This is a genomic window from Pseudomonas sp. GM18, from assembly GCF_000282195.1.
Taxonomy (GTDB): domain Bacteria; phylum Pseudomonadota; class Gammaproteobacteria; order Pseudomonadales; family Pseudomonadaceae; genus Aquipseudomonas.
In genome coordinates, this window is sequence record NZ_AKJT01000093.1 from 1 (window position 1) to 56,613 (window position 56,613).

A 56,613-nucleotide genomic window follows, 5' to 3' on the forward strand; every position below is an offset into this window, starting at 1 on the left:
AAACCGTCGACGGCAAAACCACAGAGTTTTTCTGGCAGGGCGACCACCTCGTCGCCGAACACAGCCAGGACCACCATCGCAGCTACGTCTACGAACCCGGCACCTTCCGCCCGCTGGCCATGCTCGACGGCAAAGGCCCGAGAAAAGCCTGTCCGTTCTACTACCAACTCGACCACCTCGGCACCCCGCAAGAACTCACAGACTACAGCGGCGACATCATCTGGGCCGCCCGATACACCGCATATGGCCGCCTCACCCGCCTCAACCGCGACACCCACCAGGTCCTCGATCAGCCACTACGCTTTCAAGGGCAGTATTTCGACGCGGAAACCGGCCTGCATTACAACCGGCATCGCTACTACAATCCGGATGTCGGGCGGTACCTGACGCCAGACCCGAGCAAGCTGGCGGGCGGGCTAAACGGCTATCAGTACACACGCAATCCGGCGGGTTGGGTTGATCCGTTGGGGTTGAGTGAGTGCCCTGGGGGGGATGGGTGTAAGAAGCCGTCGTTTGGGGATGAGGATCCGGCGGGTAAGGCTAGGGTTTATGAGGGGGGGCCCGGAACTCCAAGCCCAAAACGAGAGAACCATTACTTGTACCGTGGTGATGACCGAGAACCATGGGAAATTTTTGAGGCAGGATTTGAACCCCTGGGAGACAGTACAGATCTGTACATGCATGCATTGGATAATCGAAGCCCTCCTAGTTACTTTGTCAGCACTTCGACAAACGAAAATGAGGCAAAAAAATTTGCCACAGGCTACTGGCTTGACGATGGTTATGTATATGTACTGAAAAACATTAGCGGAATCGATGTAAATAAAGAACTTGGCATGATATCACCACATCGGCGTGAAGTTGAGATAGCGATCCCGGGAGGAGTAAAAAATCACGACATCGTCGGCGCCACCCCCGTCCGCGACGATGGTAGCTATAAGGGCTACTCAATACCCAACCCTTACAGGAAGCAGCCATGAAGCCAATAGAAATACTAATAAACAATCATGGTATCACAGAGACAGCCATAATCGAATGCAATAGAAAAAAACCGACACTCACATTTACGATGCGAAGTGGCTTAACCGAAACTTATACAGCCTATGACCTTTATGTATGCTTCGGCATGTTAAGAGCCGAGCACCCTGAAATAAAATTCCTATGCAAAGGAGCCAAACTAAATGTTCATCCTTCACGAATGTCTTCACAAATGTCTAGTGGCTTAGTCGCATACGAACTTAAACTTGGAAAACCCAGTGAAGAAGAAGACCTAGTACGAATCTTCGACTACGAAGACGAAAACATCACTAACAACATTGAAGAACAAAAAACCTTTTATCAAAACTGGATCGAATCATTGACAATTACAACACCAAACAAAACCTAAAGACAACAGCCGCAATTGATCACACCTAATAAAGTTTGGCACGCGGAGCAAATATGATGAAACACTACATAAAACTACAATCCGGGAACACTATCGAAACCGCAATTCTTGAAGAGCGCTTTAGTTCACTAACGTTCACAATGGAAAATGGATTCAGAAAAACCTACACCGACCATGATCTGTATTTATGCCTGGCACAAATCCGACGAGATTTTCCAGAAATAAAATTTCTTTGCAAAGGAGCAAAACTTAATGTTTTTCCTTCACGAATGTGCTCTCAGATGAGCAATGGAGCTGTAGCTTATGAGATGACACTGGGAGAAGCAGCATCACGAGATCATATTGTTCACATTTTTGATTTTGAGGACAAGAACATTACCAATGACATTTCTGAACAAATAGAATTTTATCATCAATGGATAAGCTATTTTCGACCAAAACAAACTAACCCGGTAAAACCCCAGCCCCAGCTTAAAGAAGACCAATCTATTTAACCTCCGAAAAAACCCTGACAGAGATCAAGGCAGGTAATCCAAGACAAAGTCAGCAGAACAGATACTCACAGCGTTACGCCCATCGTTGTGAATATTCACCCATCAGGTAACACAACCTTTAAATCCGAACTAGGAATGGAACGTGGTTAGCATAGAGATTGTGATAATCAAAAATGACGAGCGTCAATCCGCTGAGCTTCTCTGTGACTCAGAAAACCTGACCATTACTTTCGTCATGAAAAATGGATATCGAAAATCATACACAGGTGATAATTTCTACATTTGTTTTGGCCACATTAGGCAGAACCATAACAATGTAACCTTTTTGTGCAAAGGAGCAAAAATAAACGTACACCCTTCCAGCATGTCCTCACAGATGTCGCTTGGAGTAAAAGCATATGAACTCACACTAGGTAAGTATGCAACAAGGAATGACCTGGTAAATATTTTTGACTATGAAGAAAATAACCTTACCAACGATCCAGAGATTCAGAGAGACTTCTTTATGCGCTGGTTTGAATCCGATATTGAAGAGGAGTAGCGGTCGAAAAAAGAGGTCAGGGAACTTTTAACTCCTGTGCAAACACCAAACCCAGCTCGATGCTGGGCTCAGTGCAACGGTAAAGAATCTGGCTTCAGCCACCCGAATTACCGGTTTTATCTGCCCCGCCCCCACTCACCCCAGAACCACCTGATCCTCCAGACCCACCTCCAGAACCACTCCCCATCGAACTTCCACCACTCACCGACCCGCTCCCCTCCCCCTGGTTGATGCTGCTCCCATTCACATCACCACCATTCCCACCACCCATCTCGTCCGGCGGCAACGCCTTCCCATCCGAGGTACCCGCATTCATTTCCGAGTAAGGCGGCATCCCACCCTTATCGACCGGTGCGTCGCGACCAGTAGATTGAGCAAACGCCGCCAATGAGCTGATCGACAATAAGCCGACCATCGTCAGCGCCGTCCATTTTGATCTGATCATGGTGCATCTCCTTTAAAGAATGCTTTACCTGATCTCTGGCGGTGATCGCTTTTTAAAGGTGCCGCACAATCGACAAGCGGCGATGCACCACCGCACAGGCTTCAGCTCGGTTCGCCCGAGGCGTCATCACCGGCGATGTCCGGGTCTTCCGGGTCGGCTTCCACATTACCGCGCCTCACATCATCGGCGGGTACCTGTTCCACGGCGGTGTCGTCATCGTCGGGCGGGCGCTGGTCGCGGCGCAGGGAATTGGTGGGCGAAGGCAGTGGATATTCGGGGGTATCGTCGATATCGGTGTCTTTCGGATCGGCGTTCATAACGCACCTCTCAATGGAGCTGAAAAGCAGATCCTTGCCTTTCGAGGACAACACCATAGACGCGGGGATCGAGGTCGGCCCGACCGCAAAATCACTCGTCGTCTTCCTCGTCATACTCATCATTCTCTAAGTTGCCCACATCGCCCGCGTCATCGGCATCGTTGAGCGGCACCGTGGCGTCGTCCATCAGAGACCCCGGATCTTCATTGCCGGGATCGTTGATCGGGCCTTCTTCTTCCTTGTCTTCGGTTTCCGGAGTCATGGCATGCCTCACAACGTTCAGGGAGTCTATAAAGTTCGAGACGTCCTACGGCCAATCGTTCCAGAGTCCTATCGATAGAAACGAAAAACCCGGCACTCGGCCGGGTTTTTACTGTTACTCGATATCGAGTTAGTGATTCTTGTACTTATTTTTATGCTTGTGTTTGTAGTAGCCGCCACCGGAATGCGAACTGCCGCGGTCATCGCCCAGGCTACTGCCCACCGCGCCACCGGCTGCGCCGCCCACGCCTGCGCCAATGGCCGAACCAGTGGAGCCGCCCAGGCTGTTGCCGATCACCGAACCGCCCGCCGCGCCGAGACCTCCGCCGACGGCCGCTTCTGTGCGACTGCCCTTGCGCGCACCGACTGCACTGCCTGCCGCACCGCCAACGCCAGCGCCCACCGCAGCCCCGGTGCTGCCGCCTAACTGTCCGCCGACTACGCTGCCCAACACACCGCCAAGACCACCGCCGACTGCAGCGTCGCCGTTGCCGGCCGCCATTGCGCCCTGAGCGACCAAAAGCCCTAAAAATACCGTGGACAATGTCAAACGCATGATATGCACCTCTAATTTCCGCATGGGGGAAAAGAACATGCCGCGGATAGGCCTCAGCCTGGCATCTGCTATTGAACCCAGCCAATCGCGACCGTGGAACAGCAAATCAAATACCGACTGTATGGGATTTGAGCCACATGATGCAGAAACGTTCCAAAACGAAAAAGCCCGGCATTGAGCCGGGCTTTTTCAGCTGACCTTCAGGATCAGTGACCTTTTTTGGACAGGTTGCTGCCTACGCCGCCGCCCAATGCGCCACCCAGGCCTGCGCCGATGGTGGAACCGGTCTTGCCGCCCAGGCTGTTACCGATTATCGAGCCGCCCGCCGCGCCAACACCGCCGCCGATGGCCGCTTTGGTCCGGCTGCCTTTGCGCGCTGCAACAGCGCTGCCGGCTGCGCCCGCTACGCCAGCACCGATCGCTGCACCAGTGCTGCCGCCCATTTTCTGGCCAACCACATTACCCAGCGCGCCACCCAAACCACCACCGAGCGCGGCCGTGCCGTCACCGGCAGCCATCGCACCTTGAGCAACCAAAAGGCCCAGAACCAGAGCAGGCAGTGTCAAACGCATAACAAGAACCTCAAAAAAGGGGAAACGGAAAGGCCGGAGATTGAATGCTTTAGCGCAGGTAAAGTCCAGACACAAAACCGGAACAACCTCGCCATTGGCGACGGTTGGACAGCGTTTATGCAAAAGGTTTTATGACAGGCAAAAAAAAGCCCGCTGGGGAGACGGGCCAGGGTACTGCTTTCTAACGGATGAGTTGAGCCTACGTAGGCCGGTGTGAAAAGTTTGTGAAAAAAATACCAGCGCTCGCAAAGTTGTAGGACATTTCTCGGCATTGCCGCCGAGCCACGTTTCCTGCCCTTCAGAAACAAGAAACCCCGCTTAATGCGGGGTTTGTGCTGTTATCGGTTTACTTCCTGGAAGGCGCCCCCAGCTTGGGCATAAATTTCGATTTCGGCCCTCGGGTCCTAGGTACTGCAGATTTGATTTTGTTTATTTTGATACGGTCTTCGCCGAAGCTCGGCACATAGTCCGTCTGACCACACTGCACGCAATCATTGATTGGAAACTCTGCACCGTCGTCTTCGATATACGGCTCAGCCATATCTTCGCTCCTCTCAAAACGGGTCGATACCGGCAAGCCCTTTTTGCCTGAAAAATATCGACCACCCTGGTTTTTGAGACTAGCCGGTCATTCCCAGACTTGTGATTCAGATCGTTACATGCCCGACGAATGGCCGTTACCGCGCGACCTACCTCAGCTTGACCGCTGTCCCGGTCACAAACACCACCACCATCCCACCCTTGCCGGCCGGCATGCTGATCTCATAATCGAGCCCTACCACCGCATCCGCCTGAAGCGCCCGCGCCCGTTCCTTGATCTCGTCAGTCGCCTGAATCCGCGCCTCCTTCAATGCCCGCTCCAACGTCTGAGAACGCCCACCGAAAAAATCCCGCATCCCGGCGAACATGTCGCGGATCACGTTAACGCCCTGCACCGACTCGGCGCTGACGATGTCCAGGTAGGCGGTGATTTGTCGACCTTCGATGGTGTGAGTTGTGGTGGTGATCATGAGATGTCCTTTTTCATAGACGCGCGCATTATTCCTCGGTAGCCGCGATATCAGCCTTTCACAGCATCGAAAGAATCAAGGGTCAGAGCAGCTTGATCAACACCGCAGTGACAGTCGCCACCGTACCGATCAAGCCAGTTGCAACAGCTACCGGATACCAAAAAGTTTCACGGGTCATCTTGCCAGCTTCGGCGTTCAGCTTGCGCTGTTCAGCCATCAGCTTGACGATTTCCACGTGAACCTTTTCCAGCTCGGCCTGTTTCATGGTGAATTCCTGCATAACGTGCGTCCGTTCCGGATAAGGGGCGCGTCGTGTGCGCTGCCCTTTGGGTCATTTTGTACCTTACAGACGCAAAACGAATACCCCCTCCCGATGCAGCTCATGCGAGGTGCCAAAACCTGTGGAGGCCCCCAACCATCTGGCTTTCCAGCATTGCTTCCCACGCGCCTATCAATCGTCCTACATCAATTTCGGACCTTGCCCCTACAAAATCGTAGCCCCCTGCAGTCATCAACTATCCTGGAATTGGTTGATTTGATTACGACATGGCTCAACGCCCGCACTCACTATGGTCCACCCTGCAGAAAGGGGTGTATCGCTTTGGTTCGTCATGAACGTGGCTGCGATCGTCATGCCCAGCGCATGGGCTAGGCCATCTGATGGCGGGGGATGACGCTCGCTAAATCCAATGGACTGTAGCCGAACTGAACATTATCGAAATCGTGGTCGAGCTAATTACCAAACTTTCTGATGTGGTAAATGCGCTCGATAGAGTTGCACCTCATAAACCAGAAGGTCATTCGATGCATCGATATCAGACGCCAGAAACCACACCCCCCCTTCTTCTCTCGAAATCAGGGGTTTTGTGTACATCGAATTTGGCGGTGAAAGAGAGATTTGACTGCCTTCGCCCAACATCTCGGAGCCGCGACTCTGTCTGGGATCTGTGCTGTCCTCCTTGGTGTGGGGAGCGCAATTTATATGATAGAGGCTAGATAGGACTGAGCTTGAGGAAAGGGGCTTGCCAAAGCCCTCTCATCCAGCCCTTTCAATATTTGCCCGATCCAGATTGTTGTCGCTGGCTGCGCTCGACGCCTTGCTTGAGGGGCGCGTGAATATTTGTTCGAGAAGCCCCCCATCGTGGACCTGTGATCGCGTGATGATCTAACGCTCGTAGGTTATGTACTGCTCTGCACCTACGATGTTCTTCAAGCCCGATTTCGGTAACTCAAGCGTGTAGAACCCGACACCAAATTTATCGACATGACCTCGTTTGAGTAGGTAAATCATGTCGTCAGACTCGGCAACCTGACATCCCTCGTAACGATCAAGGTTCTGATAAACCAATGCACGGGCTGTGCATTCGGTAGCGGTTTTGAGCGCAGCGGATCGGCCTGTATCTGATGGTATCGTTACGAGGAGATACCACGTGCACCACATCAATAGCGCTACCATGCACAGGCACGCTACAAACTTAAACGCCATGCTATGTTCGATTGCTTGATTCCGAATGCGTGCCACCCATAACGGCAGAGCGATGGGTTGCTCCGTTTTTTTTCTTGGTTTCTCAAAAAGCACCAATAGGAGAGTCACCGTCCCCACCAACGCAACCGCGAATCCCAGGGCAGCGATATATGAGCCTAACCCAGCCGCTCCATAGGCCACGAATTGCTGTGCACTGATATTTATGCGCTCAATTGGCACATCTAACACTAGATAGTACTTTTCCAGATATGCGAACCCACTAAGGGTGAAGGCTCCGACCATGCTGGCTATGAATAGGGCCACATCGATACGTAGGTATTTTCTGTAACGGCTAAAGCTACCGTCCTGTATTGGGCTGTCAGTCAAACGGATAATCTCATTGAGAGGATAGGATTGCCGGATTGCCCGTGGTGTCTTTATTCTCGTAGTTGAAGTGTTGCTACCTTAGTAACTGCTACGGAAAGTTTGTACTCGAACAACTCCACGTCGTTCATGCTTGAGCAAGCTAGTCGCAGATCCTCGGACATACTGCGGCACACAATGATACCGCGTACCTTTTGGCCTAGCTCCGCGAGATCGCGTCGAACCCAGTTCATATAGCGCAGCAGTTGGCCGATCACGCGGTCGTAGCCCCGAGAGACCTTCAGCTCAATCACGACGAAGGCACCGTTACGGTCAACGGCGAGAATGTCGATACGTCTGCCTCCACCTGCTTCGTATTCGATGCCTCGCAGGTCTTCGTCTTCGTACAGTTTCAAGCCCGGCTCAATGCATCCCAGGTTTTCCGCCAAGTAGCGCTGCAGGTCTTTCTCCAGTAGAAATTCGGTAGAGCCGGGTAGATTGATTTCCTCCGAGCCGTCGCGATCAATATCAATATCTTCTATTTCTTGCTTGGCGATATCGCCCTTTACCATTTCACGAATTGGCGCCGGATCCTTGCCCGCTTCGTAGCGCCGAAACTCGCCAGGGGCAACCTTGAACAGAATGTCGTCAGTTATATTGGTCGAGGGATGATGTAAGCGACTAGGGTCGTTCGTGGCAGCCTGAACTAAATGCGCACGGATGCTGCCAGGCTTCAGTTTGGGATAGTTCGTCGCGAACCACTGTATTGCGCGAGCAGCAGTGAATACTTGGCCCGGTTGGAGGTTCCAGCTCACCAGCATGTCCTTGAGCAGCGCGCGAGTGGGCTTATCGTAAATCGTCTTGGCCATGAGGGCTTCCTTGCGGCGTTTCAGTTTGATGGTTTGCGCCACATACTGCCTTTACCGGCGCACTGACATCAACTCAGCTTGCATCGCCACGCCCTGTTAAGCAGAAAAGGAGCTCAACTTTTCGTTGCTCAACACCGCAAAAAAAGCCACCCGTGCTTCCATGTTATTCTCATATCGCCCTTTTCAGACGCCAAAAACCACAAACCCCCGACTTTCTCTAGGAAAATCAGGGGTTTGTGTTTGCAGAATGTGGCGGTGAAGGAGAGATTCGAACTCTCGATACAGTTTCCTGTATACACACTTTCCAGGCGTGCTCCTTAAGCCACTCGGACACTTCACCGTATCTCGTCAAACGCATTCAGTCTGTCGAGGCGCGCTAATGTAGTCGAAAGCATTTCTGATGGCAAACATTTTTTTCAGAATTTTCATGCGGTTAACGCGATTGGCCCTTTCTGGACGTTCAAGGGCATGGCAAACCTGCCAATCTCCGGCTTCGCCTCCCCTTCTATATAGAGGCCAATGCACGGTGGGCGGGGCGGGCTGTGCCTGGCGGGCGGGAAAAGGGTGACTGGCGGGTCAGTCACGGCGCTTTACCTGGCGTACAGCGGTGGGTAACGTCTGCCCTACTTTATTAGAAGGATTGGCGTCATGAGTGAGTTGATTTCCTACCATCTCGAAGACGGTATCGCGACCCTGACCTTGAGCAATGGCAAGGTCAATGCCATCTCTCCGGACGTGATTGTGGCGTTTAACGCTGCGCTGGATCGGGCGGTAGCGGATCGGGCGGTGGTGATCATTACCGGGCAGCCCGGGATTTTGTCGGGTGGTTATGACTTGAAGGTGATGACGGCCGGCCCTAATGAGGCCATGGCGCTGGTGGCTGCGGGTTCGACCCTGGCTCGTCGCCTGTTGTCGCATCCGTTCCCGGTGGTCGTGGCGTGTCCTGGGCATGCGGTGGCCAAGGGTGCGTTTCTTCTGTTGTCGGCTGACTACCGCATCGGTGTCGATGGCCCGTTCAGCATTGGCTTGAATGAAGTGCAGATCGGCATGACCATGCACCACGCCGGTATCGAGTTGGCCCGTGATCGTCTGCGCAAATCGGCGTTTCATCGCGCGGTGATCAATGCCGAGATGTTCAACCCACAAAGCGCCGTGGATGCCGGCTTCCTTGATGTGGTGGTGTCGGCCGAAGAGCTGCAAGGCGCGGCGCTGGCGGCGGCTCGTCAGTTGAAGAAGCTCAACATGATCGCCCACAAGAACACCAAGCTCAAAGTGCGCAAGGCGCTGCTGGAGACGCTGGACAACGCGATCATCCTGGATCAGGAGCATATGGGTTAAGCCCGAATGCGTTGCACCAAAAAGCCCGACCGTCGTGTCGGGCTTTTTCTTGGGTGTCTGGTTTAAAACCTTACAACCGCTCTAGGCCGCATCTGACCCACAAGTCGGAAACATGCACTCAAACATCGGCTATCTCCCACTTCTATAGCGGCAATTGCCGAAAACAGTGCACATCCGTACACTGCGCCACCTTTTGTCCCGGTGGGCCTTTAAATGCTGTTTGTGTTCCGTATGTTATTGATGGGCCTGCACTTTATTCTGGCCGGTGTGCTCGGAGTGATTCTCGGGCTGTGCCGCCCGTTCAACCCGGACAACAGCCGTTTGTGCGCGCGCCTGTATGCGTGGCCGGCGATGTGCATTTTGCGTTTGCGGGTGAAGGCCGATGTCGGGCCGTTGATGGATAAACCCGACAGCTGCGTGATCGTCGCCAACCACCAGTCCAACTACGATCTGTTTGTGTTCGGCAACGTGGTACCCCGACGCACCGTGTGCATCGGCAAGAAGAGCCTGAAGTGGGTGCCGCTGTTCGGGCAGTTGTTCTGGTTGGCGGGCAATGTGTTGATCGATCGCGGCAATGCGCACAAGGCACGTCAGTCGATGCTGACCACCACTCACACCCTGCAAAATGAAGATACCTCGATCTGGGTCTTCCCCGAGGGCACCCGCAACCTCGGTGAAGAGCTGCTGCCGTTCAAGAAAGGTGCATTCCAGATGGCGATTGCCGCCGGCGTACCAATCGTGCCGGTGTGTGTCAGCAGTTACGTCAAACACATGCGATTGAACCGCTGGCGCAGTGGGAAGATTCTGATCCGTTCGTTGCCGGCAATTCCTACGGCTGGACTGAGCCTGGATGACATGCCGATGCTGATCGCCCAATGCCGCGAACAGATGCGTGAGTGCATCGACTCAATGGATCGGCAGCTGCAAGCCGCCTGAATGAAACCCGCCCTGTGCGGGTTTTCTTTTGCCTGCGAACTCTACAGATTTTGCTGACTCTCAAGCAGTAGACAAGGTTAAGCTGAATCCTGCCTGGCACCGCCAGTCTTTACTATTAGAAAGCGGCCAATAAGAAGTGAATCACCATCATGGGTAGAGTCGTTGCTGCTGCGGTTTACAGCGCTGGTAAGAAAGTCACCAACATCACCCTTGACGAAGGCGCGGCCTGGGCTGCCAAGCCTGGCCACTTTGTGTGGATCGGCCTTGAAGAGCCGAGCGCTCAGGAGTTGTTCAATCTGCAACGCCAGTTCAACCTGCACGAACTGGCCATCGAAGACGCCCTGGAAAAACACAGTCGACCGAAGCTGGAAACGTTCGGCGATGCACTGTTTATCGTTACGTATTCGCCGATCCGCCATGAAGGCAAATTGCAGTTCATCGAGACGCATATCTTCGCCGGCAAGGGCTACATCATTACTGCACGTAATGGTCATTCGGCGTCCTACGCCCACGTCCGACAGCGTTGTGAGGCGCGCCCGCTGTTGCTGGAGCATGGGGAAGATTTCGTACTCTATGCCATCCTTGATTTCGTGATTGAAAACTACCAGCCGATGGGCGAAGCGATTCATGCCGAGATCGATGAGCTGGAGACCAATGTCCTCTGCGGTTCCCTGAACGAGCGCGATATCCAGAAACTCCACGGCCTGCGTCGCGATGTATTGCGCTTGCGCCGGTTTGCGGCGCCGATGGTGGAGATCGGTGAGGAACTGCAAAATTTGAGCTTTCCGTTCATCGACAAGAACATGCGCCCGTACTTCCGCGATGTGCAAATTCATGTCACGCGGCAGATGGAAGACCTCACGACCCTGGCGGACATTGCCAGCCAGACCATCGAGGTCGGGGTGTTGCTGGAGGCTTCGCGCCAGAGCGTGGTGCAGCGCAAGTTTGCGGCGTGGGCGGCGATTCTGGCGTTCCCGACGGCGGTGGCCGGGATCTACGGGATGAACTTCGAGGACATGCCAGAGTTGACTTGGCATTATGGGTATTTCGGGGTGTTGGGATTTATCACCGTTGGGTGCGTCGGTTTGTGGGCGAGCTTCAAGCGGTCGGGGTGGTTGTGAGTATGGTGTGACGCGGAGCGTCACGGGATGCATTCCCACGCAGAGCGTGGGAACGATCATTACGATCAATCCGACTAAGGCTTGTGCGCCACAAACCGCATCATCCACTCCGCAACGGTCGTGCCATGGTGTGGATGTTCTAGGCTTGCCACGCCCTTCTGATAAACCTGCTCGCCCAAATGCTCCTGACGGATATCCAGCAACGCCTTTGAGTAATCGTGAATGAACTCCGGATGTCCCTGGAAGCACAGCACCTGATCGTTGATGTGGTACGCGGCGAACGGACAGAAATCGCTAGAAGCAATCACCGTAGCGTTTTCCGGTAGCGCGGTGACCTGATCCTGGTGACTGATCAGCAACGTCAGTTCTTCCCTCACCGGGCTCATCCACGGCGCCTTGGCCGCGAGTTTGTATTTGTGGGTGCCGACGCCCCAGCCCTGGGTCGCCCGCTCGCTCTTGCCGCCCAACAGCAGCGCCAACAGTTGATGACCGAAGCACACGCCCAACAGTTTGTCGCCACGTTCGTAGCGCTTGAGCAGGTACGTCTTGAGGGTTTGAATCCACGGGTCGGTGCCGAAGGAGTCTGCCTTGCTCCCGGTGACCAGATACGCATCGAAGGTCAGGTCATCGCTGGGATAATTGCCCTGCATCACGTTGTACACGGTGAATTCGGCCGCGATGGGTTGCTGCGAAAACAGACGCTGGAACATCTGCCCGTAACCCTGATATTGATCGACCAGTTCCGGACGCAGGATGTCGGTTTCCAGAATGCAGATGCGTAACGACATAAAAAATACCTGACACATGGTGGGAATAATGCACACCCCAGAGCCTGCCTTGAAACACGGTGGCAAGGCAAGCCCCGGAAGGCGTCATCGGTCCCTTAGAACGTCCCCTTAGAACAGCGCGTCCTTGGCGGCTTTCTCCAGCAGCAGCGCAGGTGGCGTGAAGCGTTCGCCATATTGCTCGGCCAGGTACTGGGCACGGGCGACGAAGTCTTTCACGCCGTACTGATTGATGAATTGCAGCGCACCGCCGGTCCAGGCTGCGAAGCCGATGCCGAAGATCGAGCCGACGTTGGCATCCGCCGTCGAGGTCAGCACGCCCTCCTCCACACAACGCACGGTTTCGATGGCCTGGATGAACAGCAGCCGATCGCGCACGTCTTTCGGCGAAATCTGCCCGTCGGCCTTCTCGAAGCGGGTTTTCAGCTCCGGCCACAAATGTTTCTGCCCGGCGGCCGGGTAATCGTAGAAACCACCTCCAGCGGCCTTGCCCGGACGCTTGAATTCCTGGAGCAGCAAGTCAATCACGGCGAACGCCGGGTGCTCAATCAGCGGTTTCCCTTCCGCTTGCAGGTCTTTGGCAGTTTGCTGGCGGATATGGCTCATGAGGCTGAGGGAAACTTCGTCGGAGATCGCCAGAGGCCCGACGGGCATGCCGGCCTTGCGCGCTTCGGTCTCGATGATCGGCGCGCTCACACCCTCGCCGAGCATGGCGATGCCTTCGTTGGTGAAGGTGCCGAACACCCGCGAGGTAAAGAAGCCGCGACTGTCGTTGACCACAATCGGGGTTTTCTTGATTTGCAGGACGAAATCGAAACCACGAGCCAGGGTTTCGTCGCTGGTATGGACGCCTTTGATGATTTCCACCAACGGCATTTTTTCCACAGGGCTGAAGAAATGCAGGCCGATGAATTTGCTCTGGTCCGGCACGGCGGTGGCCAGGCCGCTGATCGGCAAGGTCGAGGTGTTGGAGGCGATCACCGCGTCGGGGCCGACAACGGTTTGCGCTGCCGATGAGACCCTGGCTTTAAGCTCGCGATCTTCAAACACCGCTTCAATGATCAAATCGCAACCGGCCAGGTCCGCATCGTTTTCGGTGGTATGGATCCGCGTTAGAATCGTCTCGCGCTGCTCCCGACTCAATTGGCCGCGCGCAACTTTTTTGTCCAGCAACGCCGCCGAGTGGGCCTTGCCCTTCTCTGCCGCGGCGAGGTTGATGTCTTTGAGCACCACGTCGATGCCGGCCGAGGCGCTGACAAACGCGATGCCCGCGCCCATCATTCCGGCGCCGAGCACACCGACTTTCTTCGTCACGTAAGGCGCTATGCCCTGAGGTCGCGAACCGCCAGCATTGATCTCATTGAGCTGGAACCAAAAGGTGCCGATGAGGTTTTTCGACACCTGGCCCGTGGTCAGTTCGGTGAAGTAGCGGGTTTCGATCAGGTGCGCCGTATCGAAATCCACCTGGGCGCCTTCCACTGCGGCGCAGAGTATTTTCTCCGGCGCGGGCAGGCAGCCCTGGGTTTTACTACGCAGGATCGACGGCGTGATGGCCAGCATCTGCATGACTTTCGGATCCGACGGCGTGCCGCCAGGGATCTGATAACCCTTCACGTCCCAGCGTTGCACAGCAACCGGGTGCGCGACAATCCACGCCCGCGCCTTGGCCATCAGCTCATCGTGATCGACGGCCAACTCATCGATCAACCGTGCTTGCAGCGCCTGTTGCGGGCGGATTTTCTTGCCTTCCAGCAGATACGGCAGGGCTTTTTCGATGCCCAGCATGCGCACCATTCGCACCACCCCGCCACCGCCCGGCAACAGGCCGAGGGTGACTTCCGGCAGGCCAAGCAGCACCGATGGGTTGTCCAGTGCCACACGGTGATGGCATGCCAGGCAGATTTCCCAGCCGCCGCCGAGCGCCGCGCCGTTAATGGCGGCAACCACCGGTTTACCGAGGGTTTCCAGGGTACGCAGTTGGCCCTTGAGGGTCAGCACCATGTCATAAAAGGCCTTGGCTTCGGGCTTGCCAACCTTGATCAGTTCATTAAGGTCGCCGCCGGCGAAGAAGGTTTTCTTGGCCGAGGTGATGATCACGCCGGCAATCGTGTCCTTGTCGGCGACCAGGCGCTCGACGCAGGTGGCCATGGCGTCGCGGTAGACCGCGTTCATGGTATTGGCACTCTGGCCCGGCATGTCGATGGTCAGGACGACGATCCGGTCTTGGCCCTTTTCGTAACGAATGGCTTGGGTCATGGCAATTTTCCTTGAGTCGGATTTTCTTAAAGGCAGGCTCAGAGGCGTTCGATGATGGTGGCAATGCCCATGCCGCCGCCGACACACAATGTCGCCAGGCCATAGCGCAGGCGCCGGGCTTCCAGCTCATCGAGCAGCGTGCCGAGAATCGCGCAACCGGTAGCGCCGAGCGGGTGGCCCATGGCGATGGAGCCGCCGTTGACGTTGACCTTGTCCGGGTCGATGGCCATGTCCTTGATGAACTTGAGCACGACCGAGGCGAACGCTTCGTTGACTTCGAACAGATCGATGTCTTCGACCCGCAGCCCGGCCTTGGCCAGCGCCTTGCGGGTCGCCGGCGCGGGGCCGGTGAGCATGATGGTCGGGTCGGTGCTGGTGACCGCCGTGGCGACGATTCGCGCCCGTGGTTGCAAGCCCAGCGCGCGGCCCTTGGCTTCGGAGCCGATCAGCATCAGCGCCGCGCCATCGACGATCCCGGAACTGTTGCCCGGCGTGTGAACATGGTTGATCCGCTCCACCTGGCTGTACACCCGCAATGCCGTGGCGTCGAAGCCCATTTGCCCGATCATTTCGAAGCTCGGCTTAAGCTTGCCCAGGCCTTCCAGGGTCGATTCGGCGCGAATGAACTCATCGTGATCGAGCAGGATGATGCCGTTCTGGTCCTGCACCGGCACCAGCGATTTGTTGAACGAACCGTTCGCCCGCGCCCGCGCCGCTTTCTGCTGCGAGTGCAACGCGAAGGCATCGACGTCTTGACGGCTGAAGCCCTCAATCGTGGCGATCAGGTCGGCGCCCACGCCCTGGGGCGTGAAATGGTTGTGCAAGTTGGTTGCCGGGTCCAGCGCCCAGGCCCCGCCATCGCTGCCCATGGGAACGCGGGACATCGACTCGACGCCACCGACCACCACCAGATCCTCGAAGCCGGAACGCACTTTCATCGCGCCCAGGTTCACCGCTTCCAGCCCCGAAGCGCAGAAGCGATTGAGCTGCATGCCGGCCACGCTGACGTCCCAATCGGCCACCTGTGTGGCGGTCTTGGCAATATCGGAGCCCTGATCGCCGATGGGCGTGACGCAGCCGAGCACCACGTCATCGACCTGACTGGTGTCCAGGGAGGTGCGCTGCTGTAACGCCGTCAGCAGGCCAGCCACCAGGTTCACCGGTTTGACGCTGTGCAAGGCGCCGTTGGCCTTGCCTTTGCCACGGGGCGTGCGCAATGCGTCGAATATCAAAGCTTGGGTCATGACATCCTCGAACCTGATGGTGATCTTTATGCCCTCACCTTATGCCGAGCAGCCGCGGATTCAATGACCACAGCGCTCATTGGCGTTGACGGTCACGCTCAGACGAACGGTAGTCAGCTATCGGATTAATCGATTCGTGTCACCAAGCTGTCTAGCCAACGGGCGCCCAAGAAGCTGGCCATAGGCCTCATGCCTTTTTAACAGCGATGGATGCTTAACACATACGAAATGGATCTAAGCCAAGCGTGACGTGGGCCCTAATGTAAACCTGTACGAAGTTGTCGTCGGGTTTTGCCGAGGCTCTCGTCCTACAGGAAGTGCAGCGCTCTGCCGTCATGGAGATATGCAGGCAGGCAACCAGGAAATAACAAAAAAGGCGGTCAAGCCATGTTCAAACATTCGAAAGTACGTCAAGCCGGGCTCATTCTATTTGCTACTACGCTGTTGTTGATTTTGCCGAACCTGACCAAGGTGCTTGGCTGATCGAGCAGCGGGGGTTTTCATTTCGCCTGATAAAAATGTGACTGGCTCGCTATCCGGGCCGGCGTGGCTGTGCCAACCTTTGCGGCACTTCCACGACATGGACGACGATCACTTGAAAGCGCTCATTCTGTTTGGGGCCTTGCTGCTCAGCACGCCTCTGTCTGCCGCGCAGCTGAATCTTGAGCTGGGCGCGAGTCCTCGCACCTGGCAGACAGAGGAATTGCTCAAGCATCCTCAGGCTCAGACCATCACGATCACTAACGACGTTTCCTACAAACGGGACATGAGCTATCGCGCCGTGCCGTTGGCAGCGTTGTTGACGGGCATCAAGCCTGACGACCACTTGCAAGCCGTGGCCCTGGACGGTTTTGCCGCCGAACTGGCCGCTGCGCCGCTGCTCAATACCCAGGGCGCGCGGGCCTGGCTGGCGATTGAAGACCCGGCCAAGCCGTGGCCACCGCTGTCGGAGGGCAAGCCCAGTGCCGGGCCGTTCTATCTGGTCTGGACCGATCCGCAGGCGGGCAATATCAGCCCCGAGCAATGGCCGTTCGAAGTGGCGAGCATCAAGCGCATGGCCCCGGTGGCTGAGCGCTTCCCTGCCCTGTTGCCCGATCCTGCGCTGAAGGCGGACGATCCGGTGAACAAGGGCTTTGCGCTGTTTCAGAAGAATTGCCTGGCCTGTCATCGACTCAATGGCGCGGGGGACGCGCAGTTCGGGCCGGACCTGAATATTCCGTTCAACCCGACCGAGTATTTCGGCGCGGACTTCCTCAAGCGTTACATTCGTGACCCGCAGAGCTTGCGCCAGTGGCCGCAGGCGAAGATGCCTGGGTTCTCGTCGACGGTGTTGCCGGAGGGGGATCTGGAGTTGTTGGTGGGGTATTTGAAGCACATGGCCGGGCGCAAGATTAAGCCCTAGGCAATGATCGTTCCCACGCTCTGCGTGGGAATGCCTCCACGGACGCTCCGCGTTCGGCTTTGGATGTGACGCAGAGCGTCACGGGCTGCATTCCCACGCGGAGCGTGGGAACGATCAGGTGAGAGATTACTGCTGCTGGACGGTAATCACTGGTGTCGGTGAGACCAACACCTTGGCATGCATCTGCTCGTACCCGCCGCCACGGCGCATGCCGCGCACCGGGCAGGCGTCGAGGTAGTCCAGGCCCACGGCCAGTTTCAGGTGACGCTCAGGGCGGGCCAGTTCGTTGGTCACGTCGAAGCTGTACCAAGCGTCATCCAACCAGGCTTCCGCCCAGGCGTGACTGGCCAGGTGCTCGCTGTTCTCGCTGTACAAATACCCCGACACATAACGCGAAGGAACGCCCAGGCTGCGGGCGCAGGCGAGAAACGCATGGGTATGGTCCTGGCAGACCCCGGAACGCCCGGCGAAAGCTTGCGCGGCGCTGGTCTCCACTTCAGTGGAACCCGGCGTGTAGGTCATGTGCTGGTTCAGGCCATGCATCAAATCGATCAGCGCCGTGCGATCCCGCCGTTGCTTGCACGCCTTCTCGGCAAACGCGCGCAGGGCTTCGTCAGGTTCGGTCAGCCGGGTGAACCGCAAAAACGGCAGCGCCGACTGGCTCTCGTGCTCGGCTTCGCGCAGCTCGTCGATGTCGACCTGGCCACGGGCGCCGATGATGATCGCCTCATGCGGCTCGTCCAGGGTCAGCACATGCAGGATGTTGCCGAACGGATCGAGTTGCGCGCGCACCGGGCGCGGCAGGTCGAGTTGCCAGCTCAGCACGTGTTGGCGCTCGCTGTCGTGGGGTGTCAGTCGCAGGTACTGGATGCTCGCCCGCACCTGATCTTCGTAGTGATAGGCGGTCTCGTGGCTAATGGAAAGTCTCATGCAGCCTCCAGATAGGAACTGTGTATGGCATTGCCCAACTGGCGCACCAGCGGGATGAACTCGGTCAGCCAGGTGTGCAGGCCTTCGTCGAGGATTTCGTTGATACCGGTGTAGCGCAGGCGCGCGTCCATTTCCGCCGCCAGGCGTTGTGCGGGACGGCCGTTGGCCCCGGGCAGTTGAGCGAGAATCTGGTCGACCTCTTCGGTGCAGGCTCGCAGGGATCGCGGCACATCGGCGCGCAGCAACAACAGCTCGGCGACATGCCGGGCGCCGGGGGCGTCGCGGTAGATTTCGGTGTAGGCCTCGAACGACGACAAGGCCCGCAACAAGGCGCTCCATTGGTAATAGGCGTGGGCCGTGCCGTCACTGACCGCTTCGGCCTGATCGCCGGCCATTTCGTAACGGGCATCGAGCAGGCGCAAGGTGTTGTCGGCCCTTTCGATAAAAGTGCCCAGACGAATGAAGCGGAACGCGTCGTTACGCATGATCGTGCCGTAGGAAGCACCGCGGAACAGGTGGGAACGCTCCTTGATCCACTCACAGAAGCGACTCATGCCGTAGCGACCCAAGCCCTGTTCGGCGATCCCGCGTATTTCCAGCCAGGTGGCGTTGATGTTTTCCCACATGTCGGCGGTGATTCGCCCACGCACCGCATGGGCGCTGGCTCGCGCGGCGCCGAGGCAGCTGTAGATGCTCGCCGGGTTGGCCGCGTCCAGGGCAAAAAAATGCAGCAGCCGTTCAGCATGCAGATCGCCGTGGCGCTCCAGGTAATCGTCCAGGGTGCCGGTGATCAGCAACGGCATGGCGAGTTCGTGCAAGCCGTCGCCACGACCGTCCTGGGGCATCAGCGACAGCGAATAACTGATGTCGAGCATCCGCGCGAGGTTTTCCGCCCGCTCCAGGTAACGCGACATCCAATACAGATCCGAGGCAGTTCTACTCAACATGGCAAGCTTCCTTCAATCCTCGACCACCCAGGTGTCCTTGGTTCCACCGCCCTGGGAGGAGTTCACCACCAGGGAGCCTTCGCGCAAGGCGACACGGGTCAAACCGCCGGGCACAACCCGGGTTTCGCGGCCGGACAATACAAACGGACGCAGGTCGATGTGGCGTGGTGCGATGCCGTTTTCGACAAAGGTCGGACAGGTCGACAAAGACAACGTCGGTTGCGCGATGTACGCGTGGGGCTTGGCTTTAATCCGCTCGCGGAAAGATTCGATTTCCGCCGCCGTCGCCGCCGGCCCCACCAGCATTCCGTAACCACCGGAGCCTTGGGTTTCCTTGACCACAAGCTCTGGAAGATTGGCCAGCACGTGGGACAGTTCAGAAGGATTACGACACTGCCACGTCGGCACGTTCTTCAGGATCGGCTCTTCATCGAGGTAGAAACGAATCATGTCCGTAACGAACGGATACACCGACTTGTCGTCCGCGACCCCAGTGCCGATGGCATTCGCCAGCACCACGTTGCCGGAGCGGTAGGACGACAGCAGCCCTGGAACACCGAGCATCGAATCCGGGTTGAACGCCAGCGGATCGAGGAAGGCATCGTCGAGGCGACGGTAAATCACGTCGACCGCTTTCGGCCCGTCCGTGGTGCGCATGAACACCTTGTCGTCGCGCACAAACAGGTCCGCGCCTTCCACCAGTTCAACGCCCATTTCCCGAGCGAGGAACGCATGCTCGAAAAACGCGCTGTTGAAACGCCCCGGCGTCAACACCACCACGCTCGGGTTGTCGATCGGGCTTGAGCTTTTCAGGGTGTCGAGCAGCAGGTTCGGATAGTGGTCGATCGGTGCGATGCGCTGGGCCGCGAACAACTCGGGGAACAGGCGCATCATCATCTTGCGGTCTTCGAGCATGTAGCTCACGCCGCTGGGGGTACGCAGGTTGTCTTCGAGCACGTAGTACGTGCCGTCGCCATCGCGCACCAGGTCGACGCCGGAAATGTGCGAATAGATATCGCGGTGCAGATCCAGCCCTTGCATCGCCAACTGATACTGCTCGTTGGCCAGCACTTGCTCGGCCGGGATGATGCCGGCCTTGATGATGCGCTGCTCGTGATAGAGGTCGGCAAGGAACATGTTCAATGCCTTGACCCGCTGAATGCAGCCGCGTTCGACGACCCGCCATTCACTGGCGGGGATGCTGCGGGGAATGGTGTCGAAGGGAATCAGGCGCTCTGTCCCCTGCTCATCACCATAGAGCGTGAAGGTAATCCCGGCGCGATGAAATAACAGATCGGCCTCGCGTCGCCGTTGTGCCAAAAGCTCGTCAGGCGTTTCGGCCAGCCAACGGGCAAACTCCCGATAATGCGGACGGACCTGGCCGCCGGCATCGTACATCTCATCAAAATAGGTGCGGATCATGCCGTACTCCTTGTCACCCGGACACCCAGACCATCGCAAGGCCCGTGCCATCGGCAGAAACGCTTTGATATCAATCAGTTGGATAATGTCGCTGCGCGCACCGCACCAATCCTGTGCGGTAAATGCCCCACCCTGATCGCCCCCGCTTCATGGCGAAGCAATGCTGTCGCCTATCAGCAGCATAGCCAGAGTTGATTTCACTGCTCGGGAGGGAGATGCGGATAATCCGTGCATTCGTTGCAAAACTTATCGTTCTTCCCTTTAGCCGCCTGTTCAGGTGGCTTTTTTTTTTCTGTCTGAAATGTTGTGAAATAAAAACAAAAACGGCCAACCCAAAGGTCAGCCGTTGCTAAGTGTCACTGTTCATAAGCTTATGCGAGTAGCCCTCGTACCTCCTGCTTGACACCCCATCCTTCGATGATGCCGCCCAGAGGCTCGACCACCGCCTCGAAGTTCTGCTCAAAGTCGCCGATCCCGTCGTAGGTGGCGTACATCACTTTGCTCAGTTCCAGCGACCAAGCGCCGTCGTCACGCACGCTGATCTGGGCATTCAAGGATTCACCACAAAAATGACCTGCTGCCCTGCGTGCCCGCTCCTCGTCCGGGAAAATGGCGTAGAACTCGATGGGATGGAATCGTGAAAAGTCGAAACCGCCTTCTTTCATGCGGCGCAGCACGCTGCTGCTGATGTCTTCTTGATAGGCTGTGCTCATGAAACGTCCCCCTCAGACTGATGGATAGACTTTCCGTATTCCCTGCACTTTCAATCGATTGATGAAAGCGATACAGCAACAGTGGTTGCCGCCGGGAAACAAGCATGTAGCTGACAAGACCAGACCTTAGCGAGTCATTCGCTGATCTCGGTTGCAGAGTAGCCCCAAGACAGAGCCGCTGCCAAGGCTTGGACGAGACAAGAGATGTATCAGATCGGAGTAATGCTGAGGATTTCAATGCTGTACTGGGATTTCAGACTTTTGACGGTCGGATCAGCAGTACGCCCCTCCAGATCATTGAGGTCCAGTTCGGCAGCGACCGGCAGGCGCCGGCCGCGAATGAGTTTGGCGGCTTGTTCCTTGCTTGGGCACTCCTCGCACTCGAAGAGTTCGTCGACTGATTCACCGTGATCATCCACGAAAGTGATTTTCCACTTTTGCATCGGTGCCTCCTCGGTAAAACCCATGGATGGGCTTACATCTATCTCGACTCACTTGTCGGCCGTTCGTTCCAAGGGATCCCATCTACGAGGTATGAAAAAGGCCGTAGCCCGCGTGTTTTCACACACCGGCGACGGCCTTTTCTTACCGACGAAACGTCAGTCGTTGCTTGGCTTGTTCACCGCTTGCAGCACGTATTGCGGCAAGGCGAAGGCTCCGATGTGGATTTCCGGGTTGTAGTAACGGGTGACGATGCCGCTGCCGGCGAAGCGCTGTTGCAGGGTTTCGCGGGACAATTTGCGATAGGCGGTATCGGTTGCGCCCCAGGCGAAGGTCATCGCACCGCCGATGTAGGTCGGCACCGCCGCTTGATAGAAGTGCCAGTCCGGGAACAGGCTGCGCAAGCGGCCGGCGGTGGTTTTGACCTCTTCGATTTGCATGAACGGGGTGCCGTTCTGGGTCACCAGAATGCCGCCTTCATTCAGGCAGCGGTGGCAAGCCTGGTAGAAGTTTTCAGAGAACAGCACTTCGCCCGGACCGATCGGGTCGGTGGAGTCGGAAATGATCACGTCGAACTTTTCGGTGGTGGTGGCGACGAAGCGCATGCCGTCGTCGATGACCAGGTTCAGGCGTGGATCATCGAACGCACCCTTGGAGTGGTTCGGCAGGAATTCCTTGCACATGTCGACCACGGTGCCGTCGATCTCGACCATGGTGATGTGCTCGACGCTGCGGTGCTTGGCCACTTCACGCAGCATGCCGCCGTCGCCGCCGCCGATGATCAGCACGCGCTTGGCAGTGCCATGGGCGAGGATCGGCACGTGGGTGAGCATTTCGTGGTAGATGAACTCGTCGGCTTCGGTGGTCTGGATTACGCCATCCAGCGCCATCACCCGGCCCATGCGCGGGTTTTCGAAAATCACCAGGTGCTGGTGTTCGGTGCGCACTTCGTGCAGCAGTTTTTCCATGCGAAAACGCTGGCCATAGCCTTCGTAGAGGGTTTCCAGGTACTCGCTGGTTGGGGTATTGCTCATGGGAAGTGCTCCGATGAATGCGGGTGGCAACGGACGGTTACCCGCCCATGATGGCCAATCGATCGCCTCGATTGACCGGGAAAGGCGCGCATTCTACGTCGCGGAACATGACAGGTCGAACCTTCTGATGCACACACCCGCCGCACCGCTCGCTCCTAGATTGAAGATCGTCAGATCCGCACATCGCCCCTTGGCCCGGCGATGGCCCAGATGATCAGGCCCAGCACCGGCAGCAGCAGAATCAACAGCACCCAGAGGACTTTCATCCCGGTTTCGGCGCCACTTTTAAGCACGTTGATGATGGCCCAGATATCCAGGGCAAAAATAATCAGGCCGATCAGGGTGTTGAACGTGGAACCCATGGTGTCGCTCCAAAAAAATGGTAGGCACTCTTAGGATAGTCGGGCCTGGCGAGGGTTCCGTTTTATTACCGTTGTAGACGGTTTCAGACGTGGATGGCCACTTTCAGGGCTTCCAGGGAGGGCGCGGCGGCGATGCCGACTTCGGCGCACAGTTCCAGCACCCGTGGCACGTCGTTGCCATAGACCAGCACCACTTGCAGTTCGTCGTCGAGCAACTGGCTGAAATTCATCAAGGTGTAGCCACCGTTTTCCTTGTTCAGGCTGCTCATCTGCACTTGAATGCGATTGAGCGCCGTCAGGGCTTCGGTTTTGGCCAGTTGCTTGGGCTTGATGTTGAACTCAACGCCGGGGCCGAACGAGGCGACGATCTGCGCGAACAGGTCCATGTAGGTGTCGGCCTGGAACAGCACGGTTTCCGGCAAACTGCCGACGACAACCCACTCACCCAACGGGATCGGGAAGGTGTCGTCGTAGTTGATGTCTGGATTGGCCGCCAGAAAAGCCTCGGGATCGGCGTAGGCCTGAGCCGCTTCGTCAGCGATTTTCAGGATTTCGTCCTCGCCCATGCACCCGGAGCTGATTTTGCTGATGAGTTCGACGAGTGCGGCTTTCATGAGGTGGATCCTGTAGCGAGGGAGTTTTGAGGGCGCGAAGGATAACGCAGGTTAAGCGCGAAAACGAAAAGATCGTCCGAAGGCTCGGGCCGCGTTCGGACGATCTTTTAATGCATTCAGCCAACCAGCTTCTGCAGCTGCGCGGTGGTATCCGCCGCGCCCATGGTCTTCGCCGCGTCCAGCGCGGACACACCGTTGGCGTCCTTGGCTTTCGGATCGGCGCCTTTGCTGATCAGGTAGTCGATGATTTCGACGCGGTTGAACATCGCCGCCATCATCAACGCAGTGCGTCCGTCGAAGGACGAACCTTCCACTTCAGCGCCACCCTCGACCAACGCCTTGACCACTGCCAGATCACCCTTGAATGCCGCGCCGGCAATCGGGCTCTGGCCGTTGTCGTTGCGAATCTCGGGATCGGCCTTGTGTTCGAGCAGGACTTTTACGGTGTCGACATGGCCGTGGTACGCGGCGAGCATCAGTAAAGTGTCGCCCTTGTGGTTGCGCAGGTTCGGCGGCAGGCCCTTGGTCAGCAGCGCAGCCATCATGGCCGCATCGCCCTCGCGCGCTTTGTTGAACACCTGTTCGGCAAATTCAGCAGCCTCTTCGGGGGTCATCTGGCGGCTTTTGTCTGACATTGGGGACTCCACATTCGGTCAATCGGAAAGCCGATAGTTTCCCGAGCAGCCCGGAACCTGTCACTTGTTTTTTCTCATGCAGAGCCATAGTCATATTCAATATCGGTACTTGCCGCCGCGAATATCCGCCAGCACCTGCTCGGTGACTTGCACGTAAGTCTCGGTGCCCGGCAGCCAGACATAGATCGGATCGCCGCCAGTTCTGTTCGGGTCGAAGGCTTCATCCTTGAGCCGGGTCTTCTGGTACTTGAAGGTGCCGGTGGTCTCCATTTTCACTTTCACCCGCAGGAACAGTGGCACCGCGTAGGCCGGCATTTGCTGCCTGGCGAACGCCAGCAACTCACTGAAATCCAGGGTCGCCAGGGATTCGGCCGGTGTAACGGCCGCCATCCCTGCCCGCCCGTTGGTGTTGGGGATTTCCACGCCATAGGCCACGGCTTCGGCAATGTGCGGGTGTTGCAACAGGATGTTCTCGACCTCGGTGGTGGAGACGTTTTCGCCCTTCCAGCGGTAGGTGTCGCCCAAGCGATCGACAAACTGCGCGTGACCGAAACCGATGTTGCGCAGCAGGTCACCGGTATTGAAGTAACGGTCACCCTTCACGAACACATCATGGAGCACCACTTTTGCGGTCTTCTGCGGATCGGTGTAGCCGTCCAGCGGCGCCTTGTCGTCGATTCTCGCCAACAACAGCCCCTGCTCGCCCTTGGCCACTTTGCGCATGAAGCCCTTGGCATCCCGCGTGGGGGCGCCGCTGTCGTGGTCGTACGCCACCAGCTCCCAGGACATCAGGGAAAAGCCAATGGTGTTGTCAAAGTTGAGGATGTTGGTGAAGCCGATATTGCCGTCGCTGGCGGCGTACAGCTCGCAGATATGGTCGACGGCAAACCGCGTCTTGAACTCGCTCCACGCGCCGGGACGCAGACCATTACCGATCATCTTCGTCACGCTGTGCCGACTGTCGTCGACGCTGCGCGGTTGATCCACCAGGTAGCGGCACAATTCGCCGACGTACCCAAGGGTAGTCGCCCGGTATTTGCGCACATCGCTCCAGAACTGGCTGGCGCTGAACTTGCGGCGGATGGCAAACCCCGACGCCCCGCTGATCGCCGAGCCCCAGCACACGCAGAGGCCCGTGGCGTGGTACAGCGGCAACGTGCAATAGACGACGTCCTGCGGCTGCATGTCCAGGGCGATCAGCCCGAAGCTGGCGGAGCTGCGCATCCAGCGGCCGTGCTTGAACACCCCGGCCTTGGGCAACCCGGTGGTGCCCGAGGTGTAGATATAGAAACAAGGGTCGTCGAAAAAAACCTGCCGGCTGCCGGCGGGATTGTCACTGGGCGCGTCGCAGCTGGCCGCCATCAGGTTAATGAAGCCATCGGGTGTTTTGCCCGGATCGCGGTAAGTGTCTTGATCGGCGACAAACCAGCTGCGCGCCGCATCGATGGCTATCCGCTCGCGGACCGCATTGAAAGCCGGAACCAGCTCTTCTCCAACCACAATCGCTACGGGCGCCACCAGGTTCAGGCTATGAGCCAGGGTGTCGCGGGTCTGGGAGGTATTAAGCAAGGCGCTGATCGCACCGACCTTGGCTACCGCCAATATCGTCACCAGCAGTTCCACGCGGTTCTCGATAAACACCGCGACCACATCGCCCTTGCCGATGCCTTGGGCAATCAGGTGATGGGCGATGCGATTGGCCCACTGATTGGCCTGTGCATAAGTCAGCGTCACCTCGCCCTGCAGCAATGCCGGGCCATCGGGGTTGCGCAACGTCGCCTGCTCGAAGCTCCAGCCGAGACCACACGGTTGGGTCGGGTCCTTGACGTTGGCGACTTTCATGCCCTTCACCACGCGGGGGATGGCTTTGGCAATGGAAGGCAGCTTGCGGAGCATCATGCCCCAGGTAATCGTGTCGTGCAGCGTGCGGCTCATGGTTGCTCCCGTTCGATCTTCTTATTGTCGGGTGGCGTTGATTGAGGCCGAAAATACGTCAGGGCTTCTTGAGCTGTACACGCGGTTTTTGCAATGTTTTGTATCCACGGCCGAAGCCTTCGCAAAGCGGAACTCCGGCGTTGCGATGGGTTCCGTCCAGTTGTCGCCGATCTCGCAAAATGCAGGATGCACGATGGCCATTCATGCAAATTGCACGAACCCCAAAAATCCTTAAAAACATAACTTATTGATTTATATGTATTTTTAAAAACTCAGGTGCTGGCACAATCACTGCAACTACCCCTCCATGTTGCCCTTCAAGCACAAAATGGAGCTGATAGACATGAGCCTGATCCAGGAAAAATTTTCGTCGCTGTTCTCCAACTTCGAAGTGACCACCCAGCTCCGGCCGGATGGCGGCATTCTGCTGACCCTGCGCAGCCACGACGGTAAAGTCTTCAAACGTTCGATTTCCTACCAGCAATTGCATGCCGGCGATCAGCTGTCATGGGTCATCAGCGCGATTCGCCGTGACGTAGCCGAACAGGCCAGCGAACTACCGCAGATTTCCATGCTGCAAAGCCAGCAACGGTTCGCGCTGCCGACCTATCACTCGGCATAACCCGTAACAGCGCTATAAACGATCAGGCCGTGAGAGCTTTCGCTTCACGGCCTGAGTTGTTTCTACGGCTGATGCTTAAAAGGCAGAAGGATTGATCCCGGCAAAACTGTCCACCGTCACATGCCCTGCCAATTCCCCGCCCTCACGAGCCAGGCCACAGGTTGCCATGCCGGCCGTGCGCGCCGCGTCCAGTTCCTGAACGATGTCGGACAGAAACAGGATCTGCGAAGCCTCGACGCCAATCGCCTGGGTGATGCGCTGGTAGGACTGCGCTTCGCGCTTGGGTCCTGAAGTGGTGTCGAAATAGCCGCTGAACAGTGGCGACAGATCCCCCGCCTCCGAACAACCGAAAATCAGTTTTTGCGCCTGAATCGACCCTGAGGAATAAACAAACAGTTGATAGCCTTCCTGATGCCAGTGCTTCAGCGCTGCAACGGCGTCCGGGTAAACGTGGCCCTTCAACTGCCCGGCCTGATAGCCCTGCTCCCAGACCATGCCTTGCAATGCCTTGAGCGGCGTGGCCTTGCGGTCTTCGGCGATCCAGCCCAAGAGGATTTCGATAACCCGCTCGACGTCGGCTTGCGGTTCACCGCCGTCACGACGAACAGCCGCGAGCTGTTCGGCAACGTCAGCACGTTCGGCATTTTCGCGAACGAAGTCCGGCAGGTGTTTGGCCGCGTACGGAAACAACACGTCGAACACAAAACTCACCGCGCTGGTGGTGCCTTCGATGTCGGTGAGAATCGCTTTGATCGGCATCGGTTCAGTCCTCAAGGCGCGGAAAGTGGCTGGCGATGTCATCGCCGGTGAAGTTGGCCACCCAGCCTTCGGGGTTGTTGAACAGGCGGATTGCGACGAAATGCGGGTTTTCACCCATGTCGAACCAGTGCTTTGTGCCGGCTGGCACCGAGATCAGGTCGTTCTTCTCGCAGAGCACGGCGTACACGTAATCGTCGATGTGCAGGGTGAACAAGCCACGGCCGGCGACGAAAAATCGCACTTCGTCTTCGCCATGACGGTGTTCATCGAGGAACTTGGCACGCAACTCGGCTTTTTGCGGGTGATCGCTGTTCAGGCTGACCACGTCGACGGTGATGTAACCGCGCTCGGTCATCAGCTTGTCGATTTGCTCCTGATACGCGGCGATCACTTCTTCCTGGCTGGCGCCGGGCTGGATTTTCGCTGCGGCTTGCCAACGGTCGAAGCGCACGCCCTGCTCGGCCAGGGTCGAGGCGATGTCTTCGAAGTGGGTCAGCACCTTGTTCGGCAGGTCGGGGCTGCTGACGTGGTAAACGGACAGGCTGCTCATGGGGCAATTCCTCGGTATCGGCGGCGCCTTCCGGCTTTTTACAGGCCGGTCAGGCAGCGCATTTCATCAGGCGATGGGGCGACTTCAGGCGAAGTAAGCCTTAACGGTTCAACACGCTGCGAGTCTTCAACTCGCACTCGAACAAAAATTCAAAAGCCTCGATCTGCCGCAGTGCATCGCTCATGCGCGCGCCCCATGTGTAAAGGCCATGGCCGCGGATCAGGTAGCCGACACAATCAGGGTGGGCGTCGAGCCAAGGCTGCACCTTGGCGGCCAGCCGCGCAATGTCCTGGTCATTGTCGAAAATCGGCACGCGAACGCAGGACTCATGGGTCGACACGCCGCTGAAGGCTTTTTGCAGTTCATAGTCTTCGAACTCGATGAAGTCTTCCGGCGTCAGGCGCGACAGTACCGTGGCGTTCACCGAATGGGTGTGCAGTACCGCGCCGATCTCCGGACGCCAGCTATAGAGCTGAGTGTGCAGCAGGGTTTCGGCGGACGGCTTTTTACCCGGTTCCAGGCTATTGCCCGACAGGTCGGTGGCCAGTACATCATCAAGGCCCAGCTGACCTTTGTGCTTGCCGGACACCGTCAGCAAGGCTTCGGTCGGCGACAGGCGGGTCGAATAATTGCTGCTGGTGGCCGGCGACCAGCCGCGGCCATACAGAAAGCGCCCGGCGTCGATGATTTCCTGGGCGAGGTGTTCACGGCTAAGGCTCATGGCCTGTCCTCTTGCATACGTGTGGCAATGATAACGGCAGCGGCGAAGGCTGCGAGACTGGCAATACTAAAGGTCAATGTGGCACCGAGGGCATTCCAGCTGTAGCCGGAATACAACGCGCCCAGCGCGCCGCCGGTGCCGGCCAGTGCGGCATATAGCGCCTGGCCCTGCCCTTGCTGGCGCGCACCGAAGCTACGTTGCACGAACTGGATGGCAGCGGCGTGAAAGCTGCCGAAGGTGGCGGCGTGCAGCACCTGGGCGAACAACAGCACCCAGAGGAATTCGGCAAACGAACCGAGCAATAACCAACGCAAAGCCGCCAGCAGGAAGCTCGCCAGCAGCACCCGACGCACCGAGAAGCGCGCGTGAATCTTGCTCATGAACAGAAACATCAAGACTTCGGCGACCACGCCGACCGCCCAGAGCATGCCGATCAGCCCGCGACTGTAACCGAGGCGCTCAAGGTGCAAGGTCAGAAAGGTGTAATACGGCCCGTGACTCATCTGCATCAGCGCCACGCACGCGTAAAACGCCAACACCCCGGGACTGCGCAATTGCTGGAGGAATCCCTCCCCCGTCAACCGTTCACCCTGAACCGGTTGCGCGTTGGGCACCCACAAGCTGCTGACCACGATACCGGCCATGATCAGCACCAGCGCCACCGGGTAAATGTCGAGACTCAGCCATTCGAACAATCGGCCCAGCGCGACCACGGTGATGATGAAACCGATGGAACCCCACAGGCGAATCTGACTGTAGCGCGACGTCTGCCCCTGCAAATGCGCCAGGGTGATGACTTCGAACTGCGGCAACACCGCGTGCCAGAAGAACGCGTGCAAGGCCATGACCATCGCCAGCCACGCGTAGCTTTTGCTGACGAAAATCAGTGAGAAGGTCAGCAAGGTGCAGGCGGCGCCGAAACGCACGATGGCCAGGCGGCGCCCGGTGTAGTCACCGAGCCAGCCCCAGATATTCGGCGCCACGCAACGCATCAGCATCGGGATCGCCACCAGTTCGCCAATGCGTGCGGCGCTGAAGCCCAGATGATCGAAGTACAGCGCCAGAAACGGCGCTGTCGAACCGAGCAAGGCGAAATAGAACAGGTAGAAACTGGAGAGCCGCCAGTACGGGAGCGCCGCCACCGCCATCAGACTGCAGCGGCTATCAGATCAGCCATTAAAGCTGCCCCAACACCGGAGTGCTCACGCGCACATCGGCATTCTGCCCGCGGTGACGCAGCAAGTGGTCCATCAGCACGATGGCCATCATCGCTTCGGCAATCGGCGTGGCGCGGATGCCGACGCACGGATCGTGACGGCCCTTGGTGACGACCTCCACAGGGTTGCCATGGATGTCGATGGAACGGCCCGGCGTGGTGATGCTCGATGTAGGCTTGAGCGCCAGGTGCGCGACGATCGGCTGACCCGACGAAATGCCACCGAGAATGCCGCCTGCATTGTTGCTGAGGAAACCTTCCGGGGTCATTTCATCGCGGTGTTCAGTGCCGCGCTGAGCGATGCTGGCAAAACCGGCACCGATTTCCACGCCCTTGACCGCGTTGATGCTCATCAGCGCGTGGGCCAGTTCAGCGTCGAGGCGGTCGAAGATCGGCTCGCCAAGACCGGGCATCACGCCTTCGGCGACCACGGTGATCTTCGCGCCGACCGAATCCTGGTCGCGACGCAACTGGTCCATATAGGCTTCCAGCTCCGGCACTTTGTCCGGGTCAGGGCTGAAGAAGGCGTTCTCTTCCACGGAATCCCAGGTCTTGAACGGGATTTCGATCGGGCCGAGCTGGCTCATGTAGCCACGAATGACGATGCCCTGGGTGGCCAGGTATTTCTTGGCAATCGCGCCGGCGGCCACGCGCATGGCGGTTTCACGGGCCGAACTGCGACCGCCGCCGCGGTAATCGCGCTCACCGTATTTGTGGTGGTAGGTGTAGTCGGCGTGGGCCGGACGGAACAGATCCTTGATCGCCGAGTAGTCCTTGGACTTCTGGTCGGTGTTGCGGATCAACAGGCCGATGGCGCAACCGGTGGTGCGGCCTTCGAATACGCCGGAAAGGATTTCGACTTCGTCGGCTTCCTGACGCTGGGTGGTGTGGCGGCTGGTGCCGGGCTTGCGGCGATCCAGGTCGCGCTGCAGGTCCTCAAGGGAGATCTCCAGGCCCGGCGGGCAGCCATCGACAATGGCGACCAACGCCGGACCATGGCTTTCGCCCGCGGTGGTGACAGTGAACAGCTTGCCGTAGGTATTGCCGGACATGCAGGACGCTCCGTGAAATCGAACCTAAAATACGTAATGCGCGCCAGTATACGCAGGCTACCCGACTAGTTCATCCTCGAACCTTATGGGTGCCTGCGAGTCCAACCGGCACCTTGTTGATGATGGCGTGATGATGCTGCGAGTTCTAGCCTTGAGCCTTACCTTGTTTACCGGCTTTGTACAGGCCTCCGTCCTGCAACGCCCGATCAGTCTGGACACGGGGAGCGGCGAGCTTTTCGGCTCGCTGTTGCTGCCCAAGTCCGACACGCCGGTACCGGTTGTCCTGATCATTTCCGGCTCCGGTCCTACGGATCGTGACGGCAACAACCCCGACGGCGGACGCAACGACAGCCTTAAACGGCTGGCGTGGGTGCTGGCCAAACACAACATCGCCAGTGTGCGTTACGACAAGCGCGGCGTGGCGGCGAGCCTTGCGGCCACGCCAGATGAACGCAATCTGTCGGTGGATGCCTATGTGGCCGATGCCGTGGCCTGGGGGCAGAAGCTCAAGGCCGACCCGCGTCTAGGCAAACTGATTTTGCTGGGTCACAGCGAAGGTGCGTTGATTGCCAGCCTGGCGGCACCCAGCGTTGATGCTGCGGCGGTGATTTCCCTGTCCGGCAGCGCCCGGCCGATCGATCAAGTACTGCGCCAGCAGTTGAGCAATCGCCTGCCGCCAGCCTTGATGCTGCGCAGCAATGAACTGCTCGACAGCCTCAAGGCCGGCCACGTCGACGACAACGTGCCGCCGCAGTTGCAGGTGATTTTCCGCCCCAGCGTGCAGCCGTACCTGATTTCGCTGTTCCGCCAGGACCCGGCGGCGGCCTTCGCCAAACTGAAGATGCCGGCACTGATCATTCAGGGCAGCAACGACATCCAGGTCGGCGTGGGTGACGCCAGGGCACTCAAAGCCGCCAAACCGGACGCCGAACTGGCACTGATCGAAGGCATGAACCACGTCATGCGCATCGTGCCTAATGACGTGAAGCGGCAATTGGCCTCCTATAAAGATCCGCAATTGCCCCTGGCGGCGGAACTCGGCGCGCGAATCCTCGGATTTATTGACGGACTTCGCCCCAGTTAAGCTCCAGTCCTGAAAAAAACGGCCGATAAGCCTTTGTCGCCAGCGCTATGACTGGCGGCAACAGAGCTTGGACAGGATCTCGCCGTTATGACTGATACCCAGACTTCACCCGACACCACCGCTGAAAAAGACGCACCGCCAGCGGTCGAGCTGCCGTGGGCGGATGTCCACGTCGAGCACCACAAAATGCTCCGCCTGGCGCCGCTGCAAACCGACCGTAACACCGGCGGCCGACCGTTGCGCTTTGTCGAATTCGGTTACGCCGAACGCAACAGCAAGGAGCACAGCCTGCTGCGCATGGCCATCAAGCTGCCAGGCCAACGAGTACGCAAAGAACAGAATCATTTGGACGTGTGGGTCGATCACGCCGCCAAACGCGTGCATTTCGCTCCGGAAAGCGGCTTGCAGGTCGAGCCGATGAACCGTGGCATCGGGCGATATATGGCATCTCAGGGTGTCACGTGGGCAAAGAAGAGATGGCCCGTCTACACCGTCGACGGCACCGACCTGAACAACAAGGATGCGCTGAACGAAGACACCCGTCTGCGCCGCGATCACTTTCTGCGGGTGCACGGTTTTGACGTGGTCTACGCCGATGCCCAGCATTTGAAGGGCAGCGTTAAAGCGGTGCAGGTCGGTGATTTGCTGGGTGACTGGAACAGCGAAAAGCTGCAACAGGTGGAAATCCTCGAAGCCGCGCAGATGCTCCAGCAAGCCGAGCAGAACCTGGCGGAACAGGAAGTCAAACTGAAGAAACACGAAGAAAAGGTCAGCAAGTACAAGCGTGAAGACGCCGGGCTGCGTTTTACCATTACGTGTCTGGTGGCGTTTGCGGTGTTTCAGGCGGGGTTGTTGATCTGGATTGCCACGCATCGGTAAGCGGAATCAAACCCAATTGTGGCGAGGGAGCAAGCTCCCTCGCCACAAGAATCGGGGTCAGACGCGGGAAGCGAACAGCGCCTGATGATCGCGGCACTGCTCTGCTGTCAGCATGAACACCCCATGCCCACCGCGCTCGAACTCCAGCCAGGCGAAATCGACTTCCGGGTACAGCGCCTCGACGTGAACCTGGCTGTTACCTACTTCGACGATCAGCAAACCCTTCTCAGTCAGATGATCCGCCGCTTCGGCGAGCATGCGGCGCACCAGGTTCAAACCGTCGTCGCCACAGGCCAGGCCCAGCTCGGGTTCGTGTTGATATTCGTCCGGCATGTCGGCGAAATCTTCCGCATCGACGTAAGGTGGGTTCGACACGATCAGGTCGAAACGTTGCCCCGGCAAACCATCGAAACCATCGCCCTGAACAGTGAACACGCGCTCGTCGACACCGTGGCGCTCAATGTTCTGGTTAGCCACTTCCAACGCTTCGAACGACAGGTCGGCCAAAACCACTTCGGCGTTCTGGAACTCGTAGGCACAGGCGATGCCGATGCAACCGGAACCGGTGCACAGGTCGAGAATGCGCGCAGGTTCGGCACCCAGCCACGGTTCGAAACGCTTTTCGATCAGCTCGCCAATCGGCGAACGCGGGATCAGCACGCGTTCGTCGACAATGAACGACAAGCCACAGAACCAGGCCTCGCCCAGCAGGTAAGCGGTCGGAATGCGCTCTTCGATACGGCGCTTGAGCAAGCTTTGCAGATGAGCCAGTTCGTCGTCTTCCAGACGGCAGTCCAGATAGCTGTCGGCGATTTCCCACGGCAAGTGCAGCGCACCCAACACCAGTTGACGGGCTTCGTCCCAGGCGTTGTCGGTCCCATGGCCGAAAAACAGATCCTCCCCATGGAAGCGGCTGACGGCCCAACGGATATGGTCACGCAGGGTACGAAGTCGGGAAGTGGTCACGGGATAAACTCCAGAAAAAACGACTGGCGATTCTAACAGCCAAAAGGCGCCACGACGACGCAGGAAAAACACCGTATCAGATGTAGGACTCTTCTATTTTTTTAGCGAGCTATTGAACAGAACGAGTATCTTGACAAGGCTGCAAGCCAGCAACGGCGGTGCCTACGATGGTAGCGATTCACAGAAGCGCTCAGCCAGAGGACAATGTCGCAAAAGCCCCACCCGAAGGAGCCCCAGAATGTCCGTTCCAAAAACGATGTTTCAACTCAGCGGCCGTGGTTACGCAGCGGCCAATCTGGGTCATGCGACCCTTGTCATCATCGATGCCCAGAAAGAATACCTCAGTGGTCCGCTGGCCCTGAGCGGTATGGATGCTGCCGTCGCGAACATCAAACACCTGCTGGCCGCTGCCCGTGCAGCCGGTCGGCCGATCGTGCATGTGCGTCACCTCGGCACCGTCGGTGGGTTGTTCGATCCACAGGGCGAACGCGGTGAGTTCATTCCGGGCCTGGAGCCACAGGGCGACGAAACTGTCATCGGCAAGTTGCTGCCAAGCGCGTTTCACGGCACCGAACTCTACGATCGCCTGCAACAACTGGGCTCGCTCGACCTGATCGTTTGCGGTTTCATGAGTCACTCCAGCGTCAGCACCACCGTGCGTGCGGCGAAGAACCTGGGCTTTCGCTGCACCCTGGTGGAAGACGCCTGCGCGACGCGGGATTTGCCTTGCAAGGGCGGGATCCTCAGCGCCGAACACGTTCAGCAGACCGAAATGGCGATCATGGCGGACAACTTCGCCACCCTCGCCCTGACCCGCGATCTGATCTGATCGACCGTCGATGAGCGGCCTATACCGCCGCTCATCCGCAAAAGCCTCTCATTTGCCGTAATTGCCCTAGCCTCAGGAACATCCCGGTCATCTCCCGGTCGAAGGGCCGATACCCATTGAGGAAGGTCGGAATGAAGTTATCCGATGGTTTTGATGCACGCCGCTTGCGGCCCAAGGGCCAACGCAACTGGCGATTTCGCTTCGGCGCAGCGTTCGCTGCCTTGCTGGCGATGTGCGGTGTATTGCTGGCGATGGCCGGCGCGGCCAGCCTGCTGGGGCGGCCACCGGCGTTGGGCGAGTTGAATGCCAGCCGGCTGGGCTCGTCGATCATTCTGGCGGTGGGCCTGTTCGTGCTGTACCTCGGCGTGATGCTGTGGCGCCGCTGCCGTCGCCGTGCGCGCCAGTCGCGAGAGCTGAACATGGCCCCGCACCTGATGAAAAAACACGACTGAATCAAAGGCCCGGCGTTTTGACGGGCCTCAATTGTTATGGATAGCGCTCCGACTTGGGTAAACTGCCCCCCCTTCGCGGAGGCTGACATGCAAGACGACGATTTTTCCCTGTTCAAAAGCGCGATCCAAGGCGTCAAGCCAATCAAGCACGATCGCGCCGAAACCGGCAAACCCAAGGCCGACCGCGCGCAAATCGCCAAGCTGCGCCAGGCCGCCACCGTGCGCACCGATGCCACCACCGTTGACGGGCTGTCCGATCAGTTTGTGATTGATGTCGGCCCGGAAGACGAGCTGATGTGGGCGCGCGACGGTGTTCAGGAAGGCCAGATGCGCAAGCTCAAGATCGGGCAGATTCCGTTCGAAGGCAGCCTCGACCTGCATGGCATGAACGTGGAAAAGGCCCGTGAAACCCTCTGGGCGTTTCTGGCCGAAGCAACCAAATTCGAAATCCGCTGCGTGCGCGTCACCCACGGCAAAGCCGTGCGCCTGGACGGCAAGCGGCCGATGATCAAGAGTCACGTCAACACCTGGCTGCGTCAGCACCCTCAGGTGCTCGGCTTCACCTCGTGCCAGCCGAAACATGGCGGCGCCGGAGCGGTTTACGTGATGCTTAAACGCACCATGATGGAAGGTCGTGACGAGTAAAGCTGTCGCTTCACGCTTGCAGCGCCGTGTTTGCCACCGTACCCTTGCCCTTTGCGTAAAATCCCACAGGTAGTTTCATGTCCCTGGAACAGAATTACACCGAGATTCTCGGCCAATTGGGCGAGGATGCCTCCCGCGAGGGCCTGCTCGACACGCCAAAACGTGCCGCCAAAGCCATGCAGTACCTCTGCCGCGGTTATGAACAGACGCTGGAAGAGGTCACCAACGGTGCCTTGTTCAGCTCCGACAACAGCGAGATGGTGCTGGTCAAGGACATCGAGCTCTACTCGTTGTGCGAGCATCACCTGCTGCCGTTCATCGGCAAGGCGCACGTTGCCTACATTCCGAGCGGCAAGGTACTGGGACTGTCGAAAGTCGCGCGGATCGTCGATATGTATGCTCGCCGCCTGCAGATCCAGGAAAACCTCAGCCGCCAGATCGCCGACGCGGTCCAGCAAGTCACCGGCGCCCTGGGCGTGGCGGTGGTGATCGAGGCCAAGCACATGTGCATGATGATGCGCGGTGTGGAGAAACAGAATTCGACGATGATCACCTCGGTGATGCTCGGCGAGTTCCGCGAAAACGCGGCCACCCGCAGCGAGTTTCTCAGCCTGATCAAGTAATTCGCAGCACGAAGAAAACCGGCACTGATCGCCGGTTTTTTTTCGCCTGCGAAAAATCAGGTAAGCTGCGCGCCTTCTGTTTGCCCTGAGAGACTTATACCGTGTTCGTCAAAGCGCTTCGTGTCGGCCTCGGCCAACTGATCATCTTCATCGACTTCATCACCCGTCCTGGCAAGAAGCAGCGCCCCGCCGCCGCTCAGGCCCAGGTCGAAGCGGCCGCCAAGGACCTGACGCTGTATCAGTTCCACGCCTGCCCGTTCTGCGTGAAAACCCGCCGCACCCTGCGTCGCCTGAACGTTCCGGTGGCCTTGCGCGATGCCAAGAACAACGAACAGGATCGCCAGGCCCTGCTGGAGCAAGGCGGCAAGATCAAGGTGCCGTGCCTGCGCATCGAAGAGAATGGCCAGACCACCTGGATGTATGAGTCCAAGGTGATCATTGATTATCTGGATAAGCGGTTTGCTTCGGTCTGATGGTTCTGGGGTATGAGGCTTGCCCGCGAAGGCGTCGGCACAGTCACCGCAAAACCCGAACAAAAATAAACCGGTCGATTGACCGGTTTATTTGTTTCTACACCCTCTCCCACCAGCAGCCTCAGGCCGCTTCTGCCTTCTGCGCCTGACGCAGCACCGCCGCCAGCCGCTTGAGCCCTTCGTCCAGCCGTGCCGGGTCGATATGGCTGAAATTCAACCGCAGATGGCCGGGGTTGTTATCCGGCTCGGGAAAAAACGGTTCGCCCGGCATGAACGCCACATCCGCCGCCAGCGCCGCTTTGAGCAGCGTGCGGGTATCCAGCGGCTGCTTGAGCGTCAGCCAGAAAAACAGCCCACCCTGCGGCACGTTCCAATCCGCCAGTTCGGAAAAGTGCCTTTCAAGTGCTGACTGAAACGCATCCCGACGAACCCGGTAGAAGTCCCGCAACTCGCCCAAGTGCTGCTGGTATTTTTCAGTGCCGATCCATTGCAGCGCTTGCCATTGCCCAATGCGGTTGGTGTGCAGATCGGCCGATTGCTTGAGCCGCAGCAAATGCGGGAACAGGTCCGGACTGGCAATCAAGTAACCCACCCGCAGGCCCGGCAACAGGGTTTTCGACACGGTGCCGGTGTAGATCCAGCTGGCGCTTTTCAAGCGGCTGACGATCGGCGTGGCACTACCGCCGTCGAAGGTCAGTTCGCGGTAGGGTTCATCTTCGATCAGGGTCACGCCGAATTCGTCGAGCAACGCCGCCACCGCATCGCGCTTGGCTTCGCTGTAGCGCACCGCCGACGGATTCTGAAACGTCGGAATCAGGTAGATGAACGCTGGCTTGTGCTGTTCCAGTCGGCTGCGCAGCTGCGCCAGATTCGGGCCATCGGCCTCCAGCGGGACGGTGATGCAGTCGGCGCCAAACAGCTGAAAAATCTGCAACGCCGCCAGGTAGGTCGGCGCCTCGAGCAGGATTTCGGTGCCTTTGTCGATGTGGAGCTTGGCCGCCAGATCGAGGGTTTGTTGCGAACCGCTGACCACCAGCACCTGACTCGCCTCGCACGGCACGCCCAACGCCCGGGCTTCGGCCGCCAACGCTTCACGCAGCGCCGGCTCGCCTTCGCTCATGCCGTATTGGCCCATGGACAGTGGCATGTCCGCCCACTCGACTTTCGGCAGCATGGCTTCGGCCGGCAAGCCGCCGGCGAACGACATCACTTCCGGGCGCTGGGCGGCGGCGAGGATTTCACGGATCAAAGAACTTTTAAGGCGCGAGACACGTTCGGAAAAAGCCATGGGGGTCACCGGTAGCGAGGCCTGAGGAAAATGAGTCAAACTGGTTGACCGAAATTACGACAGACCGAACGGATACGTCAACATGCTTGACCTTAAAAACCCCAGCACTCAGCAACAAGCCATGGAAGCGTTTTTCTTCGGCTATCAGGCCTTCACCGCCAAGGCTGATGAAATGCTCGAGCGTCGCGGCTTGAGCCGGGTGCATCAACGCATTGTGTTTTTCATCGCGCGTTATCCGAACCTGAGCGTCAAGGAGTTGCTGGCGTTGCTCGGCGTGACCAAGCAGGCGCTGAACATTCCGCTACGGCAGTTGGTGGAAATGCATTTGGTGAACAGCGTGGCGTCCGAGACCGACAAGCGTAAGCGGCTGCTGGAACTGACCGTGGAAGGCGCGCGGTTCGAGCAGTCGTTGCGGCGCGAGCAGGTGAAATTGCTCGAGCGGGTGTTTGCCGAGGCTGGAGAGACGGCGGTGAATGGGTGGTTGGCGGTAAATCTGGCACTTGGCGAGAACCAACAAAAAATCTGATCTCTGAAAACCCATCGCGAGCCTGCTCGCGATGGCCTCCTTCCTGGCGATATATCCCTATTGCCAAACATTTCGTCGACAATATCAAAAACATTATTTGCTTTATTTGTATACAAAAGCATAATTCGCTTCGTGCGAGTTCCTGACCATCAGGTCAACAAATTCGCAAGTACCTCAAAGGGTCGCTGCCACCCTCATGGGTCCGGCCCTGGAAATAACAATAAAACTCTTGAGGAGTACTCGCTGTGGAAAGCCGCAAATCCGAAGCCTCGACGCTGGAACTCTCGCCGCCATTACGCAATGGCTGGCTGGAGCGCATCTTCAAACTCAGCTTGCATGGCACCACGGTGAAGACCGAGCTGATCGCCGGTCTGACAACCTTCATCACCATGGCCTACATCATCTTCGTCAACCCCAACATCATGGCCGACGCCGGGATCGATCACGGTGCCGCGTTCGTGGCCACCTGCATCGCCGCCGCGCTGGGTTGCCTGTTGATGGGCCTGTACGCCAACTGGCCGGTAGGCCTGGCGCCGGGCATGGGCCTGAACGCATTCTTCACCTACACCGTGGTCGGCACCATGGGCTACAACTGGGAAACCGCCCTCGGCGCGGTGTTCGTGTCCGGTGTGTTGTTCATGTTCCTGACCTTTTCCCGGATTCGTGAATGGCTGCTCAATAGCATTCCGGTGAGCCTGCGCTTTGCCATGGGTGCTGGTGTAGGTCTGTTTCTGGGGCTGATCGGTTTGAAAACCGCGGGCATTGTCGTCGACAGCCCGGCCACCCTGATCAAGCTCGGTTCCCTGCGCGAGCCTGGTCCGCTGCTGGCTGCCATCTGCTTCCTGATGATCGCCGTGCTCAGCTACCACAAAGTGTTCGGTGCGATCCTCATCAGCATCATCACCGTGACCCTCGCCGGCTGGGGCCTGGGCCTGGTGCACTACGAGGGCATCATGTCGGCCCCGCCGAGCCTGGCACCGACCTGGATGGCCATGAACGTCGCCGGCGTATTCAACGTCAGCATGATCAGCGTGGTGCTGGCCTTCCTCTTCGTGCACATGTTCGACACCGCCGGCACCCTGATGGGCGTCGCCCAGCGCGCCAACCTGGTGAACGCTGACGGCCGGATCGAAAACCTGTCCCGCGCCATGAAAGCCGACAGTGCTTCCAGTGTTTTCGGGGCGGTGGTGGGTGTTCCGCCGGTCACCAGTTACGTGGAAAGTGCCGCGGGTGTAGCGGCGGGTGGTCGGACTGGTCTTACCGCAGTGACCGTAGGTGTGCTATTTATTGCCGCAATGTTTTTCGCACCGCTGGCTGGCATGATCCCCGCTTATGCAACCGCCGGTGCGCTGATTTATGTAGCGATGCTGATGATGGGCGGCATGGCGCACATCGAATGGGACGAAGCGACCGACAGCATTCCGGCGATCGTCACCGCGATCATGATGCCGCTGACCTTCTCGGTCGCCGACGGCATCGCGCTGGGCTTCATCACTTACGTGGCGCTGAAGGCCGGCACCGGTAAGTACAAGGAAATATCCGTCAGCCTGTGGGTGCTCTGCGCGATCTTCATCGCCAAGTTCATCTTCTTGTAAGCGTCACGCGGTACGCGTTTCAAACCAGCCTCACCCCGTCGGGTGGGGCTTTTGTGCATAGGGAGGAAAGTGATGAGTCTGGAAACCTGGCTGCTGTTCAGCGGCGCTGCGCTGGTGGTGATCCTGATACCGGGGCCACTGTCTTTGCTGATGATCAGCAACAGTTTGAACTACGGTTTGCGCCGTTCTTACCCGGCGTTTCTCGGGGGCGTGTTTGCCTCGATCTGCCTGCTCAGCGCTTCGGCGCTCGGCCTGGGTGCATTGCTGCTGGCGTCGGAACAGCTGTTCAGCGCCCTGAAAATCGTCGGCGCGATGTACCTGTTCTACCTCGCCTGGCAGAGTTGGCAGCAATCACGCCAACCATCCCAGGGTGCCAAAGTGCCCCAGGCTGCGCCGGTGCCGCGCTTTCGTGCACTGTTCGGGCGCGCGTTCATGCTTGGCGCCAGCAACCCGAAAGACATTTTGTTCTTTGCCGCGTTCCTGCCGCAGTTTTTGAGTGCCGAACAACCGTTCCTGCCGCAGTTGCTGGTGATGATTGCCACCTGGACCGTGCTGGATCTGCTGTGCAAATTGGCTTATGGGCTGGGGGCTCATGGCGCGGCGCGGTATCTGCGCAGTGGCAAGGGACAAAGTTGGTTTAACCGAGTGAGCGCAGGCCTATTCAGTGGAGCGGGCGCGGCCTCTTTATTAAGCAATCACTAATCAAACCCAATGAATCCCTCACGCTTCATTTCAATAATGACTTTATTGATAACACGACATTAAGGATTGTTTGCCAAGGATGGCAACAACCCACCCCACCTCGCAACAAACAGCAACACGCAATATAAATATATATACTCCCCCTTTCAGAGCCTCCTCTAACATGGCGCTGCGCTTTCGCACACAATACGCCTGGACAAGGAAGTTCTTATGGCAATCGTTTTCCAATCACCCGACACCGATCAATATAATGCCATCGAGATTACAGACATTGACCTACACGCCAATGAACGCTCACCGTCCACTATCGACTTCGAACAGAAAAGTAATACCCCTGCCCCCCAAGATACAAACACCAGTAAAAGTCAGTTAAGTGTTATAGATGAGCTTTTCGGCCCTATCAAGATAGGTTCCCATTCGATTACCCGACGCGCACTGGATGCATTGGGAGCGACATCAAACGGTCAGCGGTTGGATGGTAAAAATACGTTTTTCCGACACCCCAGGCGGTCTTTTGTCAATTCCTTACAGTTTGACCCTTCGTATATTGAAGCTCGTATGCGCTCTACCGGAACAAGAGACGACTACACGCTACCTTCATTACTCTTTGAGATGGCGACCCAGCGCCCACTAACAGCTCCCCCCCTGCTAAGCGACACTCCTGACACGCTTGCCGATCCTGAACAGTACCGACGTAAACTGGACAAACTTCTGAAATCGGCGCAGAAGCTTGATATACGCCACGCCCACTTGTCCAAAAATACACCTCCCTGGGTGAACCGTATCAAGAGTAGCAGCATGGTCAGCATGGGGGCCGGGCTTCAAGCCTTCGGCATTTATAGCGGTCTGCGCGGACTTCAAGACGCCATTGCACGAAAAGATCAAGGCGAAGTTGTATTCAACAGCTTAAGCATTTCAGCAGAAGTCACTTCGTTAGCTGTCGAAGTTGCCGTAACGAAGCAAGCAAAATACATGATCGAGGCGGGGCAAAAAGCCTACAAGGATTTTGCCAAAACCAGCTTCGGCGTTCGACTGGGGCGCGGTGCGGGTCTGATCGCTAGCGCCCTGACACTGCCCTTCGACATTATCTCCGCCGTTAAATCCTTTAACAGTGCAGCGGCGACAACAGGTAAAGAAGCCATGGATCACTATGTCGCCGCAGGCTTGAGCGTGACCAGCGCAGCAATGACATTGATCTTGGGCGCCGCGGCGTTGGCTGGCTTCTCCTTTGTCGGGCCGGTGGGCCTGGTAGCGGGGCTTATTTTAGTCGCGGGTTCCCAGGCCTATGCGGCGGTACGCGTTGTCGATGATATAGACGACTACATCGAACTCACTACCCACGAACGCCTGCGTACAGGCTGGTTCGCCTTTTGGGGGATAAGTCCCGACGAAAACATACAAACTCGCCATGCGATCGCCAAATCAACCATTGAACATTCAAAGTTGTTACAGGCAACCGCCAGAAAACTACTGGAAGGTCAGTTAAAGGACAGCACAGAGGTCATTGTAAACGGCAAGTTTGAGGTAGAGCTAAAGCCGACACAAGTACCCAGCTTCGATTGGGATGCCCAACAATACACGTATAAAACCGTCCAAAAACCTCGTGTTATTGACAGTAACGACACCCTTGATGCCCGGAACGGAGTGACTCCCGATATGCCCGGCGCCGAATTTGGAACGCCCGGAGAGAACAAAGGCGCGGTATGGTTCATTGGTGGTGGAAACGACACAATTGTTGGCATTGAAAAAAAGCCGAACAGATTCTATTACGGGGCAGGTATCAAACACCTTACCGGCGGTGAAAAAGATGATGAATTCGTCTTCGAGGGCGCCGCAGAGCTCCTCAAAAACGGCCCAAAAGACCCTCTACCCACTACATTGAAAGGTGGTCTGGGCAACGACACATTAGTCGTCACCGGTAGCTACCCTGAGCGCAACAGACAAAGATTTGGATACTTCATCGATTTAAACGATGGACGGCTGTCTATCATTACACGCGACCAGACCAGCGACAGCCGCTGGAATTACCGACACACGCTTCTAGAGGGCATCGAAAACGTAGAAACCCTGGCCGGCGCGGAAAACCAAGTCATAGGGACGGCCGGCCCGAATGTTATCAAGTCTCGGGGACACGATACCATTGAGGCCGGCGCCGGGGACGACCAAATCCATCTTCTGAACAATCATGGCTCGGCATCCGGCGGCCCCGGAAAGGATCACTATGCCATCGCCCACAAATCTGGCGGCATATATATCGCTGAAGACGGCGTGGACGAAAGTGTCATTGCGCTTGATTGGAGAATGGATCTGATTAAAAGCTGGAAAATCGAGGGACAGACACTGGTCATCACCTCAGGGTTTGATCTCGACGACGTCAGAGAAAGGGATGTATACATCAAAGACGTCTACAAAACCGTCAACAATCAACGACAACTACAGAATGGAAAACTGACCTTCATTACCAAGGATGGGTTTCATTTGATGCCTGAACTCCCTGAAAGCATTGAGACCGATGCCCCCTTTGACATTGAAACGGTGATCACCCAACAGGGAATAACAAAAAACCCGATCATACTCTATAACCGTGAATTCACGATCGCACACGACAAGGACACGAGCTACTGCATTTCGCGAATCAATGAGCATACGACGCTTAGAGTAAAACAACGAAGCACAAGTACTCTGACCACCCTTTATATGGATTACGCCAGTCATGAGCTGACTCGAGTCGAGGCTTACTACAACGTCGATCTGGTGCGCCAGCGAGATTTCGACCGCATCATGTATAAAGAATGCGGCCTGACCTTTCACTTTGACAGCAATCTGTTGACTATCAAGAATCTGGCCAGTTCTATCTGGAGCGGGGAACAAAGAATCACAAGCCGACTAACGCGCCCCGACAAAACGTTGAACCAACATTTTATTCTGATCATGAACGATGGCGTTTCTTATCGGGTCGACCAACCTGCCTTACCCGATACAACATTTTCAAACGATCAGTTCGAGATAAGCGGCCCGATGGCATGTACCAACGAGGTGCCATTGCCACTAAAGGCCAGAGAAGGAAAGCATATTTATCATCACCCCCTCGATAATGTCGCTCATCATCTAGGCACCCAAGAGAAATGCGTAAAACTCATCTCTTACCCCGAGCAAACAGCTATCGAAAACCTGGTCGGTGACGGCTCGACCTACCTTATCCACCTCAACGCCGAAATAACGTTAAATATTTCAACGCCAGGTGCTCGTGCGAACGCCACCATCAAATCACGATCGGCGTCTACCTGGGAGTTCGACGCAACGGGCCTCGCCTACACCAGGATCAAACGGGTGGATAATCATCTGCTGATTGGACACACCGTTATTCAGCTTCCTATTTACAACGACCCTCAAGACCTGACTGATCAAATACGCGTCATCACGCGAAACGGGGTTATTTACAAAGTCGATCTTGATTTTGACGAGGTGTACATTGACTCGCTGGATGGCAGGTACTTTAAAGGCCACCTTCTGAACGAAGCAGCCATAGCGGCAGAAATGACATATTTAGAAATAGAAGACATCCCAGTTCGAAATATCGCCATGAAAGACAACACGGCCGGCGTTCTTTCTTACAACTTGTCGGAACGTCGCTGGATACTTGACACCGACAAATCCCGAACGGTGCATTACGCCGACCTTATGCCTCTGAACCGGTGCGCACACCAACTGGAACATTGCTATGCACTAATGGAGTCCGGCATCACTTCTACCCCTCCTGTAAGCGCGGCCAACCTGCGAACTCTATTTGATGCCTGCAAAACCTTGTAAAACATAATCAAGAAGTCACCCCTTAATCTCACTATCAAGCAGAAGCCTTTTGTAGCAAATACACTTTCACCCTATAAATATTTATTGCACTTCAAAATCCTACTTAACGAAAACTAAACCGTAATTCAGGGCCGTGCCCCCTCACGCGCCCTACTTTCACCCTGCTACTTTTTCGTCTTCTTCAGGTGCACTTCCTGATTTAGATATTCACCAGATTATTTATCGGAACTACTGTCATGGCTAAACCGCCCAAGAAAGTTTCCAGCCCCAATACGCCGGGCCCTTCGTCGACACCTCCCAGACCCATTCCAGGGGATGACGTGGTCGGGGTCAACCCTTCCGGCCGTCCTGCCGTAGCGGTGCCTGGAGGGGAGTCAACGACGGACATCCATGCCTCAAATGCCTTGCCAGGCACGCCTGATCAACAGCCCGTCGTTGTAACCAACATGCCTGTTCGCACCTCCGGCCCCTTCGTGCAATCCGAAAACATGGTGTCCTGGCCCCGTGAACGGGTTGATCAACTGATTCGAATCGGTGACACAGGGCTCTTCATGAGCAAGGAGAACACGTTGTATGCCGACATTGAAAGAGCAGGCATTGGCAGAGTGGAACCCAACGTGAATGGCGATTATCGAGTCCATTTCCCTTTTGCGCCTGAACATCCAGGTCCGGTTTTGAGAAAGGTCGAAGGCAGGCCACTGTGGCGGGTTCTGCCGTCGACTCCAGACCCGCGAGCAGGTGTTTCGAACGTGACCGCCCCGGCCATCGTTGCGCCTGTCCATATCATTAAAAATCCGGTCGTGATTAGAAAACTACCAGCCGCCAATGAGCACGGAATACGCTGGTACAACCTGCGAAGTTATGTCGATTTATTAGACGAGGGCAGTGTTCAAGTTGCCAGAAACGCGAATGGCGATTATCAGGCGACCTTCGGCCAGGAATGGGCACCTTCCGGGCCCGTACTCGAGAGGATTGAACTGACTCAGTTCTGGCGGCGAAAACTACAGACCGTTGCGGTCACGGAAAGCAACAATCCACTGCCGGCTCATCAGCAATCATCTGCTGTCGAAGAGGCCGGACCGGGTCCGAGCAAGCGTCAGCGCCTTGAGGAAAATGAAGAGCAAACAGGTGCAAGCGCATCGACGGAGCAGATTATTTCTCTCTATCCAACCCACCCTGCAAATGAAAATCCCTACCTGTGGGTGTCATGGGGAAAGGTAAACAAACCCCTTGCAAATCAATCCATTCAGATCGGTGAACTTCATTATCAAACCGTGCCCGATGGAAAAGAACTCAAAACATTCTCGAACTACCTTCAGCACCCCGAATTCCCACCCTCGCGCTTCGACATATTTGAACAGATGTTGCAAACCAAACCATGGTTACAACCTGTACCGGCAGCGATGACCCTCGATGGAAAATGGTTGGTGAATAGTAGCCGCCGTCTGTTTGAAAAACCGATGACGCAATCTGTTGCGGATGTATTCCCGGATTTTTCACCGGTCACATCGCGCGCCGTCGCAAAGAGGCTATTTGAATATTCGGGGGATTCCGAAGTAATCGCTCGAGATGGTTTGTATACCACCACACTCACCCTTAATCACTGGAAGGAACGGGCAGGCATCTTTGATGCCCGGCTCGAAAATCCAATTGATTTACTGCCTGTGGCATCGCGCATCGATCACGAGGGAATAGTTATTTCCATGGAGGCTCCGACATTTGGCGAGCCGTTGCGCAGGCTTGACTTCCTCCCCGGACATTTCCAGATGGAATGGGACAGTTTTGTCGCGAATCGCACTGACCACAACCTCAAGCGTTTAGTCAGCACGGCGTTGATCCGCAGCGGGTACGAAGTATTTCCCTTACTGCATGAACACCGAAGTCCCAAGCTGGTCTTCAAACGTGCAGATCACGACAAGGTTTACTTTCTGAAACTTGGTATTGCAGAGCGAAATGCGATCAGAACAAACCCGTCTCCACCGCCGGAACTTTCTGATCCTTCTTTAGTTCCGCAAGTGGGCAATACCGCATTACAAGCGCTCGTGACTGCCAACCAGCAGAACAACGTTGTATGGCTATTAGGCGGGGTTCAAACAGCCCCATCGGGATGGCAATCCGTTTTTATTATCAGAGAGCGTTGATTCCAGTCATTTTCACCTACCGGCCTCGCCTTAAATTTATAAATAAATAATTCGATTCAGGAACATTACCCATGGCCAAACCGCCAAAAAGAACGTCAAACGCCCATCCGGCGACACCTCCAAGGCCTTCGTCAGGAGATAATCGGGTACGGGGCGATCACGCTGCAACAGTCGGCAGACCACTTGGAGACGGAGCGCCTGTTTCCGACACGGACGTATCAAGTACGTCACCACCTATCGCCCCTCGTCAGCCTGTAGTCGTAACCGACATGCCGGCTAACGCTACCAGCGCCGCCGATTTCGCTGCCAATATGATTTTCTGGCCTCGAAACCAGGTCGATCAATTATTCAAGATTGACGAAACCGGGCTTTTCATGAGTCACAGGCAACAGCTTTACGCTGATATTGGAGAAGGCATTTTTCTGATCAGAGCAAACGCGAAAGGCGATTATCAGGTCCCCTTCCCTTTTGCTCCTGACCAACCCGGGCCGATCCTCAGGAAAATTCCTGGCCAGCCACAGTGGAGAATAGTCCGGGAGGGCCTGGTGCCGACGGTAAGTGCGCCAACCAGGCTGGAAACGCTGGAGATCATTCCCCGGCATTTAGCCGACAAGCTGACAAAACCGGATGCCAACGGGATCCGCTACGACAAGCTCAAGAGAACCTATGTCGACCTTGCGGAAGAAGGCACCGTCATGGTCCGTAAAAATGCAGATGGGGACTATCAGACGTCCTCAGCGAGCGAATTGAGCCCTTCGGGCCCGGTTCTCGAAAGCATTGAAGGGATGACGCTTTGGCAACGTAAAGCACCCAGAACGAGAGACTCGGGCGATAGCGCTCAAATGAGCGGCCATCAGCCGTTACCCGAAGCCGAAGACTCCGGCCCCGGCCCAAGCAAACGTCCTCGACTGGATGACAATGTCGATGCGTCCGACGCGGTAGCAGGTACCCACCATAATCCTGCGACCTTGAACAGAAACCCCTATTTGTGGGCATCCTGGGGAAAAATAACCAAACCTGATTCGGTAGAATCCGTACAGATTGGTCAGCTGCATTACCACATTGTTCCAAAGGGGCCGCTGGCCGATCGACTGCCCATCGTTTTCCTTCAACACCCGGAATTTGCGCCCTCCCGCTTTGAGGTATTCGAACGCATGTTGCACGAAGCACCTTCGTTGCAGCCTGTAGCCACTAGCCACCGTGCCGGCACCAATACCCGGACAGTTGACGGCGCTGTTCGTCTCTTCGAGAAAACGCTCACACGCCATGTCGCAGATGCATACCAAGGTTTCACCGAGCCCACGGCGCGCGCCGTTGCCAAGCGATTATTCGAGCTTTCCAGTGGGTCGGAGGACATCAACGGCGGCGGGTTGGCCTCTATGACGCAAACCTTTCGCCACTGGGAGGGCAAATCGACCATCGGCGTGCCTGGACTCGGCGATCCGTTGGATATATTGCCCGTCGCTTCCGGCAGTGAGGGCCCCCGAAGGATAGTCCCTTTACACGCTCCGGATTCCCTGGTGCGCTTACAGCAGTTGAACTTCAAACCTGAGAGCGCTCCGGCCTGGCCGTTTTACACAGAGGGGCCGAATGAACCGGGCCGACTTCCGTTATTGCTCGCCTCGATACTGGGCCACAGCAATTACAAGGTCTACTTTCCTGTAAACGTGGACAACCTTAAGGCCCCCCCTCCCACGCTGGTCTTTAAGCGACCCAATCACAACAAGGTCTATTTCCTGAAACTGGGGCGTGTGGAGACTGACGCGATTGAGATCAAGCAGCCGCACGCGCCAGAGCTTGCAGACCCTCTGCTGAGAGCGCGAATTGGCGCCGAAGCCCATCAGTTGCTACTTGCTGCTGATGCGCGTGCTGATGTGGTATGGCTGATAGGCGGCGTCCAGCACCTGCCCGGTGGAAGTCCTACTGTGTTCATCATCAAGGAACGTTGATAGAGAAGCGTGTGCACCTCGCAGCCCGCTCGCGAGGTGCACCCCACGCATTTGCTCAAACAAGAAGCAAAAAAAAGCCCGCAGTGTGAGCGGGCAAAAGACCAAAGAAGCTATATGCGCAGCTTTTTTGAGAAGAATGGGCTTGGGGGGAAAGTCCTAGCTTCCTCTATAGGTCGAATAGCTATACGGCGAAATCAGCAATGGCACGTGGTAGTGATCCTGTTCCGCAGAGATGCCGAACCGCAGCACCACCACGTCGAGGAACGCAGGCTCAGGCAACTGAACGCCACGGGCGCGGTAGTAATCGCCCGCATGAAATTGCAGCTGATAGACCCCGGTACGGTAGTCATCGCCTTGCAGCAGCGGCGCATCGACCCGGCCGTCGCTGTTGGTGAGCGCCGTGGCGACCAGTTCCAGCTGCGAGCCTTCGACGCGGTACAGCTCGACCTTGATCGAACTGCCAGGGCAACCGTGTGCAGCGTCCAAAACGTGTGTAGTCAAACGTCCCATTGATTCTGCGCGCCTGCCTGCGTGGAGCAGTCAGACCTCGCGCCTCCCGAAGTCAGTTGAAAAGGAGACCGCACCGTTTCGGAGCACGAAAAGTTGCGGCGAGCGACTGATTAAGACATTTTTCAAAAAAATTGTACACAATAAAAACGACATTTTTACCGCCACCAACGTCATTCAGTGTTTGCAGGCGAATCTTTCGCCAAACCATAAGATCAGTGGACCTTCTATCCATTAGCTGACCAGTCAGGCAGGTTTCTTGCAGTAGCCTCCAATGAGAGCAGTCAGTGAAAAATGCAAAAAATCAGGCTTACAAAGTGAATATAAAGTTGTATACAATCACTCCATCGCTGTGACGCCAGCCTGCCCTCTCATCGCCAGGCCGCCACACACACCCTGACTTTGACCAAGTCGACACGAACAAGAAGGAAGACTGCAGTGAGCGCTGACTACCCACGCGACCTGATCGGTTACGGCAGTAACCCTCCTCACCCACACTGGCCGGGCAATGCCCGCATCGCCCTGTCCTTCGTGCTCAACTACGAGGAAGGTGGCGAGCGCAATATCCTTCACGGCGATAAAGAGTCCGAAGCATTCCTCTCGGAAATGGTCTCGGCGCAGCCGCTGCAGGGTGAGCGCAACATGAGCATGGAATCCCTATACGAGTATGGCAGCCGTGCCGGCGTCTGGCGGATTCTGAAACTGTTCAAGGAATTCGATATCCCGCTGACCATCTTCGCCGTGGCCATGGCCGCCCAGCGTCACCCGGACGTGATCCGCGCGATGGTCGAGGCCGGCCACGAGATCTGCAGCCACGGCTATCGCTGGATCGACTACCAGTACATGGACGAAGCGCAGGAACGCGAGCACATGCTCGAAGCAATCCGCATCCTCACCGAAATCACTGGCGAGCGCCCGCTGGGCTGGTACACCGGTCGCACCGGCCCGAACACCCGTCGGCTGGTGATGGAAGAAGGCGGTTTCCTCTACGACTGCGACACCTACGACGACGACCTGCCCTACTGGGAACCGAACAACCCGACCGGCAAGCCGCATTTAGTGATCCCGTACACCCTGGACACCAACGACATGCGCTTCACCCAGGTTCAGGGCTTCAACAAGGGCGACGACTTTTTCGAATACCTGAAAGACGCCTTCGACGTGCTGTATGCCGAAGGCGCCGAGGCACCGAAGATGTTGTCGATCGGCCTGCACTGCCGGCTGATCGGCCGTCCAGCGCGTCTGGCCTCGCTCAAACGCTTTATCGAATACGCTAAAAGTCATGAACAGGTGTGGTTCAGCCGCCGCGTCGACATCGCTCGCCACTGGCAGCAAACCCACCCGTATCAAGGGGCTGCCAAATGAGCCACTTCCAGACACTGAAGCCATCGACCCTGAGCCGCGACGCGTTTGTCGAAGCCTTTGCCGACATCTACGAACACTCGCCTTGGGTGGCTGAAAAAGCCTTCGACCTGGGTCAGGACGCTTCGTTCGACCAGATCGAAACCCTGCACCAGCGCATGAGCGACATTTTGTTGAGCGCCGATCACGCCAGCCAACTGGCCCTGATCAACGCGCACCCGGACCTGGCCGGCAAAGCTGCCGTCCAGGGCCAGCTTACCGCAGCCAGCACTGAAGAACAGTCTGGCGCGGGTATTCACCAATGCACGGCCGAAGAGTTTTCTCGCTTCACCGAGCTGAACGACGCCTACAAGGCCAAGTTCAAGTTTCCCTTCATCATGGCGGTAAAAGGCAGCAACCGGCATCAGATCCTCGCGGCGTTCGAAACGCGCATTCACAACTCGGTCGACACCGAATTCAAATGCGCGCTGGCGGAGATCAACAAGATCGCGTTGTTCCGATTACTGACCCTATAGCAAGCCTGGCCCGACGTTGACGAACGCAAAAAACGCTTCGGGCCCTGCAAGCATCCCAAGCCAACTTATTTAAAGGCAGACAAGAAGAATGAAAGCTTACGCCGTACCTTTCGAGAAGTTCGTCAACCTGGCCGACGCCCGTCTGGGCACCAAAATCATCTCGGTCACCGATGACTGGTTTGCAGACGCCAACCGTCTGTTCCAGCCGACCCCGGCCGTGTGGAAAGAGGGCGTGTTCGATGACAACGGCAAGTGGATGGACGGCTGGGAGTCGCGCCGCAAGCGCTTTGAAGGCTACGACAGCGCGGTGATCCGCCTGGGCGTACCGGGTTCGATCAAAGGCGTGGACATCGACACTTCATTCTTCACCGGCAACTACCCACCATCGGCCTCCCTGGAAGCCTGCTTCCTGGCCTCGGGCGAGCCAGACGAAAACACCCAGTGGACTGAAGTGCTGTCGGCCGTCGAACTGCAGGGCAACAGCCACCACTACCACGAAATCAATAACGACCAGGCGTTCAGCCACCTGCGCTTCAACATCTATCCGGATGGTGGCGTGGCCCGTCTGCGCGTGTACGGCATTCCGTTCCGCGACTGGTCGGCTGTTGGCGACAACGAACAAGTCGACCTGGCTGCAGCCCTGAACGGCGGTCGCGCCCTCGCCTGCTCCGACGAACACTTCGGCCGCATGAGCAACATCCTCAACCCGGGCCGCGGCATCAACATGGGCGATGGCTGGGAAACCGCACGTCGTCGTACCCCGGGCAATGACTGGGTGATCGTCGCGCTGGGCCATGCGGGTGAAGTCGAGAAAGTCATCGTCGACACCCTGCACTTCAAGGGCAACTACCCGGACAGCTGCTCGATCCAGGGCGCATTCGTGAAGGGCGGCACCGACAGCCAGATCGAAACCCAATCGCTGTTCTGGCGCGAACTACTGCCAAGCCAGAAGCTGGAAATGCACGCCGAACACACCTTCGCCGAGCAGATCAAGGCGCTGGGCCCGATCACCCACATCCGCCTGAACGTGTTCCCGGATGGTGGTGTGAGCCGCCTGCGCGTATTGGGCAAAGTAGCGAAGTAACACCGTAATGATCGTTCCCACGCTCCGCGTGGGAATGCAGCCCGTGACGCTCCGCGTCACAGATTGGACGCGGAGCGTCCGGTGAAGCGTTCCCACGCAGAGCGTGGGAACGATCAAACACAGAATTTGGATAAGAAGACCAGCATGCGCACATTGACGATTGAACCGCTGACCAAAGAAGCCTTCGCCCCTTTCGGTGACGTGATCGAAACCGACGGCAGCGATCACTTCATGATCAACAACGGTTCGACCATGCGCTTTCACAAACTGGCGACGGTGGAAACCGCCACGCCAGAGGACAAGGCGATCATCAGCATCTTCCGCGCCGACGCGCAGGACATGCCGCTGACCGTCCGCATGCTGGAGCGCCATCCGCTGGGCAGTCAGGCGTTCATTCCGCTGCTCGGCAACCCCTTTCTGATCGTGGTCGCGCCACTTGGCGATGCACCTGTATCAGGCTTGGTCCGCGCCTTCGTCACCAACGGCAGGCAGGGCATTAATTACCATCGCGGCGTCTGGCACCACCCGGTGCTGACGATCGAAAAGCGGGATGACTTCCTGGTGGTTGATCGCAGTGGCACAGGCAATAACTGCGATGAGCATTTTTTCCAAGAGGATGAGTGTTTGATCCTCGCCCCCCACCAATAAGAGAAGCGTCCGATCACTCGACAACAGAGTGACGGGCGAGAGGTAAAGACTGTGGAAGCACATCTGTTGGAATGGCTGAACCTGAGCGTGCGCTGGGTTCACATGATCACTGGCGTGGCCTGGATCGGCGCGTCGTTCTATTTCGTCTGGCTGGAAAACAACCTCAATCGGGTCAACCCGAAAAACGGGCTGGCGGGCGATTTGTGGGCGATCCATGGCGGCGGTATCTACCACCTGGAAAAATACAAACTGGCTCCACCGACCATGCCGGACAACCTGCACTGGTTCAAATGGGAAGCCTATTTCACCTGGCTGTCGGGGATCGCGCTGCTGTGCGTGGTGTTCTACTCCAACCCGACGCTTTACCTGCTGGCTCCGGGCAGCACCCTGAGCGGCCCAGAAGGCGTGGCCATCGGCCTCGGCTCGTTGTTCATCGGCTGGTTCATCTACTCCTTCCTCTGCGACTCGGCCCTGGGCAAGCGCCCTGCCCTGCTCGGTTTTATTCTGTTCGTACTGATCATCGGCGCCGCCTACGGCTTCAGCAAAGTGTTCAGCGGTCGTGGTGCGTACCTGCACGTCGGCGCGATCATCGGCACCATCATGGTCGGCAACGTGTTCCGCATCATCATGCCGGCCCAGCGCGCCCTGGTGGCGGCGATCGCCGAGAACCGCACACCCGATCCGGCGCTGCCGGCCAAAGGTTTGCTGCGTTCGCGACACAACAACTACTTCACCTTGCCGGTGCTGTTCATCATGATCAGCAACCACTTCCCGAGCACCTACGGCAGCCAGTACAACTGGCTGATCCTGGCCGGGATTGCGGTGCTGGCGGTGTTGGTGCGTCACTACTTCAACACCCGTCACGACAGCCACAAGTTCGCCTGGACCCTGCCGGTTGCGGCGGTCGGCATGATTTGCCTGGCGTACGTGACCGGTCCGGCGCCGATGTCCAGCGCGCCTGAAGTAGCCAAGGCACCAGGGACCATCGAGTACCAGCCGCTGCCGGAAACCGCCCTGGGTGGTGGTGCCAAACCTGAAGCGGCGAAACCGGATGCGCCTGCCGCCGCACCGGCCCAAGCCTCGAATCAGGGCCCGACGTTCGACAAGGTTCACAGCGTCATTCAGGAACGTTGCGCGGTCTGTCACTCGGCCAAACCCACCAGCCCGCTGTTCAGTGCCGCACCGGCCGGCGTGATGTTCGACACGCCAGAACAGATCCACCAAAACGCCGCTCGCATCCAGGCTCAAGCCGTCACCAGCCAGATCATGCCACTGGGCAACATCACCCAGATGACCCAGCAGGAACGTGATCTGATCGGCGCGTGGATTGTTCAGGGAGCCCAAACCAAATAAGCAATACAAAAGCCTGTGACAAACGGGCTTTTGTGGCGAGGGAGCTTGCTCCCTCGCCACAGGTCACCCTGATACAAAAATCACAAGAATAAAAAAGATCCGAGGTGTTGCATGTCCGAGCTATCCGAAGCGCGCATCCCCGACGCACCCGCCATTCAACGTTTACCCCTTGTGCAACTGATCCTGGTTGGTCTGCAACACGTTCTGCTGATGTACGGCGGCGCCATTGCAGTGCCGCTGATCATCGGGCAGGCCGCGGGCCTGAGCCGTGAAGAAATCGCCTTCCTGATCAACGCCGACCTGCTGGTGGCCGGCATCGCCACCATCGTCCAGTCGCTGGGCATCGGCCCGATGGGCATTCGCATGCCGGTGATGATGGGCGCCAGTTTCGCCGCGGTCGGCAGCATGGTGGCCATGGCCGGGATGCCCGGCATCGGCCTGCAAGGGATTTTCGGTGCGACCATCGCCGCCGGTTTCTTCGGCATGCTCATCGCCCCCTTCATGTCCAAAGTCGTGCGCTTCTTCCCGCCGCTGGTGACCGGCACCGTCATCACCTCGATCGGTTTGTCGCTGTTCCCCGTGGCCGTGAACTGGGCCGGTGGCGGTGCTGGCGCGGCTCAATTCGGTTCGCCTGTTTATCTGGCCGTTGCCGCACTGGTGCTGGCCACCATTCTGTTGGTCCATCGCTTCATGCGCGGATTCTGGGTCAACATCTCGGTGCTGATCGGCATGTGCCTGGGTTACGCAATTTGCGGCGTGATCGGCATGGTCGACCTCAGCGGCATGGACCAGGCGCCGTGGCTGCAGATCGTCACCCCGTTGCATTTCGGCATGCCGAAATTCGAACTCGCACCGATTCTGTCCATGTGCCTGGTGGTGGTGATCATCTTCGTCGAGTCCACCGGGATGTTCCTGGCGCTGGGCAAAATCACCGGCCAGGACGTCACGCCACGGATGCTGCGTCGCGGCTTGCTGTGCGATGCCGGCGCTTCGTTTTTCGCCGGTTTCTTCAACACTTTCACCCACTCCTCATTCGCCCAGAACATCGGCCTGGTGCAGATGACTGGCGTACGCTGCCGGTCGGTGACTATCGTCGCCGGCGGTTTGCTGATCGTGCTGAGCCTGCTGCCGAAAGCCGCGTTCCTGGTGGCGTCGATTCCTCCGGCGGTACTGGGCGGCGCGGCGATTGCGATGTTCGGTATGGTTGCCGCCACCGGGATCAAGATTCTTCAGGAAGCCGACATCGGTGACCGGCGCAACCAGTTGCTGGTGGCGGTGAGCATCGGCATGGGGCTGATCCCGGTGGTGCGTCCGGAGTTTTTCGCGCACCTGCCGATGTGGATGAGCCCGATCACCCACAGCGGCATCGCCATGGCCACGCTTAGCGCCCTGGCGTTGAACCTGTTGTTCAACATTCTCGGCGGTCACGAACGCGCAGCCGTCAACGACTGCCACGCCCACCCGCACTGACCCAGTAAAAGCACAAAACCTTGTGGGAGCAAGCCAGCTCCCACAAGGGCGGCTGCCTGCGCCTCAAACAATAAAAACAAGAGGGAGCAACAGATGATTCGTACCCCGACAAACCTGTCGTTCAGCGACGCTGGGCTGACCGCCCATAACTGTGCCCCATACCTGTCGCCGGTGCTCTGTTGCGGGGCACTTGAGACCTGGCCAAGGAGTCAGTATTCTCCGCGGCCGCCCGAATCCGATCTAAAAAAAAGCCCGGATTTAATTCCTGACCAGAAAGCCAACTTATCCCGGCTCTGGGCAGTACCAAGGCACTCAAAAATGACGCTCGATCGACTGTTTTCGAACAGCCGAACGGGCGTTTTTTGGCTTTTTGAAAGCCTTGGCTCAGCTCTTGCTA

The 56,613-nt window shown here is 57.3% G+C and carries 59 protein-coding genes and 1 tRNA gene; 28 read left to right on the forward strand and 32 right to left on the reverse strand.

Translation table 11 applies throughout. From position 1 onward, the window contains the following. The 4 genes from PMI21_RS05665 to PMI21_RS05660 form a co-directional block, all read left to right on the forward strand. On the forward strand, positions 1-980 hold a 980-nt coding region (locus PMI21_RS05665; RefSeq protein WP_007940767.1), incomplete at its 5' end, for an RHS repeat-associated core domain-containing protein. Then, on the forward strand, positions 977-1,387 hold the full coding sequence (locus PMI21_RS29170) for a hypothetical protein (RefSeq protein WP_007940769.1): 411 nt from the start codon (positions 977-979) through the stop codon (positions 1,385-1,387). The genes PMI21_RS05665 and PMI21_RS29170, both read left to right, overlap by 4 nt. 53 nt (positions 1,388-1,440) lie before the next feature. Continuing rightward, positions 1,441-1,881, forward strand: a complete 441-nt coding sequence (locus PMI21_RS29175; RefSeq protein WP_081499530.1) for a hypothetical protein — start codon at positions 1,441-1,443, stop codon at positions 1,879-1,881. A gap of 142 nt (positions 1,882-2,023) precedes the next feature. Then, on the forward strand, positions 2,024-2,422 hold the full coding sequence (locus tag PMI21_RS05660; protein ID WP_007940771.1) for a hypothetical protein: 399 nt from the start codon (positions 2,024-2,026) through the stop codon (positions 2,420-2,422). A gap of 94 nt (positions 2,423-2,516) precedes the next feature. Here the strand turns inward: PMI21_RS05660 and PMI21_RS29655 are convergent, their stop codons facing one another. From PMI21_RS29655 to PMI21_RS05610, 11 genes are all read right to left on the reverse strand, one after another. Then, entirely contained in the window at positions 2,517-2,867 is a 351-nt protein-coding gene (locus tag PMI21_RS29655) for a hypothetical protein (protein ID WP_007940773.1), read from the reverse strand. Positions 2,868-2,968: 101 nt separating this feature from the next. Further along, complete coding sequence (locus PMI21_RS05650) at positions 2,969-3,184, reverse strand: hypothetical protein (protein ID WP_007940774.1); 216 nt, start codon at positions 3,182-3,184, stop codon at positions 2,969-2,971. 91 nt (positions 3,185-3,275) lie between these two features. Next, positions 3,276-3,446 (reverse strand): hypothetical protein, encoded by a 171-nt coding sequence (locus PMI21_RS29750; RefSeq protein WP_007940775.1) that lies wholly within the window; start codon positions 3,444-3,446, stop codon positions 3,276-3,278. Positions 3,447-3,575: 129 nt separating this feature from the next. Then, the gene (locus PMI21_RS05645; protein WP_007940776.1) at positions 3,576-4,001 is read right to left on the reverse strand and encodes a glycine zipper domain-containing protein; all 426 of its coding nucleotides are present in this window, start codon (positions 3,999-4,001) and stop codon (positions 3,576-3,578) included. 206 nt (positions 4,002-4,207) lie between these two features. Beyond that, on the reverse strand, positions 4,208-4,573 hold the full coding sequence (locus PMI21_RS05640) for a glycine zipper domain-containing protein (protein ID WP_007940778.1): 366 nt from the start codon (positions 4,571-4,573) through the stop codon (positions 4,208-4,210). A 346-nt stretch (positions 4,574-4,919) separates the two neighbouring features. Next, positions 4,920-5,114, reverse strand: a complete 195-nt coding sequence (locus PMI21_RS29955) for a hypothetical protein (protein WP_007940781.1) — start codon at positions 5,112-5,114, stop codon at positions 4,920-4,922. A 148-nt stretch (positions 5,115-5,262) separates the two neighbouring features. Beyond that, on the reverse strand, positions 5,263-5,583 hold the full coding sequence (locus PMI21_RS05630) for a YbjQ family protein (protein WP_007940782.1): 321 nt from the start codon (positions 5,581-5,583) through the stop codon (positions 5,263-5,265). An 82-nt stretch (positions 5,584-5,665) separates the two neighbouring features. After that, positions 5,666-5,848 carry a hypothetical protein gene (locus tag PMI21_RS05625; RefSeq protein ID WP_007940783.1) on the reverse strand — a complete coding sequence of 61 codons (183 nt, stop codon included), beginning with the start codon at positions 5,846-5,848 and terminating at the stop codon, positions 5,666-5,668. 900 nt (positions 5,849-6,748) lie between these two features. Then, entirely contained in the window at positions 6,749-7,435 is a 687-nt protein-coding gene (locus PMI21_RS05620) for a hypothetical protein (RefSeq protein ID WP_007940784.1), read from the reverse strand. Between the two features lie 50 nt (positions 7,436-7,485). Continuing rightward, the gene (locus PMI21_RS05615) at positions 7,486-8,280 is read right to left on the reverse strand and encodes an endonuclease NucS domain-containing protein (RefSeq protein ID WP_007940785.1); all 795 of its coding nucleotides are present in this window, start codon (positions 8,278-8,280) and stop codon (positions 7,486-7,488) included. A 250-nt stretch (positions 8,281-8,530) separates the two neighbouring features. Beyond that, a tRNA-Ser gene (locus tag PMI21_RS05610) sits at positions 8,531-8,620 on the reverse strand. Positions 8,621-8,928: 308 nt separating this feature from the next. On the opposite strand from PMI21_RS05610, the gene PMI21_RS05605 reads away from it, so the two are divergent. The 3 genes from PMI21_RS05605 to PMI21_RS05595 all read left to right on the forward strand — a co-directional run bounded on the left by PMI21_RS05605 (position 8,929) and on the right by PMI21_RS05595 (position 11,675). Further along, entirely contained in the window at positions 8,929-9,618 is a 690-nt protein-coding gene (locus PMI21_RS05605) for a crotonase/enoyl-CoA hydratase family protein (protein ID WP_007940787.1), read from the forward strand. Positions 9,619-9,831: 213 nt separating this feature from the next. Beyond that, complete coding sequence (locus tag PMI21_RS05600; protein WP_007940789.1) at positions 9,832-10,554, forward strand: lysophospholipid acyltransferase family protein; 723 nt, start codon at positions 9,832-9,834, stop codon at positions 10,552-10,554. 149 nt (positions 10,555-10,703) lie between these two features. Then, positions 10,704-11,675 carry a magnesium and cobalt transport protein CorA gene (locus PMI21_RS05595; protein ID WP_007940790.1) on the forward strand — a complete coding sequence of 324 codons (972 nt, stop codon included), beginning with the start codon at positions 10,704-10,706 and terminating at the stop codon, positions 11,673-11,675. Positions 11,676-11,749: 74 nt separating this feature from the next. Here the strand turns inward: PMI21_RS05595 and PMI21_RS05590 are convergent, their stop codons facing one another. The 3 genes from PMI21_RS05590 to PMI21_RS05580 all read right to left on the reverse strand — a co-directional run bounded on the left by PMI21_RS05590 (position 11,750) and on the right by PMI21_RS05580 (position 15,960). Beyond that, positions 11,750-12,463, reverse strand: coding sequence for an amidotransferase (locus PMI21_RS05590; RefSeq protein ID WP_007940791.1), 714 nt, complete (start codon positions 12,461-12,463; stop codon positions 11,750-11,752). Positions 12,464-12,571: 108 nt separating this feature from the next. After that, a complete protein-coding gene (locus tag PMI21_RS05585) occupies positions 12,572-14,716 on the reverse strand; it encodes a 3-hydroxyacyl-CoA dehydrogenase NAD-binding domain-containing protein (RefSeq protein WP_007940792.1) in 2,145 nt (714 codons plus the stop codon). Between the two features lie 38 nt (positions 14,717-14,754). Continuing rightward, positions 14,755-15,960 carry an acetyl-CoA C-acetyltransferase gene (locus PMI21_RS05580; protein ID WP_007940793.1) on the reverse strand — a complete coding sequence of 402 codons (1,206 nt, stop codon included), beginning with the start codon at positions 15,958-15,960 and terminating at the stop codon, positions 14,755-14,757. A gap of 580 nt (positions 15,961-16,540) precedes the next feature. On the opposite strand from PMI21_RS05580, the gene PMI21_RS05575 reads away from it, so the two are divergent. Next, entirely contained in the window at positions 16,541-17,362 is an 822-nt protein-coding gene (locus PMI21_RS05575; protein ID WP_007940796.1) for a c-type cytochrome, read from the forward strand. A 126-nt stretch (positions 17,363-17,488) separates the two neighbouring features. Here PMI21_RS05575 and PMI21_RS05570 read toward each other — a convergent pair whose 3' ends face one another. From PMI21_RS05570 to PMI21_RS05525, 10 genes are all read right to left on the reverse strand, one after another. After that, positions 17,489-18,292, reverse strand: a complete 804-nt coding sequence (locus tag PMI21_RS05570; RefSeq protein ID WP_007940797.1) for a transglutaminase family protein — start codon at positions 18,290-18,292, stop codon at positions 17,489-17,491. Next, positions 18,289-19,239: an alpha-E domain-containing protein gene (locus PMI21_RS05565; RefSeq protein WP_007940798.1), complete on the reverse strand. Its 951-nt coding sequence runs from the start codon at positions 19,237-19,239 to the stop codon at positions 18,289-18,291. The genes PMI21_RS05570 and PMI21_RS05565 overlap by 4 nt, the downstream gene beginning before the upstream one ends. A 12-nt stretch (positions 19,240-19,251) precedes the next feature. Further along, positions 19,252-20,661 carry a circularly permuted type 2 ATP-grasp protein gene (locus tag PMI21_RS05560; protein WP_007902187.1) on the reverse strand — a complete coding sequence of 470 codons (1,410 nt, stop codon included), beginning with the start codon at positions 20,659-20,661 and terminating at the stop codon, positions 19,252-19,254. Between the two features lie 371 nt (positions 20,662-21,032). After that, positions 21,033-21,374, reverse strand: a complete 342-nt coding sequence (locus PMI21_RS05555) for a ribonuclease E inhibitor RraB (protein ID WP_007940799.1) — start codon at positions 21,372-21,374, stop codon at positions 21,033-21,035. Between the two features lie 209 nt (positions 21,375-21,583). After that, positions 21,584-21,817, reverse strand: coding sequence for a hypothetical protein (locus PMI21_RS05550; RefSeq protein WP_007940800.1), 234 nt, complete (start codon positions 21,815-21,817; stop codon positions 21,584-21,586). 156 nt (positions 21,818-21,973) lie between these two features. After that, positions 21,974-22,849 carry a polyamine aminopropyltransferase gene (speE, locus tag PMI21_RS05545; protein WP_007940801.1) on the reverse strand — a complete coding sequence of 292 codons (876 nt, stop codon included), beginning with the start codon at positions 22,847-22,849 and terminating at the stop codon, positions 21,974-21,976. A 170-nt stretch (positions 22,850-23,019) separates the two neighbouring features. Further along, on the reverse strand, positions 23,020-23,211 hold the full coding sequence (locus tag PMI21_RS05540; protein WP_007940802.1) for a PLDc N-terminal domain-containing protein: 192 nt from the start codon (positions 23,209-23,211) through the stop codon (positions 23,020-23,022). An 83-nt stretch (positions 23,212-23,294) separates the two neighbouring features. Next, the gene (locus PMI21_RS05535) at positions 23,295-23,825 is read right to left on the reverse strand and encodes a hypothetical protein (protein ID WP_007940803.1); all 531 of its coding nucleotides are present in this window, start codon (positions 23,823-23,825) and stop codon (positions 23,295-23,297) included. A 116-nt stretch (positions 23,826-23,941) separates the two neighbouring features. Then, positions 23,942-24,460, reverse strand: coding sequence for an ankyrin repeat domain-containing protein (locus PMI21_RS05530; RefSeq protein WP_007940804.1), 519 nt, complete (start codon positions 24,458-24,460; stop codon positions 23,942-23,944). A 96-nt stretch (positions 24,461-24,556) separates the two neighbouring features. Continuing rightward, positions 24,557-26,395 carry a long-chain-acyl-CoA synthetase gene (locus PMI21_RS05525; RefSeq protein ID WP_007940805.1) on the reverse strand — a complete coding sequence of 613 codons (1,839 nt, stop codon included), beginning with the start codon at positions 26,393-26,395 and terminating at the stop codon, positions 24,557-24,559. 343 nt (positions 26,396-26,738) lie between these two features. On the opposite strand from PMI21_RS05525, the gene PMI21_RS05520 reads away from it, so the two are divergent. After that, positions 26,739-27,017 carry a DUF3509 domain-containing protein gene (locus PMI21_RS05520; protein ID WP_007940806.1) on the forward strand — a complete coding sequence of 93 codons (279 nt, stop codon included), beginning with the start codon at positions 26,739-26,741 and terminating at the stop codon, positions 27,015-27,017. A 75-nt stretch (positions 27,018-27,092) separates the two neighbouring features. Here the strand turns inward: PMI21_RS05520 and mtnC are convergent, their stop codons facing one another. The 5 genes from mtnC to aroC form a co-directional block, all read right to left on the reverse strand. Then, positions 27,093-27,776 (reverse strand): acireductone synthase, encoded by a 684-nt coding sequence (gene mtnC / locus PMI21_RS05515; protein WP_007940808.1) that lies wholly within the window; start codon positions 27,774-27,776, stop codon positions 27,093-27,095. Between the two features lie 4 nt (positions 27,777-27,780). Then, entirely contained in the window at positions 27,781-28,326 is a 546-nt protein-coding gene (locus tag PMI21_RS05510; protein ID WP_007940809.1) for a 1,2-dihydroxy-3-keto-5-methylthiopentene dioxygenase, read from the reverse strand. A gap of 100 nt (positions 28,327-28,426) precedes the next feature. Continuing rightward, on the reverse strand, positions 28,427-29,047 hold the full coding sequence (locus PMI21_RS05505) for a methylthioribulose 1-phosphate dehydratase (protein ID WP_007940810.1): 621 nt from the start codon (positions 29,045-29,047) through the stop codon (positions 28,427-28,429). Then, positions 29,044-30,195: an MFS transporter gene (locus tag PMI21_RS05500; protein WP_007940811.1), complete on the reverse strand. Its 1,152-nt coding sequence runs from the start codon at positions 30,193-30,195 to the stop codon at positions 29,044-29,046. The genes PMI21_RS05505 and PMI21_RS05500 overlap by 4 nt, the downstream gene beginning before the upstream one ends. 28 nt (positions 30,196-30,223) lie before the next feature. Next, complete coding sequence (gene aroC / locus PMI21_RS05495) at positions 30,224-31,315, reverse strand: chorismate synthase (protein WP_007940813.1); 1,092 nt, start codon at positions 31,313-31,315, stop codon at positions 30,224-30,226. An 85-nt stretch (positions 31,316-31,400) separates the two neighbouring features. Here aroC and PMI21_RS05490 point away from each other — a divergent pair, with 85 nt between their 5' ends. Beyond that, entirely contained in the window at positions 31,401-32,399 is a 999-nt protein-coding gene (locus PMI21_RS05490; protein ID WP_007940814.1) for an alpha/beta hydrolase, read from the forward strand. 87 nt (positions 32,400-32,486) lie between these two features. After that, the gene (locus PMI21_RS05485) at positions 32,487-33,278 is read left to right on the forward strand and encodes a hypothetical protein (RefSeq protein ID WP_007940815.1); all 792 of its coding nucleotides are present in this window, start codon (positions 32,487-32,489) and stop codon (positions 33,276-33,278) included. 57 nt (positions 33,279-33,335) lie between these two features. Here the strand turns inward: PMI21_RS05485 and prmB are convergent, their stop codons facing one another. Then, entirely contained in the window at positions 33,336-34,244 is a 909-nt protein-coding gene (gene prmB, locus PMI21_RS05480) for a 50S ribosomal protein L3 N(5)-glutamine methyltransferase (protein ID WP_007940816.1), read from the reverse strand. A gap of 238 nt (positions 34,245-34,482) precedes the next feature. Here prmB and PMI21_RS05475 point away from each other — a divergent pair, with 238 nt between their 5' ends. The 5 genes from PMI21_RS05475 (at position 34,483) to PMI21_RS05455 (ending at position 37,266) form a co-directional block, all read left to right on the forward strand. Continuing rightward, positions 34,483-35,073: a cysteine hydrolase family protein gene (locus tag PMI21_RS05475; RefSeq protein WP_007940817.1), complete on the forward strand. Its 591-nt coding sequence runs from the start codon at positions 34,483-34,485 to the stop codon at positions 35,071-35,073. A 131-nt stretch (positions 35,074-35,204) separates the two neighbouring features. Then, complete coding sequence (locus PMI21_RS05470) at positions 35,205-35,525, forward strand: hypothetical protein (protein WP_007940818.1); 321 nt, start codon at positions 35,205-35,207, stop codon at positions 35,523-35,525. An 87-nt stretch (positions 35,526-35,612) separates the two neighbouring features. Further along, positions 35,613-36,170 (forward strand): Smr/MutS family protein, encoded by a 558-nt coding sequence (locus PMI21_RS05465; RefSeq protein ID WP_007940819.1) that lies wholly within the window; start codon positions 35,613-35,615, stop codon positions 36,168-36,170. Positions 36,171-36,247: 77 nt separating this feature from the next. Next, positions 36,248-36,793: a GTP cyclohydrolase I FolE gene (gene folE, locus PMI21_RS05460; RefSeq protein ID WP_007940820.1), complete on the forward strand. Its 546-nt coding sequence runs from the start codon at positions 36,248-36,250 to the stop codon at positions 36,791-36,793. 101 nt (positions 36,794-36,894) lie between these two features. Next, positions 36,895-37,266 carry a glutathione S-transferase N-terminal domain-containing protein gene (locus PMI21_RS05455; RefSeq protein WP_007940821.1) on the forward strand — a complete coding sequence of 124 codons (372 nt, stop codon included), beginning with the start codon at positions 36,895-36,897 and terminating at the stop codon, positions 37,264-37,266. Positions 37,267-37,387: 121 nt separating this feature from the next. Here PMI21_RS05455 and PMI21_RS05450 read toward each other — a convergent pair whose 3' ends face one another. Next, positions 37,388-38,554, reverse strand: a complete 1,167-nt coding sequence (locus PMI21_RS05450) for an aminotransferase-like domain-containing protein (RefSeq protein WP_007940823.1) — start codon at positions 38,552-38,554, stop codon at positions 37,388-37,390. Positions 38,555-38,636: 82 nt separating this feature from the next. Here PMI21_RS05450 and PMI21_RS05445 point away from each other — a divergent pair, with 82 nt between their 5' ends. The 6 genes from PMI21_RS05445 to PMI21_RS05420 all read left to right on the forward strand — a co-directional run bounded on the left by PMI21_RS05445 (position 38,637) and on the right by PMI21_RS05420 (position 49,277). After that, positions 38,637-39,080: a MarR family winged helix-turn-helix transcriptional regulator gene (locus PMI21_RS05445; protein WP_007940824.1), complete on the forward strand. Its 444-nt coding sequence runs from the start codon at positions 38,637-38,639 to the stop codon at positions 39,078-39,080. Positions 39,081-39,325: 245 nt separating this feature from the next. Further along, positions 39,326-40,675: an NCS2 family permease gene (locus PMI21_RS05440; RefSeq protein WP_007940825.1), complete on the forward strand. Its 1,350-nt coding sequence runs from the start codon at positions 39,326-39,328 to the stop codon at positions 40,673-40,675. Between the two features lie 72 nt (positions 40,676-40,747). Continuing rightward, positions 40,748-41,377, forward strand: a complete 630-nt coding sequence (locus PMI21_RS05435) for a LysE family translocator (protein WP_007940826.1) — start codon at positions 40,748-40,750, stop codon at positions 41,375-41,377. Positions 41,378-41,587: 210 nt separating this feature from the next. Next, positions 41,588-45,187, forward strand: coding sequence for a calcium-binding protein (locus PMI21_RS05430; RefSeq protein ID WP_007940827.1), 3,600 nt, complete (start codon positions 41,588-41,590; stop codon positions 45,185-45,187). Between the two features lie 236 nt (positions 45,188-45,423). Then, on the forward strand, positions 45,424-47,328 hold the full coding sequence (locus PMI21_RS05425; protein ID WP_007940828.1) for a hypothetical protein: 1,905 nt from the start codon (positions 45,424-45,426) through the stop codon (positions 47,326-47,328). Positions 47,329-47,597: 269 nt separating this feature from the next. Then, complete coding sequence (locus tag PMI21_RS05420; protein ID WP_238541238.1) at positions 47,598-49,277, forward strand: hypothetical protein; 1,680 nt, start codon at positions 47,598-47,600, stop codon at positions 49,275-49,277. A 156-nt stretch (positions 49,278-49,433) separates the two neighbouring features. On the opposite strand, the gene uraH is transcribed toward PMI21_RS05420, so the two are convergent. Further along, positions 49,434-49,787, reverse strand: coding sequence for a hydroxyisourate hydrolase (gene uraH / locus PMI21_RS05415; RefSeq protein WP_007940831.1), 354 nt, complete (start codon positions 49,785-49,787; stop codon positions 49,434-49,436). 435 nt (positions 49,788-50,222) lie between these two features. On the opposite strand from uraH, the gene puuE reads away from it, so the two are divergent. From puuE to PMI21_RS05385, 6 genes are all read left to right on the forward strand, one after another. Continuing rightward, the gene (puuE, locus tag PMI21_RS05410; RefSeq protein WP_007940832.1) at positions 50,223-51,149 is read left to right on the forward strand and encodes an allantoinase PuuE; all 927 of its coding nucleotides are present in this window, start codon (positions 50,223-50,225) and stop codon (positions 51,147-51,149) included. Continuing rightward, a complete protein-coding gene (gene uraD / locus PMI21_RS05405) occupies positions 51,146-51,661 on the forward strand; it encodes a 2-oxo-4-hydroxy-4-carboxy-5-ureidoimidazoline decarboxylase (protein WP_007940833.1) in 516 nt (171 codons plus the stop codon). Before puuE ends, uraD begins: the two co-directional genes overlap by 4 nt. Before the next feature lie 88 nt (positions 51,662-51,749). Further along, entirely contained in the window at positions 51,750-52,745 is a 996-nt protein-coding gene (gene alc, locus PMI21_RS05400; RefSeq protein ID WP_007940834.1) for an allantoicase, read from the forward strand. Positions 52,746-52,889: 144 nt separating this feature from the next. Next, positions 52,890-53,393, forward strand: a complete 504-nt coding sequence (locus PMI21_RS05395) for an ureidoglycolate lyase (protein ID WP_018925187.1) — start codon at positions 52,890-52,892, stop codon at positions 53,391-53,393. A gap of 51 nt (positions 53,394-53,444) precedes the next feature. Next, on the forward strand, positions 53,445-54,746 hold the full coding sequence (locus PMI21_RS05390) for a urate hydroxylase PuuD (RefSeq protein ID WP_007940837.1): 1,302 nt from the start codon (positions 53,445-53,447) through the stop codon (positions 54,744-54,746). Positions 54,747-54,857: 111 nt separating this feature from the next. Further along, entirely contained in the window at positions 54,858-56,216 is a 1,359-nt protein-coding gene (locus tag PMI21_RS05385) for a nucleobase:cation symporter-2 family protein (protein ID WP_007940838.1), read from the forward strand. Positions 56,217-56,613: the final 397 nt, after the last annotated feature.

Excerpts from the sequence above, each read along its gene's own strand:
- alc (WP_007940834.1), top strand. The coding sequence starts at position 51,750 with ATGAAAGCTTACGCCGTACCTTTCGAGAAGTTCGTCAACCTGGCCGAC.
- PMI21_RS05490 (WP_007940814.1), top strand. The coding sequence starts at position 31,401 with ATGGGTGCCTGCGAGTCCAACCGGCACCTTGTTGATGATGGCGTGATG.
- PMI21_RS29655 (WP_007940773.1), bottom strand. The coding sequence starts at position 2,867 with ATGATCAGATCAAAATGGACGGCGCTGACGATGGTCGGCTTATTGTCG.
- PMI21_RS05530 (WP_007940804.1), bottom strand. The coding sequence starts at position 24,460 with ATGTCAGACAAAAGCCGCCAGATGACCCCCGAAGAGGCTGCTGAATTT.
- PMI21_RS05435 (WP_007940826.1), top strand. The coding sequence starts at position 40,748 with ATGAGTCTGGAAACCTGGCTGCTGTTCAGCGGCGCTGCGCTGGTGGTG.
- PMI21_RS05465 (WP_007940819.1), top strand. The coding sequence starts at position 35,613 with ATGCAAGACGACGATTTTTCCCTGTTCAAAAGCGCGATCCAAGGCGTC.
- PMI21_RS05590 (WP_007940791.1), bottom strand. The coding sequence starts at position 12,463 with ATGTCGTTACGCATCTGCATTCTGGAAACCGACATCCTGCGTCCGGAA.
- mtnC (WP_007940808.1), bottom strand. The coding sequence starts at position 27,776 with ATGCCGATCAAAGCGATTCTCACCGACATCGAAGGCACCACCAGCGCG.
- PMI21_RS05595 (WP_007940790.1), top strand. The coding sequence starts at position 10,704 with ATGGGTAGAGTCGTTGCTGCTGCGGTTTACAGCGCTGGTAAGAAAGTC.
- PMI21_RS05555 (WP_007940799.1), bottom strand. The coding sequence starts at position 21,374 with ATGAGCACAGCCTATCAAGAAGACATCAGCAGCAGCGTGCTGCGCCGC.
- PMI21_RS05575 (WP_007940796.1), top strand. The coding sequence starts at position 16,541 with ATGGACGACGATCACTTGAAAGCGCTCATTCTGTTTGGGGCCTTGCTG.
- PMI21_RS05570 (WP_007940797.1), bottom strand. The coding sequence starts at position 18,292 with ATGAGACTTTCCATTAGCCACGAGACCGCCTATCACTACGAAGATCAG.
- PMI21_RS05395 (WP_018925187.1), top strand. The coding sequence starts at position 52,890 with ATGCGCACATTGACGATTGAACCGCTGACCAAAGAAGCCTTCGCCCCT.
- PMI21_RS05500 (WP_007940811.1), bottom strand. The coding sequence starts at position 30,195 with ATGGCGGTGGCGGCGCTCCCGTACTGGCGGCTCTCCAGTTTCTACCTG.
- PMI21_RS05445 (WP_007940824.1), top strand. The coding sequence starts at position 38,637 with ATGCTTGACCTTAAAAACCCCAGCACTCAGCAACAAGCCATGGAAGCG.
- PMI21_RS05615 (WP_007940785.1), bottom strand. The coding sequence starts at position 8,280 with ATGGCCAAGACGATTTACGATAAGCCCACTCGCGCGCTGCTCAAGGAC.
- PMI21_RS05385 (WP_007940838.1), top strand. The coding sequence starts at position 54,858 with ATGTCCGAGCTATCCGAAGCGCGCATCCCCGACGCACCCGCCATTCAA.
- PMI21_RS29170 (WP_007940769.1), top strand. The coding sequence starts at position 977 with ATGAAGCCAATAGAAATACTAATAAACAATCATGGTATCACAGAGACA.
- speE (WP_007940801.1), bottom strand. The coding sequence starts at position 22,849 with ATGAGCAATACCCCAACCAGCGAGTACCTGGAAACCCTCTACGAAGGC.
- folE (WP_007940820.1), top strand. The coding sequence starts at position 36,248 with ATGTCCCTGGAACAGAATTACACCGAGATTCTCGGCCAATTGGGCGAG.
- PMI21_RS05600 (WP_007940789.1), top strand. The coding sequence starts at position 9,832 with ATGCTGTTTGTGTTCCGTATGTTATTGATGGGCCTGCACTTTATTCTG.
- PMI21_RS05540 (WP_007940802.1), bottom strand. The coding sequence starts at position 23,211 with ATGGGTTCCACGTTCAACACCCTGATCGGCCTGATTATTTTTGCCCTG.
- PMI21_RS05450 (WP_007940823.1), bottom strand. The coding sequence starts at position 38,554 with ATGGCTTTTTCCGAACGTGTCTCGCGCCTTAAAAGTTCTTTGATCCGT.
- PMI21_RS05650 (WP_007940774.1), bottom strand. The coding sequence starts at position 3,184 with ATGAACGCCGATCCGAAAGACACCGATATCGACGATACCCCCGAATAT.
- PMI21_RS05510 (WP_007940809.1), bottom strand. The coding sequence starts at position 28,326 with ATGAGCAGCCTGTCCGTTTACCACGTCAGCAGCCCCGACCTGCCGAAC.
- PMI21_RS29955 (WP_007940781.1), bottom strand. The coding sequence starts at position 5,114 with ATGGCTGAGCCGTATATCGAAGACGACGGTGCAGAGTTTCCAATCAAT.
- PMI21_RS05470 (WP_007940818.1), top strand. The coding sequence starts at position 35,205 with ATGAAGTTATCCGATGGTTTTGATGCACGCCGCTTGCGGCCCAAGGGC.
- PMI21_RS05585 (WP_007940792.1), bottom strand. The coding sequence starts at position 14,716 with ATGACCCAAGCCATTCGTTACGAAAAGGGCCAAGACCGGATCGTCGTC.
- PMI21_RS05605 (WP_007940787.1), top strand. The coding sequence starts at position 8,929 with ATGAGTGAGTTGATTTCCTACCATCTCGAAGACGGTATCGCGACCCTG.
- PMI21_RS05485 (WP_007940815.1), top strand. The coding sequence starts at position 32,487 with ATGACTGATACCCAGACTTCACCCGACACCACCGCTGAAAAAGACGCA.
- PMI21_RS05580 (WP_007940793.1), bottom strand. The coding sequence starts at position 15,960 with ATGACCCAAGCTTTGATATTCGACGCATTGCGCACGCCCCGTGGCAAA.
- uraD (WP_007940833.1), top strand. The coding sequence starts at position 51,146 with ATGAGCCACTTCCAGACACTGAAGCCATCGACCCTGAGCCGCGACGCG.
- PMI21_RS05520 (WP_007940806.1), top strand. The coding sequence starts at position 26,739 with ATGAGCCTGATCCAGGAAAAATTTTCGTCGCTGTTCTCCAACTTCGAA.
- PMI21_RS05475 (WP_007940817.1), top strand. The coding sequence starts at position 34,483 with ATGTCCGTTCCAAAAACGATGTTTCAACTCAGCGGCCGTGGTTACGCA.
- PMI21_RS05625 (WP_007940783.1), bottom strand. The coding sequence starts at position 5,848 with ATGAAACAGGCCGAGCTGGAAAAGGTTCACGTGGAAATCGTCAAGCTG.
- PMI21_RS05535 (WP_007940803.1), bottom strand. The coding sequence starts at position 23,825 with ATGAAAGCCGCACTCGTCGAACTCATCAGCAAAATCAGCTCCGGGTGC.
- PMI21_RS05420 (WP_238541238.1), top strand. The coding sequence starts at position 47,598 with ATGCCGGCTAACGCTACCAGCGCCGCCGATTTCGCTGCCAATATGATT.
- PMI21_RS05425 (WP_007940828.1), top strand. The coding sequence starts at position 45,424 with ATGGCTAAACCGCCCAAGAAAGTTTCCAGCCCCAATACGCCGGGCCCT.
- uraH (WP_007940831.1), bottom strand. The coding sequence starts at position 49,787 with ATGGGACGTTTGACTACACACGTTTTGGACGCTGCACACGGTTGCCCT.
- PMI21_RS05565 (WP_007940798.1), bottom strand. The coding sequence starts at position 19,239 with ATGTTGAGTAGAACTGCCTCGGATCTGTATTGGATGTCGCGTTACCTG.
- PMI21_RS29175 (WP_081499530.1), top strand. The coding sequence starts at position 1,441 with ATGATGAAACACTACATAAAACTACAATCCGGGAACACTATCGAAACC.
- PMI21_RS05550 (WP_007940800.1), bottom strand. The coding sequence starts at position 21,817 with ATGCAAAAGTGGAAAATCACTTTCGTGGATGATCACGGTGAATCAGTC.
- aroC (WP_007940813.1), bottom strand. The coding sequence starts at position 31,315 with ATGTCCGGCAATACCTACGGCAAGCTGTTCACTGTCACCACCGCGGGC.
- PMI21_RS29750 (WP_007940775.1), bottom strand. The coding sequence starts at position 3,446 with ATGACTCCGGAAACCGAAGACAAGGAAGAAGAAGGCCCGATCAACGAT.
- PMI21_RS05430 (WP_007940827.1), top strand. The coding sequence starts at position 41,588 with ATGGCAATCGTTTTCCAATCACCCGACACCGATCAATATAATGCCATC.
- PMI21_RS05525 (WP_007940805.1), bottom strand. The coding sequence starts at position 26,395 with ATGAGCCGCACGCTGCACGACACGATTACCTGGGGCATGATGCTCCGC.
- PMI21_RS05505 (WP_007940810.1), bottom strand. The coding sequence starts at position 29,047 with ATGAGCCTTAGCCGTGAACACCTCGCCCAGGAAATCATCGACGCCGGG.
- PMI21_RS05645 (WP_007940776.1), bottom strand. The coding sequence starts at position 4,001 with ATGCGTTTGACATTGTCCACGGTATTTTTAGGGCTTTTGGTCGCTCAG.
- PMI21_RS05630 (WP_007940782.1), bottom strand. The coding sequence starts at position 5,583 with ATGATCACCACCACAACTCACACCATCGAAGGTCGACAAATCACCGCC.
- PMI21_RS05640 (WP_007940778.1), bottom strand. The coding sequence starts at position 4,573 with ATGCGTTTGACACTGCCTGCTCTGGTTCTGGGCCTTTTGGTTGCTCAA.
- PMI21_RS05560 (WP_007902187.1), bottom strand. The coding sequence starts at position 20,661 with ATGATCCGCACCTATTTTGATGAGATGTACGATGCCGGCGGCCAGGTC.